The following is a 48696-nucleotide window of genomic DNA, read 5'->3' as shown; positions in this document are numbered from 1 at the left end:
ATAAAAAAACTCTTGACACAGCGGCATTGGTCATTATAATAATACTTGTCCAAATTATTCCGCATTAGCTCAGTGGGGAGCAACGAGTTTATGCTTCCGTGAATCCGCTGCGAGTTGCCTCGACGCATCAAGCATCTTTGGATTTGCTAGAAGAGGAAGAGGCAATGTAAAATAAAAGTGGGTATAGCTTAATCTTTGTCTTATTCCGCAGTAGCTCAGTGGTAGAGCAATCGGCTGTTAACCGATTGGTCGCAGGTTCGAATCCTGCCTGCGGAGCCATCTTGGAGAGCTGTCCGAGTGGTCGAAGGAGCACGATTGGAAATCGTGTAGGCGTGAATAGCGCCTCAAGGGTTCGAATCCCTTGCTCTCCGCCACTACTTAATTACACATGGCCCGTTGGTCAAGTGGTTAAGACACCGCCCTTTCACGGCGGTAACACGGGTTCGAATCCCGTACGGGTCACTTTCTTTTTGCTGGAGGATTAGCTCAGCTGGGAGAGCACTTGCCTTACAAGCAAGGGGTCGGCGGTTCGATCCCGTCATCCTCCACCACCAAGTTATCATATCGTCGCGGGGTGGAGCAGTCCGGTAGCTCGTCGGGCTCATAACCCGAAGGTCGCAGGTTCAAATCCTGCCCCCGCAATCTGTATAGGTCCCGTAGTGTAGTGGTTAACATGCCTGCCTGTCACGCAGGAGATCGCGGGTTCGAGTCCCGTCGGGACCGCCACTCATAAATATATCGGCTCGGTAGCAACGAGCCTCAGCATCGATGAATAAGCTCCGAGTTGTCCCGACGCATCTAACATCCTTGAATAACCAGAAGAGGAAGGGACATAGAACATAAGTTTAGCCAGTAGAGGAAGGCGCAACTAACGAATAAAAATTCAAAAATATATATGGCTCGGTAGCTCAGTCGGTAGAGCAAAGGACTGAAAATCCTTGTGTCGGCGGTTCGATTCCGTCCCGAGCCACCATCTACTTTTTACTTCAATATGTCAAGAGTGTATATTAATCCTTATATGCCGACTTAGCTCAATTGGTAGAGCAACTGAATCGTAATCAGTAGGTTGCGGGTTCAAGTCCTGCAGTCGGCACCATCAATTACGGAGGGGTAGCGAAGTGGCCAAACGCGGCGGACTGTAAATCCGCTCCCTTTGGGTTCGGCGGTTCGAATCCGTCCCCCTCCATTTTCACGCAGGGGCATAGTTTAATGGTAGAACAGAGGTCTCCAAAACCTCCGGTGTGGGTTCGATTCCTACTGCCCCTGCCATAAAAGAATAACAGTTTGTGGCGACTATGGCGAAGTGGTTAACGCACCAGATTGTGGCTCTGGCATGCGTGGGTTCGATTCCCACTAGTCGCCCTTTCCTTCTATTGTTGGGGTATAGCCAAGCGGTAAGGCAACGGACTTTGACTCCGTGATGCGTTGGTTCGAATCCAGCTACCCCAGCCATAATGCGGAAGTAGTTCAGTGGTAGAACACCACCTTGCCAAGGTGGGGGTCGCGGGTTCGAGTCCCGTCTTCCGCTTTCTGTGGCGGCATAGCCAAGTGGTAAGGCAGAGGTCTGCAAAACCTTTATCCCCGGTTCGAATCCGGGTGCCGCCTCCACTGATGTGGCGCCGGGGTGGCGGAATTGGCAGACGCACAGGACTTAAAATCCTGGGGTAGGTAACTACCGTGCCGGTTCGAGTCCGGCCCTCGGCATGAAAGAAGTTGTTGACTTTCTATTGTTGCTATTGTATAATCAGATATGTGTTTTACGCCGATGTGGCGGAATTGGCAGACGCGCACGACTCAAAATCGTGTTCCCGTGAGGGAGTGTGGGTTCGACTCCCACCATCGGCACCATACATAACGAAAAGCCTGTAAAGCCAATGCTTTGAGCGACTCAGAGCATTGGCTTTTTTGTTTTTTAACGAACTAAAGCAAAAGGCTAATCGTGTGAACAAAAAAGATGACATTTCCATCGTATTGTTAAGCACCTTTTAGGATCATGTCTAGTTGAAATAATCTTAAAGGTGAGGTATTAAATTAGCAAAAGTACGGGTTATGCAAAGGCAGAGTTATAAAAATTTTGCAGGAATGTACGATGAAATCATATAATTGACGTAATTTCATATAAAGAACCTAAAATAAGAGAATAAAAAGAGGTTAACTCTCGACTAACGGTAACGATGCTTGAAATAAGGCATAGTTATCTTTGTTCGATTAACGGGGAAGGTTGAATAAACGTTATAAAAATGAGGTGGGATTTTTATGATTGAAGAGAGTTATGGACATTGGCATTTAGATTATTATCAAGAACAGACAGGCTTTTATACTTCTGCTACGGGTTTCTGGAATGATGATGAAGGAAACTGGGAGGTGTTTTTTAATGAATTTGACAACAATAAGCTGGCGGAATTATTCGGTACAACATATGAAATAGATAAAGATTTTGGTGCTTTAATATTCAAAGCGAGGAATTATGATGAGGCACATAAAAAATTTATACAGTGGGTCGAAGACATACTACTGCCATTATTAGATATTTAGTAGCAAAATACAAAGAACTCAACTCCCATGGAAGAACAAATTAACTTCCATCATCTGTGGTGAAGCTCGTTTCGTGATTGGCTAACGAGCGGTATAACGCATTTAACTAAAGAGCTATTTGATGTGTGCTAAATTGTGTATATTTGGTATATGTATTTACAGAGCTTAGTTTAGATTAGTTAAGAAAGGTGAGTAGAGATGAGTAAATCTGAGGCAGTGAACAAGTGGGATTTGAATCGCATTGTCTTTATTGGTAGGACTTGGGATGAATACATGCGAATGTTCGGCCTTGTCAAAGAAGATTTAGTGAGGCGTAAGATTCTTGATTGCCCTGCTGGGGCATGTTCCTTTACGGCAGTATCCAATCAACTTGGAATGGATGTTACAGCATGTGATATGGCTTATTATCTTCCTATTGAACAATTAGAGCAAAAAGGTTTACAAGATATTGAAACCACCATGTCTAACATGGAAAGGGCTGATATTCAAAAAAATTTTTTGTGGGATTATTTTCAATCAGTTGATGAGTTGAAACAGATAAGAACACAAGTATTGAATCAATGCATCTCAGACATGAAACGAAATAAGAATCGCTATATTCCTGCCGTTTTACCGACCTTACCGTTTGATGATAAGCAGTTTGACTTGACACTTTCAGCAAACTTTCTATTTCTTTATGAAGATAAACTGGACTATAACTTTCATTTACAGACTATAAAAGAACTTATGCGTGTAACCAAAGATGAAATAAGGATTTTTCCTACAACTAACTTTGCTTGTGAGAGATATAAATACTTGGATGAACTAATCCGTGATATACACCATTTAGGATGGATTACAGAAGAAATGAAAGTTCCTTATGAATTTCAAAAGAACACCAATACTATGCTAAAAATTATGAGGAAAAAATAATCAAAAGGATGCTTACTAATTGTAAGCGGGAAATGTCTCTTCTACATTCCCCGCTTTTTTATGGGGGATTAGGACTGAAAGATAGTTTTTGGCAAGTCATTGACTTCATATGCAACACGTATTCCGGATTCGATGGCACCTTGGATCCAACCGTGGGTAGAGGAGGTATGTTCGCCCGCAAAATGAACTCTTCCTTCGGGAGTGGAAATATAAGGAGATAGTTCTGTCGCCTGTTCTGGTTTAAACATGGTGAAAGCTCCGGCAGAATAAGGATATCGAACCCAACTGTGGCTCACTCCTGTTTCAAACTCACGATATACTTGTTTACCATGAATAGTGGCCAAGTTTTTTAATGCATATTCCAAACGACTTTCATCGCTCAAACTATCCCAGGGTATAGTGTCATCCTCCCATGTATAACTAGCCAAAACAACGCCTGGTCCTGTTGTATTGAGGCCATGGCTCGGGTATTGAGTATACGTAATAGGAAGATCAGAAATGGTTTTCCCGCCATATATGCCTTCCTTTTCCCAAAACCTGCTTTTAAATTGGATGCCGGTCTTCGTAGAACCCACATAGTGAAGTTCCCGAATGGCCTTCCATTTGTGATAAGAAAAAGAGTCATGTGGTTCAACCTCTACAAATTGTAAGACTGAAAAAGGAATGGTCACAATCGCAAGATCACCGGTGATTTGAAATGGCTCCAAGATTTTTGTATGGACAGAATGAATCGTTACTTGGTTGTTGTGCTGCACAATTTTCTTTACCTTTTGCCCGAAGATGATATTATCTTTCAATTGAGGGACAAACGCTTTAGGGAGTTGGTCGTTACCGCCCGTGATTTCATAGAAGACAATATTAGGAGTAAACAAGATCATTAGTTCGCGTAACGCTTCCAGGAAAGAAAGCTCTGGAAATCCTTCTAGTGTAAGAAGTACTTTGATCATATCGATGGCACCCGAAGATAATCTGATTCCAAACGGGTTGTATCGCAAATAAGCGTCCATCGAGTATTTATCGAACTCTCTTATGACCAAAGGCCAATTTCTCCGCGGGTTTTGGTTGATAAAATCGGTTACGGGCTTTATTGCTGATTGAAGCAACTGTGTTGCGGTTTTTCCTCTTTCATGCGGGGCTACCGGAAAGCCCAAAATATCAGGGTTCCTTTCATATATCTTTAAACGGGTTTTGATTCCTCTAACATAGATAATGTCGTTAGGAGTCGTGTTGATAAACCGATTAACCGGGAGGCGGAATTTTCTTATATATTCCAAAGTCAAAAAATGAATATGGGGAATACGCATCGCACCCGCTTCAAGATACTGCTCATCCCTAAAATCAGATCGCAATGTATAGACTCGCCCACCCACCCTTTCAGAAGCTTCAAGGATTGTTACCTGGTGTCCAGCTTGCTTAAGCAAAGAGGCCGCGACTAGTCCTGCCATACCCGCGCCAACAATGATGATCTTCTTGGGAATTTTGGTTTTTGGAAGTCCATTTCTGATGATCGAAATCATTTGATCGGATGATAACTTAGGAAATACATAATCTGACATGCTTTCCCTCCTCAACAATGCTCATCAGACCATGAGCTGACAAAAAGATGGCTTACTGTCATCTTATTCAGCTAGAAAGTGCAGTTATGCAAAAAAGGAGCTGCATGTATGCTGCTCCTTTACTCTAATTTTGCAATACTGCTCCTTTTTCGAAAGTTTAGAAAAGTGAATTGACATTTATCGATTTTAGGAGTAAATTTTTTATACATGGAACTAAACCTATTAGTTTAGTAGGTAAAATAAAATCTGGCATGCTTCAACTAAAAATATCTTTATTCTTATGCCAAGAAGATAGATATCTCTTTTGGGAAAATTTTATCCAAATTGCATTTAGAAGGGGGAAAACTGATTATGTCAAATGAAAGAAAGCTTCAGCCTGAAACGTTAGCGGTGCATGCAGGGCAAGTGCCAGATCCTACAACTTTATCAAGAGCTGTACCGATTTATCAAACAAGCTCGTTTGTATTTAATGACAGTCAGCATGCTGCCGATTTGTTTAGCTTGAAAGAAGAAGGGTATATTTATACGAGAATTATTAATCCAACAAACGATGTGTTTGAAAAACGGGTTGCTGCTCTTGAAGGCGGTGTGGGGGCGCTTGCGCTTTCATCCGGTCAAGCAGCTGTTTTTTATTCCATTATCAATATTGCTTCAGCTGGAGATGAAATTGTTTCTTCGTCAAGCATTTATGGCGGAACGTATAATTTGTTTGCTCACACGCTGCCTAAATTCGGAATTACCGTTAAATTTGTGGATTCCACCGATCCGAAAAACTTTGAACGGGCGATTACAAGCAAAACAAAAGCCCTGTTTGCTGAAACGATCGGAAATCCAAAATGTGACGTCTTAGATATTGAAGCCGTTGCGGAAATTGCTCATAATCACTCTATTCCGCTAATTGTTGATAACACCATTCCTAGCCCATATTTGCTTCGTCCAATTGACTTTGGCGCCGATATTGTTGTGCATTCTGCAACAAAGTTTATTGGAGGACATGGAACTTCAATCGGTGGAATTATTGTCGATAGTGGAAAGTTTGACTGGAAGAAGAGCGGAAAGTTCCCGGAATTCACCGAGCCAGATCCAAGCTATCATGGCCTCATTTATACAGAAGCTGCTGGAGAAGCGGCCTATATTACGAAAGCACGCGTCCAGCTGCTTAGAGATCTTGGTGCAGCATTGTCACCATTCAATGCATTCTTATTTTTACAGGGGCTTGAAACTTTACATTTACGTTTAGAACGTCATAGCCAAAATGCTTTAGAGGTAGCGAAGTTTTTAGAAAAAGAGGCAGCCGTTGAATCAGTAAGCTACCCTGGTTTAGAAAGCCATCCTTCTTATGAGTTGGCGAAAAAGTATTTGCCAAAAGGGCAAGGTGCCATCGTAACCTTTGAAATTAAAGGCGGCGTTGAAGCAGGGAAAAAATTAATTAATTCTGTTCAGCTATTCTCTCACTTAGCCAATATTGGCGATTCTAAATCATTAATTATTCATCCTGCTAGCACTACGCATCAGCAATTAAGCAGTGAAGAACAATTAGCTGCTGGCGTTACGCCAGGACTTATTCGTTTATCGGTTGGCACAGAGGCAATTGATGATATTCTATATGATCTAAAACAAGCAATCAAAGCTAGCCAAACTGTAACTTCCATTGTGAAGTAAGCGATAAATATGGAGCTTATCGAATGACGATTAGACCGCCTTTGCCGTTGGCATTGGCGGTCTTTGTCATTGTCCGTGGTTCTTTTTATGAAGAAACGCCTTTCCGTAGCTGCCGTGGTCATGAATCATGGCATGTTCGACTTGGATGGTGGTATGCTTAATGCCGTATTTTTCGTTTAGCATCTCGTTGATGGCTAAGATGACGCAAAACGGCTGGATATGCTCGTTAATAAATACGTGTGCGGTTAACGAATAATGGTCGGTGGAAACGGCCCATAAATGCATGTCGTGCACATCCTCGACGCCTTCAATTTGGTGAATATCCTTGCGAATTTGGTCAAGATCAAACTGTTCGGGAACGGCTTCCATTAAAATGAGATAAGATTCGCGAATAATTTTCGCCCCGCCGGTAAAAATGATGCCGGCGATAATAATGCTGATGAGCGGATCAAAAAAGTAGAAGCCGGTCAAGTAGATCAGTACCGCTGAAATAATTACGCCGATCGAGCTGAGCAAATCGCCGATAAAATGCCATAAGGCGCTTTTAATATTTAAATTTTCCTCTTCTTTTGTGCTTCGGCTCAGGACGATGGTCAATATGAGATTCACGACGAAACCAATGGAAGAAATCATCAACATTAAGCGAAAGTTAATAGGTTCAGGAGAAATAAACCGTTGAATTCCTTCCCAAAGAATTCCAATGGCAATAATGGCTAACGTAAGCCCGTTTAAAAACGATGTAATAATCTCAAAGCGCAAATAGCCAAAGGTAAAGCGTCGGTTGGGAGGACGTGTCGCAAGGTAAAGAGCAACCATGCTAAGCCCGAGCGCCAATACATCGGATGCCATATGAGCGGAATCGGAAAGCAGCGCTAAAGAATTGGACAGCAATCCCCCGACAATTTCCACAATCGTAAAAAACAATGTTAATGCAAGGGTAATCCAAAGCGCTTTTTTCGATTGGGTTTGTGTTTTGACATGCGGAAGATGATGGTAATCGTATTGAATTGGCGACATAGTACACCTCTTTTTTATAATAATTATTAATTTATATATATTATAATATAGTTCCTGGAAAAGGTGCAAAAAAATTTTTGTCGAAGGGAAAATAGCAAATGTTGAATATTGTCAAAAAATATAAAATTCCTTATCAAGGAATTTATCTATGTTTATAGAATATAAGTAACATACTGTAAGAATCTTTAGGAAAGGATGCGATACTAATTGATTGCCGTCAGCCCTACTGATTTCGAAATTTACTTGTTTCATGAAGGCAGCTTGTATAAAAGCTATGAACTGTTTGGCGCTCATGTCATTAAACAGGATGGAATGGTTGGAACGCGTTTTTGCGTATGGGCTCCGCATGCACGCGAAGTGCGATTAGTCGGCAGTTTTAACGAATGGAACGGAACTAATTTTCATCTTATCAAAGTCAGCGATCAAGGCGTATGGACGATTTTTATTCCGGAAAATTTAGAAGGGCATTTATATAAATATGAGATTATTACGAAGGATGGAAATGTTTTGTTAAAATCCGACCCTTATGCATTTTACTCCGAGTTGCGTCCTCATACTGCCTCCATTGTCTACAATATGAAAGGATATCGATGGAAAGATCAGGCCTGGAAGCGGAAGAAGCAGCGGAAGCGGATTTATGAAAATCCCTTGTTCATTTATGAGCTCCACTTTGGTTCGTGGAAAAAGAAAGCGGACGGCAGTTTTTATACATATCAAGAGATGGCAGATGAGTTAATTCCGTATGTGTTGGAACACGGGTTTACTCATATTGAGTTGCTCCCGCTTGTCGAGCATCCGCTCGACCGATCTTGGGGATACCAAGGAACGGGATATTACTCCGCGACGAGCCGCTACGGGACACCGCACGATTTGATGCACTTTATCGACCGCTGTCATCAAGCGGGGATCGGTGTCATTCTTGATTGGGTTCCGGGGCATTTTTGCAAAGATGCCCACGGTCTATATATGTTTGACGGCGCTCCTACCTATGAATATGCCAACATACAGGATCGAGAAAACTACATATGGGGAACGGCAAACTTTGACCTTGGCAGGCCGGAAGTACGCAGCTTTTTGATTTCCAATGCGTTATTTTGGATGGAATATTTCCATGTGGACGGATTTCGCGTAGATGCCGTCGCCAATATGTTATATTGGCCAAACAGTGACGTGCCGTACAAAAATACGTATGCAGTCGAGTTTTTTCAAAAATTAAACGAAACGGTGTTCGCCTATGATCCGAACATATTAATGATTGCCGAAGATTCAACAGACTGGCCGCGCGTGACGGCGCCGACGTATGACGGTGGATTAGGGTTCAACTATAAATGGAACATGGGCTGGATGAACGACATTTTGACGTATATGGAAACTCCGCCGGAACAGCGCAAATATGTGCACCATAAAGTAACGTTTTCCCTCTTGTACGCGTATTCGGAAAATTTCATTTTGCCTTTTTCTCACGATGAAGTGGTGCACGGCAAGAAGTCGCTATTAAATAAAATGCCCGGATCCTATGAGGAAAAGTTTGCGCAGCTGCGGTTATTGTATGGGTATTTGTTGGCGCACCCCGGCAAGAAGCTGCTGTTTATGGGAGGGGAATTCGCGCAATTCGATGAATGGAAAGACCTGGAACAGCTTGATTGGATGCTTTTTGATTTTGACATGCACCACAATATGAATCATTATATGAAGCAATTATTAAAATGCTATAAGCGTTATAGTCCTCTCTATGAACTAGATCATTCTCCAGAAGGATTCGAGTGGATTGATGTGCATAATGCCGAACAGAGCGTTTTTTCTTTCATTCGCCGCGGAAAAAAAGAAAATGATTTGCTTGTTATTGTTTGCAATTTCACAAACAAAACGTATCACAATTATAAAGTTGGTGTCCCGCTGTTTACGACATATCGGGAAATTCTCAACAGCGATGCCGCCGAGTTTGGGGGATGGGGAAACGTCAATACAAAACGGGTTGCAGCGATCAACGAGCCGTTTCATGGAAAACCGTATCACGTTCGGATGACGATTCCGCCGTTTGGCATTTCTATTTTACGACCAGTGAAAAAACGAGGGGAGAGAAAAAAGAATGAGGAAGAAAAAATGCATCGCCATGTTATTGGCCGGAGGGCAAGGTAGCCGTTTATGTTCTTTGACGAAAAACATTGCGAAACCAGCCGTTCCGTTTGGCGGCAAATATCGGATTATTGATTTTACCTTGAGCAACTGTACCAATTCAGGCATTGATACGGTCGGAGTGTTAACACAGTACCAGCCGCTTCTTCTCCACTCTTATATCGGCATCGGCAGCGCTTGGGATTTGGACCGGAGAAATGGCGGCGTTACCGTTCTTCCACCGTACTCGGTATCATCCGGTGTGAAGTGGTATGAGGGAACGGCAAATGCGATCTATCAAAATATCAATTATATTGAACAATATGATCCTGATTACGTGCTAGTGTTATCAGGCGACCATATTTATAAAATGAATTATCGCAAAATGCTGGACTATCATATTGCGAAACAAGCGGATGTAACCATTTCCGTCATCGAAGTACCGTGGTCGGAAGCAAGCCGGTTTGGCATTATGAATACAAACGAACAAATGGAAATTATCGAATTTGAGGAAAAGCCAGCGAATCCAAAAAACAACCTCGCTTCGATGGGAATTTATATTTTTAATTGGCCGATTTTAAAGGAATATTTGCAAATTGACAACGCCGATCCGCATTCGAGCCATGATTTCGGCAAAGATGTGATTCCGTTGCTGCTCCGCGAGAAAAAGCGGCTCGTTGCTTATCCGTTTAAAGGCTACTGGAAAGATGTCGGCACAGTGAAAAGCTTATGGGAAGCGAATATGGATTTGTTGGACGAGGGAAATCAATTAAATTTATTTGATCGCTCATGGCGGATTTATTCTGTCAATCCGAATCAGCCGCCACAATACATTTCCGATGAAGCTATCGTCATTCATTCGCTTGTGAATGAGGGATGTGTGGTAGAAGGGAATGTCGAGCACTCCGTATTGTTTCAAGGTGTTCATATTTGCAAGGGAGCGGTGGTGAAAGATTGCGTCATTATGCCGGATGCAGTGATTGGCGAAGGGGTATATATCGAACGGGCGATCGTGCCGCCGAATATCGAAATTCCGCCATATGCAGTGATTCGCTCTGATGATGTTCTTCTTGTCACAAAAGAATGGCTGCAGGAGCAGAGCAGAGAAGATAGTTGGAAAGGATGAGCAGCAATGAGTAATAAATGGATGCTAGGAGTTATTGATGCAACGATGTATATCGAACCGCTTCAGCCGTTAACGTTGCATCGTTCTGTTGCGGCAGTGCCGTTTGCGGGGAGGTACCGATTGATAGATTTTGTATTGTCGAGCATGGTGAACTCCGGGATCGAGAGTGTGGCCATTTTTCCAAAATATCAATACCGTTCGTTAATGGATCATCTAGGTTCGGGGAAAAACTGGGATTTAAACCGCAAACGTGACGGATTATTTTTCTTCCCATCTCCGGATTTATCGATTCCAAAGCCTCACGTTGGCGCATTTGCGCATTTTGAACAACATATTGACTATTTTTTGCGCAGCAAACAAAAATATGCCGTTATTTGTAATAGCTATACGATTTGCAATATCGATTATGAAGCGGTGTTAGAGCGCCATATTGCGAACGAATGCGATATTACCGAAGTTCGCCATCAAGGGCGTTCGCTTGAAATGTTTGTGCTAGAAACGTCATTGTTGCTCGATTTAATCGCTAATCACCGACAAACCGGCTATTACAGTATTGTTGATGTTGTCCAAGATCATCGTCATTCCTTGAAAATTTGTGACTATGAATATGATGGATATGCAGCTGTCATTGATTCGATCGAAAGTTATTTTCGGCATAGCATGGAATTGCTAAATAGAGATATTTGGCAGCAATTATTTATGAAGTCGCGCCCGGTTTACACAAAAGTAAAGGATGAGCCGCCGACGAAATATACGGAAAAAGCGGTTGTAAAAAATTCGATGATTGCCAACGGCTGCATTGTTGAAGGACATATAGAAAACAGCATTATTTTCCGTTCTGTTAAAATTGGAAAGGGAGCAGTGATCAAAAACAGCATCATTATGCAAAAAAGTCAAATTGGCGAACAGTGCTATCTTGATTCGGTCATTGTGGATAAAGATGCAAAAATTGAAAACGGAGTTTCTTTACGAGGAACAGAGCGGCATCCGTTTGTGATTCGCAAAGGAACCGTACAAGGAGAGTTGATGAATCAGTGAAGGTGCTATTTGTTGTATCAGAATGCGTCCCATTTGCCAAATCGGGAGGTCTGGCGGATGTCGCGGGAGCGCTGCCAAAACAATTGCGGAAATTAGGGACGGATGTCGGCGTCATCATGCCTAAATATGAAACAATTCCGCTGGAATTTAAAAAAGCGATGAAAAAAATTGCCGAGATTGTCGTCAGAGTCGGGTGGCGCCGGCAGTATTGCGGAATCGAAATGCTGGAGCATCAAGGGGTTGTTTACTATTTTATCGATAATGAATACTACTTTAAGCGCCATCAGTTATACGGCCATTATGATGATGGGGAACGGTTTTCTTATTTTTGCCGCGCGGTTTTAGACGCTCTCCCTGTCATTCCGTTCCGTCCCGACATTATTCATTGCCATGACTGGCATACAGGCATGATTCCGTTTTTATTGCGGGAAGAATATCGGCAGGATTCTTTTTATGCGCCGATCCGCACGGTGTTTACGATTCATAATTTGCAGTTTCAAGGCATTTTCCCACGCGAAATTTTAGGAGATCTATTAAATTTAAGCGACCGTTATTTTACAATAGAACACTTGGAATTTTACGGGAATGTCAGCTTTATGAAAGGAGCGCTTGTTTCTGCTGATGTCATTACAACGGTCAGTCCTACATATAAAGAAGAAATTCAGACCGAATATTATGGGGAGCGGCTTGATGGGCTGCTGCGGGCGAGGCAGCGTGATTTCATCGGGATTTTAAACGGTATTGATGAGGACATATATAACCCGCAAACCGACCCCTTTATTGCAATGAAATATGACGCACGGACACTTTCGAAAAAACGATTCAACAAACATGCGCTTCAACAATATTTTGGCTTGCCTGTGCAGGAAGACGTCCCGATCATTGCCATGGTCACTAGACTGGCAACGCAAAAAGGACTTGATTTAGTCAAATGTGTTTTTCATGAAATAATGGCCGAGAACGTTCAATTTATTTTGCTTGGGACAGGGGATTGGCATTTTGAACAGTTTTTCTCCCAGATGGCAGCCGCATATCCCGATAAAGTAAAAGCATATATTGGGTTCAACGAACCATTGGCTCATCAAATTTACGCGGGGGCGGATCTGTTTTTAATGCCTTCCCTGTTCGAACCGTGCGGTCTCAGCCAGATGATTGCGCTCCGCTATGGAACGATCCCGATCGTGCGGGAAACAGGAGGACTAAACGATACGGTGCAATCGTATAATGAGTTTACGGGAGAAGGAAACGGATTTAGTTTTACGAACTTTAACGCCCACGATATGTTATATACGATTCGCCGCGCGCTTTCGTTTTATAACGATAAGACGATATGGGAAAAGCTGATGAAGGAGGCGATGAGCCGCGATTATAGCTGGGCTCAATCGGCGGCTAAGTACAACGAAGTATATATGGATTTAGTAAACAGGGGGTAGCGCCATGTTCTCGAATAAAGACGAGTTTAAAAAAGCGTTTTTAAAACGGCTGGAGACGTTGTGCGGCAAACGGTTTGAAGAGTCGACACCGCGCGATCAATACAACACGCTAGGGAACATGGTCCGCGAATATATCAGCAAAAACTGGATTCAGACGAACGAGCAAAATCGGGCGCGCAAGCAGAAACAAGTCTATTATTTGTCGATTGAATTTTTATTAGGGCGTCTTCTCGGCAGCAACTTGTTGAATCTCGGCATTCGCGATGTCGTCGAAGAAGGATTGCGCGATTTAGGTATTTGCCTTGAGGATATCGAGGAATGCGAGGCGGACGCGGGGTTAGGCAATGGCGGTCTCGGCCGCCTTGCCGCCTGTTTTTTAGATTCGCTTGCTTCGCTCGATTTGCCTGGACATGGCTGCGGGATTCGGTATAAACATGGATTGTTTGACCAAAAAATTGTCGACGGATATCAAGTGGAACTCCCAGAACAATGGCTGCGCCATGGCAATGTATGGGAGATCCGCAAAGAAGAATTAGCAGTAGAAGTGAACTTTTGGGGGAAAGTGGAAATATCGCAGCAAAACGGCAGGCTGACGTTCCGCCATGTCGACAGCGAAAAGGTTATGGCTGTTCCTTATGACATGCCAATCATCGGTTACCATACAAAAACGGTCAATACATTGCGGCTTTGGAGCGCGGAGCCGGCGAAAACATTTCCGGTCCATAAAGATGTGATGCAATATAAACGGGAAACGGAGGCGATTTCTGAGTTTTTGTATCCCGATGATACCCATGAAGAAGGGAAGATTTTGCGGCTAAAACAACAATATTTTCTCGTCGCCGCCAGCATTGGAAGCATCGTTCGCGCCCATCGCCGCCAGCACGGGCATCTGTATGAACTGCATAAATATGTCGCCATTCATGTCAACGATACGCATCCGGCCTTAGCAATTCCGGAGTTGATGAGGATTTTATTAGATGAGGAAGGAATGAGCTGGGAAGACGCTTGGCATATTACAACAAACACGATTTCGTATACAAACCATACGACGCTATCCGAGGCGCTGGAGAAATGGCCGATTCACATTTTTCAGCCGCTGTTGCCGCGCATTTACATGATTGTCGAGGAGATTAACGAACGGTTTTGCCGCGACCTTTGGAATTATTATCCTGGTGATTGGAAACGAATTGAAGAAATGGCGATCATCGCCCACGGACTTGTTAAAATGGCGCATTTGGCGATTGTCGGCAGCCATAGCGTCAACGGCGTTGCCAAACTGCACACCGAGATTTTAAAAAAACGGGAAATGAGGCTGTTTTACGAATTCGAACCGCAAAAATTTAATAACAAGACAAACGGAGTGACCCATCGCCGCTGGCTGTTAAAGGCTAATCCCGAGCTTTCTGCATTAATTACCGATACCATTGGCGGACGATGGATAAAAGAGCCGCAGGCGTTGATCGAGTTAAAACCGTACGCCTCCGATTCTGTGTTTCAGCAGGCGCTCGCGAAAGTCAAACAGCAGCGCAAAGCAAAATTAGCCAAGCTCATTTATGAAAAGACGGGGATCGTCGTGAATGAATCATCGATTTTTGATGTGCAAGTGAAGCGTCTTCATGCTTATAAGCGGCAGTTGTTAAATGTTCTTCACATTATGTATTTGTATAATCGGCTGAAAGAAGATGCAATCTTTTCCATTTATCCGCGCACTTTTATTTTCGGCGCCAAAGCTTCGCCGGGATATTATTATGCGAAGCGCATTATTAAGCTGATCCATTCTATCGCCGAAAAAGTCAATAAGGACAAACAGACAAACGAACAGCTGAAAGTTATTTTTTTGGAAAACTATCGTGTTTCGCTAGCGGAAGAAATTTTTCCTGCCGCGGATGTAAGCGAGCAAATTTCCACGGCCAGCAAAGAAGCGTCCGGCACTGGCAATATGAAGTTTATGATGAATGGAGCGATTACGCTTGGCACGCTAGACGGCGCCAACGTCGAGATTTTGGAAGCGGTTGGAGAAGAAAACATGTTTCTGTTTGGGCTTACGGCGGATGAAGTGCTAAGCTACTATGAAAACGGGGGTTATCGCTCCCATGAATATTACCATCATGACAAGCGGATTAAACAAGTTGTCGATCAGCTTATCAACGGGTTTTTCCCAGATGCCCACGACCATTTCGAGCCGATTTACGATTCGCTTTTAGCACAGAACGATGAATATTTTGTTTTGCGCGATTTCGCCGCTTATGTCGAGGCGCAGGAAAAAGTAGAACAAGTGTATCAAGAGCGGGAACGGTGGCTGAAAATGAGCGCGATCAATATCGCCCATTCCGGTTATTTTGCAAGCGACCGGACCGTTCAGGAGTATGCGAATGAAATATGGGACATTCATCCAGTTAAATAAAAAAGAGAGGTCCTCGTTATCAAGACCTAAATAAAAAATAAAGGAGAACCATATTAGTCATGTATAATATGTGTTCTCCTTTTATCTTTTATTAAACTAACACACCCGTAGCCATCTATTCCTCACTTCATAGCACCATAGATTATGGCACTATTCAACTATAAGAACTCCATTAGCAGAATAAACATACTTTCACAATAGATAACTAAATCCACTTTTCCATGAATATTAATTCATCCGTTTTAAAACCCAATTTTTCATAAAATCCTTGAACTTTACAATTATCCTTCTCAATCAATAGATTTACTTTCTCACACCCAAGTTTTTTAAACCGCTTTTCGAGTTCCATCATGATTTCCCGACCTATATTTCGCCCTTGATATTCTGGGTCAACAGCTAAATGATTTATCCATCCTCTTCTACCATCGTAACAACCCATTACTGCACCTATAATTCGTCCATCTTCCTCTACGACAAAAAACAATTCTGGGTCTCTTTTCAATTTTTCCTTAATTCCTTCTAATGTGTCAGAACGGGATAGAATTAATCCAGCTTTTCTCCATAAATGAATAACTGAATCAAAATCATTCAATGTGAAATCGCGAAAATTCATAATATTTTAACCCCTTTTTTAGGTAATAATACTATAAATTCTTATAATTGTACAATATTTCAATATCTAAATAATGGAACTATTATGTATTATGTATGAAAAAAGAGGATATATGTTCTCATACTGAACATAATATCCTCTAATCATTATAGTATGTTTAATTTCATCCTCTCTCTTAATCATCACCATCCAACCAGTCGCCAATGCTTCCGAGGATGCTGCCTTCTCCAACAGAACGGCTCCCCGTGCTTGGCGCGGCGGCGATAATTCGGTCAGCAAGCCGGCTGAACGGAAGCGACTGCACCCAGACGGTTCCCGGTCCGGTTAATGTTGCGAAAAACAAGCCTTCGCCGCCAAAAAAGGCGGTTTTAATTTTGCCGACATATTCGATATCGTAATCAACTTCTTTTGTCATCGCTACAAGGCAGCCGGTGTCAATGCGCAATTTCTCGCCGGGCTGCAGCTCGCGCTTATAAATGGTTCCGCCTGCATGTAAAAAGGCGAGTCCGTCCCCTTCGAGTTTTTGCATAATAAATCCTTCGCCACCGAAAAAGCCGGTGCCAAGTTTGCGCTGAAAATCGATGCCGACCGAAACGCCTTTGGCTGCACAAAGAAAGGCATCTTTTTGACAAATCACTTTGCCGCCAAGCTCGCTCAAGTCCATTGGAATAATTTTTCCAGGGTATGGGGCGGCAAACGAAATGCGGCGTTTTCCGGTGCTGTTGTTCGTAAACACCGTCATAAATAAACTTTCTCCTGTCAATAATCGTTTCCCTGCACCAACCAATTTGTTCAAAAATCCTTTTTCGGACTGAGATCCGTCTCCAAATACGGTTTCCATCGTGATCCCGTCTTCCATCATCATCATTCCGCCTGCTTCGGCGATGACGCTTTCCTGCGGATCTAGTTCAATTTCTACAAATTGCATGTCATCGCCATATAATTTGTAGTCAATTTCATGTGCGTTCATATTTTTCTCCTCCATCTCATCATTTCTATGCTATATATTCTTTATACGGACGGGAACCTCTTTTTGTTTCAAAAAAAGACCATCAACGTCGATGGTCTTCTTTTTCCGTATATGGGTCTTTTTCATAGGCGGGCAAATCACCGATATTCGACATAATTCCTTCATCATCCAAAATGTTTTCTAACAGTTCGTGTTCCCTTGTTGGATATACTTTCACATTTTTTCCGTGTAAATCGACTGCCGCGAAATTTTCCAAATCTTCGACATATCCGACATTTTCCTCTGATTCGGCATACACTTCACCATAATAATCAACATTTTTTCCTAAATCGGAAGGGGTATCGGAGGAGCCGTAGCGCGCGACTTCCTGCCAGGCATCTTCTGCGTCATATGCCACCGATTCATCGCGGTCATCCAAATCAAACTTTCCAAACGGGGGCATCAACACACCTTCTTCCAGCGGCCGCTTTTGCGAAACGGTGTGGTCAGGGCTGTGCTCTTTACAAAAGGTGGTCGTTGGGAGAGCTTGCAGCCGCTCATAGGGAATCGGTCTGCCGCAAACTTCACAGATGCCGTATGTGCCGTTGTCCATCGCCTCAAGTGCATGTTCAATCTCTTTTAATTCCCGTTCCGTATGTTCATTCAGTGCGATATCTTTTTCCCGTTCATACAGCTCGGTTGCATCGTCTGCAGGGTGGTTGTCATAGCTTGCAAGTTCGCCGACCGCATCATGCGCATGGCTCCGCAGCTTGCCAAAGTGATCGTTGTTTTGCAGTCGTTCTTGAATTTCCTGTTTTGCCTGAAGAAGTTGTTTGCGGAAGGCGGCTAGTTGTTCATTCGTTAACATCATGATTAACTCCTTCCTAAAATAAACCGTTTACCTTGTAGTATGAACCAAAAATAAAAAAAAAACACGGCTTATTTCCAACCGTGTTATAGCCAATGGCTGATCAGCAGGCCGACAGCTAATAAAAACCCGAATTGTGTATTTGTTTGTGCCGTTGCTTTCATCGCTGGCATCATTTCAATTGGTTTCGTCTTGCCGATAAACCCTTTCGCTGCTGCTACCGCTTTCGGGACGCTGAAAAAGACAAGCATCGTCCAGAAAGAAACGATATGAGAGAAAGCCAGCACCGTCATCCAAATAAACGAAACGGCAAACATACCGGCAAGAATGCGGATCGCATTGTTCCGGCCGACTAAAATCGCCAGCGTTTTTCTCCCTTTCTCTTTGTCTCGATCAAGGTCACGGATATTATTGGCTAGTAAAATCGCCCCAACTAAAATGGCAATCGGAATTGCGATGAGAATTGCTGTTTTTGTTACTTCGCCCGTTTGAATGAAAAAGGAAATTAAAATAATTACCAGTCCCATAAAAAATCCGGCTGCAAGTTCGCCAAACGGGGTATAGGCAATCGGCACCGGGCCGCCTGTATAGAAATATCCCGCTGCCATGCAGATGGAACCGATCAATGCAAGCCACCAGCTGCTATTCATGCAAATATAGGCACCGATCAGCGTCGCAACAGCAAACAAAGCAACGGCTAAATATAAAACGGTTTTTGGATGTATTCCTTCACGGACAATCGCCCCGCCAATTCCTACCGATTCCGGGGAGTCGAGCCCGCGCTTGTAGTCATAATATTCATTGAACATATTGGTTGCTGCCTGAATCAACAAAGAAGCGATAAGCATGGCGATAAATAAAGAGATGTGAATGGCTGTTTCATGAAGTGCTAATACAGTGCCGATACAAACAGGCACAAATGCAGCAGTCAATGTATGTGGACGGGTAAGCCTCCACCAAACTCGCCAATCGCGGCGGCGGTGGATCGATGAATAGCGATCTGTTTGTAATGATGGTTGCATAATCATACCCCTCATATTCGGATAGAATAATGTTCGATAAACATTCACAATAAGTGTAGGAAAACGTTTATAAGGTGTCAACCCCTTTCGAATAGATAAATTATTTCCTATTATATATAATGGAAGATAGGAAATAGGTAATAAACTTAATGAAGAAAGCGGGATTACAGTGGCAATTTTATACCAGCATAAAATTCGCGAACGATTGCATCTCATCGAGAAAAGAACAAAGCGGCCGTTTATTAGTTGGACGGAGGAATTGAACGATGTAGATCCGGTTTATTTTTTTTCATTAGGACCAATATGCTCTTTCCGTGAGCGCTTTTTTTGGGGGGACCGCACCAATGAGACCGTTTATGTTGGACTTGGTTGCACGTATGTGATCGAAACAGAAGAAAAAGAAGAGCGGTTTCATACGGTGGAAACACAGTGGAAGCAATGGGTAGAACAGACAGATCATTATTCCAACGGAATAAAGATGGGGCCCATCCTATTTGGAGGCTTTTCGTTTGATCCTTACAAACCGCACACGGAAAAATGGCGCGCTTTTCCGCATGCGAAAATGCTGGTGCCAGCTGTTCTTTTAGCGAGCAAGGGTGGAAAAGCGACATTAACCGTGACAGTGCGTTCCGGACAGAGTGAGGAAACCATGGAAAAAATAGAAACGTTGTTTCGGCTGTTACATGAAGGGCGGGCGCCGATCCATTCTTTGCCTTCCGTGAGGAAATATGAAGAAAAACAAACGGAACAGTGGTTCGATGCGGTGAAACAAACGATCGCCAACATTCATAGCGGGAAGTTTGATAAAGTGGTGCTGGCGAGGGAGGCGCGCTTATCGTTTGCGGATCGGGTGGAGGCAAGCGTGGTGCTCCGGCGACTACGCGAACAGCAGCCGTTTAGCTATCTGTTTGCGTTTGAACAAGAAGGGCAATGCTTTATTGGCGCTTCTCCGGAGCAGCTGGTAAAAAAGGAAGGCGATGCATGTTACTCTACTTGTTTAGCGGGGTCGATCCGTCGCGGAAAAACCGTTCAGGAAGACGAACAGCTTGGCGAGTGGCTGCTGCATGATGAAAAAAATCTTCACGAACATCACTTTGTTGTCCAAATGATCAAAGAAGCGATGGAAGCGGTTTGCGAACGCGTCTACATGCCGCCTTCTCCACAGCTGTTAAAATTGCCAAACATTCAACACTTATATACGCCGGTTATTGGGGAGCATTGCCGCGCTTCCTCTATTTTATCGATGGTGGCGAAGATGCACCCAACCCCTGCGTTAGGTGGAACACCGCGAGAAGCAGCAGTCAAAGAAATCCGCGAGGTGGAGCCGTTAGACAGAGGATGGTATGCCGGTCCAATCGGATGGATGGATACGGAGGGGAACGGGGAATTCGCCGTCGCCATCCGTTCGGGTCTGTTGCAAGGACAAGAGGTATCGATTTTTGCTGGCTGCGGTATCGTCGGTGATTCCGATCCAATCAGCGAGTATGAGGAGACGAAAGTGAAATTTATTCCAATGTTATCGGCGCTAGGAGTGGGACAAGATGAATGAGTCACTAACCTTATATATTGCTGCGTTTGTGGATGAATTAGCAAAAACGGGAGTACGAGACGTTGTTGTCAGTCCAGGATCACGCTCGACCCCACTGGCGATCATGATGGCGGAGCATCCGGAAATGCGCATACATATGAACTTAGATGAACGTTCTGCTGCCTTTTTTGCCCTTGGTATGGCAAAAGCAAAACGGCATCCGGTCGCCCTTCTTTGTACGTCAGGAACGGCGGCTGCCAATTATTTTCCGGCGCTAGTGGAAGCGTATTACTCACGGATCCCGCTTGTCGTCGTTACGGCGGACCGTCCGCACGAATTGCGCGATGTTGGCGCGCCGCAGGCCATTGATCAATTAAACATATATGGAAAGTATGCCAAATGGTTTGTCGAAATGGCTCTTCCGGAAAGAACACCAGAGATGCTTCGCTATGCACGGACGATGGCAGCAAGGGCAGCGAGCATAGCAATGAGTGCTCCGGCGGGGCCGGTTCATCTAAACTTTCCGCTTCGTGAACCGCTTATGCCGGTGATTCAGAAAGAAACATGGCAACAGATCGAAGCGAAAGAACCGTCTTATACAAAGGTTATTGCCGGAAAAGCAACCGTTGATAGAAAACAGCTTGGTGAATTATATCACCAACTCGTTTCCGTCAAAAACGGATTAATCGTCTGCGGGCCAATGGACTATCCGGAATTTGCCGAGGCGGTTACCGAGTTAGCGGAAATGTTGGACTATCCGATTTTAGCGGATCCGCTTTCCCAGTTGCGCAGTGGATCTCATTCCAAAGAGTATATTATTGATTGCTATGATGCGATATTAAAAGATGAAATGATTGCTGCTTCATTGGTGCCGGATGTCGTGATCCGTTTTGGCGCCATGCCGGTTTCCAAACCGTTATTTCTGCTACTGAAACGATATCCATCCATCCGGCAAATTGTAGTAGATGGCGGCGGAGGATGGCGGGAACCGACATTGATGGCATCATATATGGTACACTGCGATGAAGTAGAATTTTGCCGCCAACTCATTGAAATGGCGGGACGAAAATTGAGAAAAAGCGAATGGTCCGCAACTTGGAAAGCGATCAACGATATTGCGAAATCCGTTCTCCTAGAGGAACAAGCGGAAAGCGAATTATTTGAAGGAAAAGTGTTTACTGAACTTTCACAACTGCTGCCAAGCGGCGCTACTTTATTTGTCGGCAACAGCATGCCGATTCGCGATGCCGATACCTTTTTCTTTACGACAGACAAGCAAATTCGCATTTTGGCGAACCGCGGCGCCAACGGGATTGATGGTGTCGTGTCGAGCGCGCTGGGGGCCAGCGCCGTTACCGAACCGCTCGTGCTTGTCATCGGTGATCTTTCCTTTTATCATGACTTAAACGGGCTGTTGGCGGCAAAAATGCATGGATTACATGCGACAATTATCGTTCTCAATAATAATGGCGGCGGAATTTTCTCGTTCCTGCCGCAAGCAAACCATAAAAAACATTTCGAAATGCTGTTTGGCACGCCGACCGATTTGCAATTTATGCACGCTGTTCGCATGTACGAAGGGAATTACCAAAACAGCAAAACATGGGACGAATTTCGTCATCATGTTGCCCGTTCGCTCACCACAGATGGCCTTCATGTGATTGAGGTATGTACATCCAGGGAGACGAATGTAAAAATCCATCGTCTTTTGTGGGAAAGGGTTTCCCAGGAAATAGCAGAATTTCTCGGAAAAAGGAGAATGGCATGAACATTTTGGTGAACGGTGTTTCCTATCATGTCGAACAATATGGGAGTGGCGAGCCGCTTTTGCTCTTGCATGGATTTACTGGGAGCATGGAAACGTGGAAACCGTTTCTTCCATATTGGCGGGAATTTCGGTTGATTCTGGTCGATATCGTCGGCCATGGTCTTACCGATTCGCCGCATGACCCGGCGCGGTATGAAATCGAGCGAGCGGCTGCTGATCTGGATGAACTATTGCGCCATCTTCATGTAGAGGACGTCCATGTGTTAGGGTATTCGATGGGAGGAAGGCTTGCCTTAACGTTTGCGATCCTTTATCCTCACCGTGTTCGCAAGTTGGTGCTTGAGAGCAGTTCCCCAGGTTTAAAGACAGAGCAAGAAAGATGGAAGCGGCGAGAGAACGATGAGGTGTTGGCGCGGGAAATTGAACAATATGGAATTGCTGCATTTGTCGATAAGTGGGAAAAGCTGCCGCTGTTTGCGTCGCAAAAGCAGCTGCCGTCTAGCGTTCAGGAGGAAATACGTAAGGAACGGTTAAAAAATAATAAAATCGGGCTGGCCAATAGCCTGCGCGGAATGGGGACAGGGAAACAGCCTTCATGGTGGAATCGGTTGTCAGAAGTGAACACGCCGACGTTACTGATATGCGGAGAGTGGGATGAAAAGTTTTGTCGAATTGCCGAAGAAATGAAAGAGCATCTGCCAGATTGCAAAATGGTCACAGTTTCCCAAGCGGGGCATGCAATTCATGTGGAACAACGAGAGATTTTTGCTAAAATAGTAAGTGAGTTCATTAGAGGAGGAGAGTAAAATGGCTATTGAATGGGTGAAGGAACGCGAGTACGAGGATATTATATATGAAACGTATAACGGCATTGCCAAAATCACCATTAATCGCCCGGAAGTACATAACGCGTTCCGTCCAAAAACGGTTGCTGAAATGATCGACGCCTTTTCGTATGCACGTGATGACTCCAAAATCGGTGTCATTATTTTAACGGGAGCAGGCGGAAAAGCGTTTTGTTCTGGCGGGGACCAAAAGGTTCGCGGTCACGGCGGCTATGTCGGCGAGGATCAAATTCCACGCTTAAATGTGTTGGATTTGCAACGGTTGATTCGCGTGATCCCAAAACCAGTCATCGCGATGGTGGCGGGATATGCAATCGGCGGCGGTCATGTATTGCATGTCGTATGTGATTTAACGATTGCGGCAGACAACGCAATTTTTGGACAAACTGGTCCAAAAGTAGGAAGCTTTGACGGCGGATATGGCGCTGGCTATTTAGCGCGGATTGTCGGCCATAAAAAAGCTCGTGAAATTTGGTATTTATGCCGCCAATATACGGCGCAGGAAGCGCTGGAAATGGGGCTCGTCAATAAAGTAGTACCGCTCGAGCAATTGGAAGAAGAAACCGTCAAGTGGGCGCAGGAAATTTTAGAAAAAAGCCCGACGGCGATCCGCTTCTTAAAAGCAGCGTTTAACGCCGATTCCGATGGGTTAGCCGGCATTCAGCAGCTGGCCGGTGACGCGACATTATTGTTCTATACGACCGATGAAGCGAAAGAAGGACGAGATGCGTTTAAAGAAAAACGCAAACCAAACTTTCAACAATTTCCGCGTTTTCCGTGAGAAAAGCGGAAACATATCATTGCTAATGCAGCTTGATGTATTCCATCAAGCTGTTTCTTTATGGAAAAAAGGAGAGTGTCATCATGCAAACAGTCATACCAAACTGGTTGATACAACGCGCTTTTTTAACGCCACAACGCCCTGCTGTCGATGATGGATGGCAGAAAAAGACGTTTGGCGAACTTCACGAGTCTGTAGTAAAACGGGCGCGGCAATTAGCAGGCATAGGGGTGCGCCAAGGGGATATCATCGCGGTGCTGATGAGAAACAGCATCGCGATGGTGGAAACGATTCATGCGCTTCATTATATCGGAGCCATCGCGCTATTGCAAAATATACGTTTAACATCCCATGAGCTTGTGTGGCAATTAAACGATAGCGGTGCCGTATGCGTGATTGCCGATGAGAAGCTGGCAGATCTTGTTAAGTCAGACATTCGCGTGGTGACAATAAACGAATTGGCGGCATTGCCGGAGACAGACGTGGAGTTTCAATCGCATTATCATTTCGATGATGTCGCCACCATTATGTATACGTCAGGAACGACGGGAAAGCCAAAAGGAGTATTGCAAACGTACGGCAATCATTGGTGGAGCGCCATCGGCTCGGCCTTAAATTTAGGGTTGCATGAAAATGATTGCTGGCTAGCCGCTGTTCCGCTGTTTCATATCAGCGGTTTGTCGATTATGATGAGAAGCGTCATATACGGGATGGGCATGTATGTGATGCCTTCCTTTGATGCGCAAAAAGCAAATGATTTAATCATGGATGGGAAAGTAACGATCATGTCCGTCGTCACAGCGATGCTGCAAAAAATGCTTGCCGATCTTGGCGAAAGACGGTATCCAGAAACGTTTCGCTGCATGCTGCTTGGCGGTGGGCCTGCCCCAAAGCCGCTGCTAGAGGCATGCAAAGAAAAGGGGATTCCTGTTTATCAGACATATGGCATGACGGAAACAGCATCACAAATTGTCACATTGGCGCCGGAATATAGTTTAACGAAGCTCGGTTCCGCAGGAAAACCTCTTTTTCCTGCGCAGCTTCGTATTGAAAAAGATGGGCAACCGGCCCGTCCGTATGAAGCGGGGGAAATTGTCGTAAAAGGACCAAATGTGACGAAAGGATATTTGCATCGGGAAGAGGCGACAAAAGAAGCGATTCGGGACGGCTGGTTTTACACCGGAGATATCGGGTATGTTGATGAAGACGGGTTTCTATACGTATTAGACCGCCGTTCTGATTTGATTATTTCCGGTGGGGAGAATGTGTATCCGGCGGAAGTCGAAGCGGTGCTTCTTTCCCATGAGGCGGTGGAAGAAGCAGGAGTAACCGGAATCGACGATGAAACATGGGGACAAGTGCCATGTGCGTTTGTCAAACAAAAAAGCGGCTATTCTGTCACTGCTGAACAGCTAAAACAGTTTTGCCAGGAACGTTTAGCCAAGTATAAAGTTCCAAAGCAAATTTATTTTGTCGACCAGCTTCCACGCAACGCGTCGCAAAAATTGTTGCGCCGTCAGTTAAAATCGCTTATACCTAACGATGACAACGGGGCTTGATTAGAACAAGCCCCGTTGTTAAAATCTGTCTTCGTCCATTAAACCTAATTCGATTGCTCGGTGGGCAATCAATTTTTCCACTTCCGGCGGTAGATCTTCCAAGGATCCGAATTCATATTGCCATAAATTTGTAAATGAGTCGACACAGATCGGAAATGTCATTGGATTCGTCCGTTTTACTTCTTCTTTGAATGCTTTAATTAAGCTGTCTCTTTTTGCCATAATACGTCGCCTCTCTTTTTAAATAAACTATGTAAGCGCTGTCTTTTAGCGCTAAAAAGCCAAAAAGACAGCGCATCCAATCAAAATGGTTATGCGTTGTTCGCAGGGACAAATGTTTTGCAATCCGTTTCCGTCGAATCGGCCGCCATTTTCCCCGCATGGCTTACGACATAAATCGATTCCGCACTGCACCGGTTTCCTTCGGCCCAATAATGGCAGTTTCTTACTTCACAAAGAACATCTTTTGCCATCTCTATTCCTCCCCGTTAGTAAGAAAATAAACTACGTTTTTAGTTTGGGTGTTTGCAAAAAATTTATGAAGGAAATAATCAACAGTTTTATTGAAATATTTCATTTATACGGACAAAAAAGAAGCGTCCTGCCTCATTCAGAAAGGCAGGATAACTCCTTATCGCAACGCTTTTTTTAGTACAGAAATATTTTCCTTCATTAAGTCAAAATAATCTTTATTTCCTTTTATGTCCTCATCTGTGCGTGACTCTAAATTATTGAAACGCAATGCATCCGCACCGATTTCCTTTTTGACGATTTCTGCTATTTTGGATGTGACGTTTTGCTCAAAAATGACATATTTGATGTGATGTTGTTTGGCTGTTTTAATCAATTCAGCTAGTTCTTTTTGAGATGGTTCGTTTGTCGGTGAAAGCCCGGAAACGCTCAATTGTTTAATGCCATAGCGGTCTTCCCAATATCCGTAAGCTGCGTGTGCTACAAGAATTTCTTTTTTTGGCGATTCTTTTATGACCGTTTGGAATTGCTGATCAAGATTTTCCAGTTTGGATTTCAATATTTCAAAGTTTTTCATAAATGTTTCTTTCTTTTCTGGTTTTAGTTCAATGAGCAAATCACGGATATTTTCCGCTATAGTGATGGAACGAATCGGATCAAGCCAGACGTGTGGGTCTTTATCGCCGTGATGCGCATGTTCATCTTCGTGCTCTTCATGAGTAGAATCTAGCAAGTCGATCCCTTTAGTAGCAGCGAGAAAATGAACCTGTTCATTCTTTAATGTTTCTTTTACTTTATCGGCGAAGCTTTCCATCCCTTGTCCAATATAAATAAATGCGTCGGCATCAGCTAATTGCTTCATCGTTTTGGTTGTGGGTTCGAAGGTATGTGCTTCGACACCTGGAGGATAAATACTTTGTACATGTACATATTTTCCGCCAATTTTTTCTGTAAAGTCTTGAAGCGGATAAACGGTCGTATAAATCGTTAAAACGTCTTTTTTGCCTTGCTGCTCCTTTGTTTCTCCGCTGCAGCCATATAAAAGGCCAGATATAACGAGCAGTAGCGATAAAAGTAGTGATTTTATTTTCATAACAATTCCCTTCCTCATTAGAATGATGTAGGCGGCGCAATAAGGCCATTTGCTATTATATCGTAATCATTACGATTTGAGAACTAAAATAATAAATTTATTGGGCAACAGTAAATTCAGGAAGAGGATCCAAAAATGTTGCCCAATCTTGTTTCATTTCTTCATCTGTCAGCAAACACTCATCTAAAGACGTTTCAATTTCCTGGCGATTCATGTCAATGCCGATAAAGACGAGTTCCGTCATGCGATCTCCATATGTCTCATCCCACTTAGCGAGCAACTCAGGATCTTCTTTCAGAATTTGTTCACGTTCAGTTTCCGGATAAACAGCGTCCCATTCACCAGCTCCTTGAATCATAATGGATGTTCCTGCCTGTGATAAAAGACCGCACATGTCATTTCTTGAAGCAAGCCAGAAAAAGCCTTTTGCGCGAACAACTTCAACCGGCCAATTCTCAAGCCAATTCATGAAACGTTCTGGATGAAACGGACGTCTTCTGCGATAAACAAACGAAGAGATGCCATACTCTTCTGTTTCTGGAGTATGTTCTTCATTCAATTCTTTAATCCATCCTGCAGCTTGACTAGCTTTTTCAAAGTCGAATAAATGGGTATTTAAAATTTCGTCCAGTGGCACTTGACCGAATGTCGTTTGTATAATTTTCGCTTCCGGGTTTAACTTTTTTAACACACCTTCAAGTTCTTTCGCATCTTCAGGACTAATAAGGTCAACTTTATTTAGTATAATAACGTTGGCAAATTCGATTTGATCAATCAGCAAGTCCGCCACTTCACGTGTATCCGTTTCATCAACAGCTTGTTTGCGGTCAAGCAAGCTTTCACCTGATACAAAATCAGCCCAAAAGCGATTCGCGTCGAGAACTGTAACCATTGTATCCAAGCGACATTTTTTTGTTAGGTCAATTCCTAGCTCTTCGTCAATGTACGTAAATGTTTGCGCTACTGGAATTGGCTCACTAATTCCTGAGGATTCGATGACAATATAATCAATGTTTCCAGCGTCTACTAGTTTTTCCACCTCTTTGATTAAATCTTCACGTAATGTACAACAGATGCAGCCGTTTTGAATTTGCACCAGCTTTTCTTCGGTGCGAGAAAAACCGCCTTGTCGAATCAGTTCAGCATCAATATTTATTTCGCTCATATCATTCACAATAACTGCGATTTTCTTTCCTTCTCTATTTTGCAAGATATGATTGAGCAGCGTCGTTTTCCCTGAACCAAGATAACCGCTTAATACAGTAACAGGTATTCTTTTCATTGTTATTTTCTCCTCTCCGATAAATAATCGTAATCATTACGATTTTATATGGTTAATCATACAAGAAAATGGGCCAAACAGCAACAGTGATGCTGACCTTATAGGTGATAATACTTCTATTTTATAACATATATGTAATAAAATAGGGGAGTGGGCGTTCATGAACGGCCCAAACTCTGTTATGTGCATTCAAAATAATTCTATTTTGACGGAATTAAACGAAAAACAGATCAGGCATAATAGCGTTATGAGATGTTTTTCCCGTTCTCGTAGACGGTGAAAGGGAGCGCTATGAAAGGCAAAGATTTTATTGCTATGCCATATCATCCATTACCGCTTACGATTTCTTGCTATTTTGCTGTTTTCCGGAACAGGATCAAATCCGCCCGGGTGGAATGGATGGCACTTTAAAATTCGTTTGATCGTCAGCCAGCCGCCTTTAATGGCGCCAAACCGTTTCACCGCCTCTAGGCCGTATTGCGAGCAGGTCGGATAAAATCGGCATGTCGGCGGTTTTAGCGGAGAAATAAAAATTTGATAAAAACGGATGAACAAAATCAATAATTTTTTTGCCATTTGCCACACACCTAACGAATAAATGATTCTATTCATAATGTATCATAAATATGAAACAAATACCGTATAATAGTATCCTGTGACAATCTATACAAAAAGGATGAAAAAAATCGGATTTCGGTGTATGATGAAAAGAGAAAACAGAGTAGGAGTGATATACATGCCTTCGGTGGAAAGTTTTGAGTTGGATCACTGCGCAGTAAAAGCGCCATATGTGAGACATTGCGGTGTCCATAAAGTTGGAAGCGATGGTGTCGTCAATAAATTCGATATTCGCTTTTGCCAGCCAAATAAACAAGCGATGCAGCCAGCTGCGATTCATACTCTTGAGCATTTGCTCGCTTATACGATGCGTAAACATGCAGAAAAGTACGATCATTTTGATATCATCGATATTTCGCCGATGGGCTGCCAAACAGGATTTTATCTTGTTGTGAGCGGATCACCGACAGTGGATGAAATCATTGATTTGCTTGAGGAAACGATGAAAGATGCGCTAAACGCAACGGAAGTCCCAGCGGCGACAGAGCGGCAATGCGGGCAAGCGAAGCTGCACGACCTGGAAGGGGCAAAGCGGCTCATGCGCTTCTGGTTGGAGCAAGATAAGGAAGAGTTAAAGAAAGTATTTGGATAATTGGTAAGGCTATCATCAACATGATGATAGCCTTACTTATTTTGCGAATGATCCTCTTCAGGTGGCGGGTCGATCGTATGCTTGTATTCGTCTGCTTTTGATGTCGTAATCACCGCCAAAGCAAGAATGAGTGCGACAATGATCAATGAAACCGCTAAAGTGAGATACATCGCGGATTCACCATTTTTCTTTTCATTGTAACATATTGCCATCGCATTGGTGTGATGACGCTTTGCACGATGAATGAACAAATGGTACAAATTTGAAAATTATTGGTAAGAAATATACATTAGGCAATTAGGAAATAATATAGTTCGATTATGAATATATCTCGAGGTTATCCAAATTGGGTACATCCATATTAGAGGAGGAATGGGATATGTCAAAACAATTAACGGATATTGTAAATAAGCAAATTGCCAACTGGAGTGTTCTTTACATTAAATTGCATAATTATCATTGGTATGTGAAGGGTTCGCAATTTTTTACACTCCATGAAAAATTTGAACAGCTATATGATGAAGCGGCACATCATATTGATGATCTCGCCGAACACCTTCTTGCTCTTGGCGAAGCGCCGGTGGCGACGATGAAGGAATGCCTGGAACAAGCTTCTGTCAAAGAGGCGACTGGGCAAGAATCGGCGGAACAAATGGTGGCGACTATTGTGAGTGATTTTGAAACAATGATCGGCGAATTAAAAGAAGGAATGCAGGTTGCTGATGAAGTAGGTGATAAGGCGACAGAAGATATGCTGCTTGGCATTTATAAAAGTTTGGAAAAACATGTATGGATGCTAAAATCATTTCTTGGACGTTAAAAAATGGATACTGACCGATCACTCCTTCGTGGATGAAGGATTGGTTTTTTAGAGAGTTGTCTATACTCCTTCCCTCTTTTCTGCATACGATAGTAGTGCTCACTTGTTTAAGGGGGGAGGAGCATGCACAAATATACGTCAATGCTGGGATTTTCGCTGGCAGGCTCCGTTGTTTCGTTTTTCATCGGAGGAGTGGATTCATTAGTTGTTATTTTGCTTTGTTTTGTCGCTGTCGATTATGTCACAGGAATGATTGCAAGTGCGATGGAGGGGAAGCTATCCAGTCAAGTCGGTTTCCGTGGCATTGTTCGCAAGCTGCTTATTTTTGTTTTAGTTGCTGTTTCGCATTTATTAGATACCGCCATTGGCTGGGGTAACCATTTTATTCGCGATATCATCATTTTTTTCTATATTGCGAATGAATTTATTTCTATTGTGGAAAATGCCGGGCGTGCGGGTGTTCCGATTCCTACGGTTTTGCGAAAGGCGATTGAATTGTTCAAAGATGAAGTAAAATGATTTTTTGAGCATAATTTTTTTTGCCTTCACCCACACTAAACAATAAAGGAAAGATCATAAGGAGATGACAACTGTGGCGGAGCAGCAAAAAAAGACGTATTATGTGTCCATGGAAACGGGAGAAATCTCGCAAGTAAAAACCGCTTCTCCATGGGATTTTCAAATTGAAGCGACAGATGATGAAATTATTCAATTGCGGGAGTATTTTGACCAAAACTATTCTACAGACTGGCAAGCGTTTTTTCGCACCCACGTTCCGTATGTGCAATACCATTACGACCGTGAGAATGATGCCTACGACAGAACATTAATGAAAATCTATCAGCTGATTTACAAGCTTGGAAATGAAGAAGCAAAAGCGCATATTCGTTCGCTTGGCATTATTCCGGAAGAGGAGCTCGATTCATAAAAAGTCGCCATTCATATTGGCGGCTTTTTTGATGAATATTTTGTCGTATAATGAAAAGAGAGACAAACAGGAACGGGGTTGTTGGAAATCATGTATACGTTTTTCGACTATTATGGCAATCGAGTGAGGCTGTCGTTTACGGATCATCCGTTTTCTGCGCATCCGGGCCACGTATGGATTATTTGCCGCTACCATGGACAATGGCTTTTAACGGATCATCCAAGACGCGGATTAGAATTTCCAGGCGGGAAAGTAGAAAAGGGAGAAACACCGGAGCAAGCGGCGATTCGGGAAGTGAAGGAAGAAACAGGAGGGCTGATTCGTTCGCTTACTTATATCGGCCAATATCAAGTCGAACCGGATATGGTAAAAAACATCTATTTTGCGGAAATCGCCGCGATGGTGAAGCAGCCGTCCTATTTAGAAACAAACGGTCCGGTACTGCTTCCGACACTGCCGGAAAACATCCGTACAGATAAACGGTTTAGTTTTATTATGAAAGATGAGGTGCTTCCGCGGGCATTAGAAGAAATAAAGAGACGTTCTTTATCTTGCCATGAACGTCTCTAGCGATGTTTTATCAATTTCTTTTCGATGAAGGTGACGACCTGATACATCACGGTTGACAGCAGGGCAATGACAAGCAGGCTCATTAACACTAATGTAAAGTTAAACACTTGGAATCCGTAAATAATCAAATAGCCGAGCCCTTGTTTAGAAACGAGAAATTCGCCGGTAATGACGCCGACCCAGGACAAGCCGACATTGACTTTTAGCGTCGAAATAATCGTCGGGAACGAGGATGGCAGCACCGCTTCCTTGAAGCATTGGCAGCGGGTGGCGCCGAATGTTTGCAATACTTTCAAATAGTTCGCATCCACTTCCTGGAAGGAAGAATAAACAACAATCGTGGTGATGATGACAGAGATAATCACCCCCATCGCAATGATAGAAGTGAATCCCGGACCGAGTGCGACGATAAGAATAGGACCAAGCGCCACTTTTGGCATGGCGTTAAAGACGACTAAATATGGATCGAGCGTTTTCGATAGGCGCGGGAACCACCAGAGCAACGCTCCTAACAATGCTCCGGCTACCGTGCCGATAATAAATCCCAATATGGTTTCGAACAGTGTAACGAACGTATGGGTCAAAAGCGAGTGATCGCCGAGCTTTTCTACAAATAGGTTCCAAATTGCCGATGGGGAGCTAAACAAGAGCGGATCGACCCAATGAAAGCGGCTGGCTGCCTCCCATAAGATGAAAAAGGCGATAAAGATCACGATCTGAAACAGGCGAATAACTCGTTTTTCTTTTTTCAGTGAAGCGATGTATTGCTGATGGAGAGACCGGATACGTTCACTGGTTTGTTTCAAGTTCATCCAGCTCCTTCCAAATGGATTGGAATAGCGCGGAAAAGGAAGGGTGCTGACGGGCGGCAAATGGCGATAAGCGCCGCAATTCATCAGGAACCATAAAAGTATGCATAATGCGTCCCGGCTTTGCCGAGAATAGAAAAATACGGTCGCTCATCGCAATCGCTTCCCCGATGTCATGAGTGACAAGCACCGCTGTCTTTCCGTATTCTTTTAATGTTTTCCATACTAACTCTTCCAGTTTTAATTTTGTTTGCTGGTCAAGGGCGGAAAATGGCTCATCTAACAGGAGCATTTTTGGGTCTGTCGCCAACGTGCGCACAAGTGCGGCCCGCTGGCGCATGCCGCCGGACAGTTGGCTTGGATAATGCGATTCGACGCCTTTTAGCCCGATGTAGGCAAGCAAGTCAAGGGCTCGTCTTTTTGTTTCTTCCGTTAATCTCCCCATGATTTTTAAACCGAGCAAAATATTTTCTTCGATGGTTTTCCAAGGAAACAAATAATCTTGCTGCAGCATATACCCTGCGGTTGGACGGAAGCGGTCTAATTCTTTCCCTTCAATAAATACCGCTCCTTCCGTCGGTTCAATTAAGGCGGCAATAATGGAAAGCAACGTCGTTTTGCCGCAGCCGCTAGGGCCGAGAAAGGAGACAATTTCTCCTTTCTCTACGGTCAGAGAGATATTTTCAAGGGCCGTCACGGCAGTTTTTTCGGTAAAATAAGTGTGGGAAACGCGGTCGACGACTAAAAAGCTCATCCTTTCACCCGCTTTCGTTATTTAGCCATCGCTTTTTCAGCAAATGAATTATCGACAAGTGTTTTATGATCGATATGTTTCGGCAGTTCGCCTGCTTCGTCCATAATATTTTGCAAGTTATTCCATTCTTTTTCATCGAGAATCGGATTCGTAGCATAGGTGCCTTGACTTTTATAGCGGTCAACGACTTTTTCAATGATGGAAAGATCCGTATCTTTAAAGTAAGGATGAATCACTTTTGCTACTTCCGCCGCGCTGTGCGACTCTACCCATTGCTGCGCTTTATAGATAGCGCGTGTAAATTTTTCAACCGCATCTTTATTTTTATGGATAAAGCTTTGTTTTGCCATATAAGTGGTATATGGCACATGGCCGGATTCCGTGCCAAATGAGGCGACAATATATCCTTTTCCTTCCCGTTCAAAAATGCTTGCCGTTGGTTCAAAAAGCTGGACGAAATCGCCCGTGCCGCTGGCAAAAGCGTTGGCGATATTAGCAAAATCAACATTTTGAATAAGGTTTAAATCTTTATGTGGATCAATGCCGTGTTTTTTCAGCACAAATTCGCCGACCATTTGCGGCATGCCGCCCTTGCGCTGGCCGAGAAAGGTGCTTCCTTTCAGCTGATCCCAACTGAAGTTGTCAATTTTATGGCGGGAAACGAGGAATGTCCCGTCTGTCTGTGTGAGTTGCGCGAAGTTAATGACTGGATCGTTTGTGCCTTGGCTGTAGACATAAATCGATGTTTCCGATCCGACAAGGGCAATATCGGCTCCGCCGGAAAGAAGGGTAGTCATCGTTTTATCGCCGCCCCACGTGGTGGTGAGTTCTATGTCTAATCCTTCTTCTTTAAAAAATCCTTTTGCCAGGGCGACATATTGCGGGGCATAGAATATGGAGCGGGTCACTTCCGCAAGCCGTATCTTTTTTACTTCCTCCTCTTTTTGTTGTCCGCAAGCGGCTAGAGGAATAATAAGGAGAAAGAGAAAAAGCGACATTATGGCCATTTTTTTCATGCAGGCAGCCTCCTTAACAAGTAACTTACTTCCACCTTATCGTATGCAAGCAAAAAAAATGTGTGAATGCCTAATGGAAAGGAGGAAATGGTGATGGATGGATATATTGTCGAGCAATATCGCTTTCCTTCCCCCAATCCGCATATTGATGTATTTCTTGTCACCTATTTATGCCAAGGATTAAAAATAAAAGGCTTTTTGGCCATACCGAAAGCGTCTGAAGTGTATGACGGTTTTTTATATTTGCGCGGCGGCATTAAAAATGTCGGGAAAGTACGTCTGGCGCGCATTACCCAGTTTGCCGCGTACGGATTTGTCGTGATGGCGCCGTTTTACCGCGGCAACCAAGGTGGGGAAGGAAATGAAGATTTTGCTGGGGAAGACCGCTATGATGCGCTTGCCGCGTTTCGGCTGCTGCAGCAGCATCCAAACGTGAATGAAAAGCGGATTCATGTCTTTGGTTTTTCCCGCGGGGGAGCGATGGCGCTGCATACGGCGATTTTAGAGCCGCGGGTTTGTTCTGTTGCGGTATGGGGCGGAGTATCCGATGTAGCGCTTACCTATTGGGAGCGGGAAGATTTGCGGAGAATGATGAAGCGGGTCATCGGCGGCACACCTGCAAAATATCCAGAGCGATACCGCTGGCGGACGCCATTATACGAAATGGAGAAAATTCATGCTCCTGTCTTAATCATTCATGGGGAAAAAGACCGCAATGTTTCGATTGAGCATGCGTATCGTCTGGAGAAAAGACTGAAAGAATTAAATAAGCAAGTGACAACATGGTATTTTCCACATTTTACGCATTATTTTCCACCAAAAGAAAATCGCGAGACCGTAAGGCGGTTGACAGAATGGATGAAAAGTCAGCCGAATGTATGATACGATAAAAAGAAAAGGGGTGTGTTGCAATGGGCATGCCGCTGGAGCTGCAAACGCTGATTGTCACAAAAGGAAAAGAAAGGCGCGTAAAAGATAATTTGTTTATTTTAGAAAAAGAAGGATATCGCCTTTATCCTCTTGATATTCCGCTAGAGGTTAGAAGAACGCTGCAAAGCGAAGCGAGCGGTCAAGCGGTGGTGAAAAAACTAGAACTTGCCGATAATCGGACGATTGTCACGTATGAGCTTGTCGCCTTGCATTCAACGAATTAAAAAAAGGAGGGAATTGCTCCCTCCTTTTCGATTATACAAGCGGACCTCCAAGCGATTCAATTTCCGGTGCAATATGCTTGAATTTTTGGAAGTTTGCGCGGAATTTTGCGGCCAGCTCTTTTGCTTTTTGTTCATATGCATTTTTATCCGCCCATGTATTTTGCGGCTGCAGCACTTCATCTGGCACTCCTGGAATATGAAGCGGAATGGCCAAGCCGAAAATAGGGTCTTTCACTGTTTCGACATTGTCCAGTTCTCCTTCGACTGCTGCTTGCACCATTGCGCGCGTGTAGGCCAGCTTCATGCGGCTGCCGACTCCGTACTCCCCGCCGGTCCAACCAGTGTTGACGAGGAATACCCGCACGTTATGTTCAACGATTTTTTTGCCGAGCATTTCCGCATAGCGCACGGCCGGGAGCGGCAAAAATGGAGCGCCGAAGCAAGTAGAGAACGTAGCTTGCGGAGAAGTGATTCCCCGTTCGGTGCCGGCGAGCTTGCTCGTATAGCCGCTTAAGAAATGGTACATTGCTTGCTCGCGCGTCAGTTTGCTAATTGGCGGCAATACGCCAAACGCGTCTGCGGTTAAGAAAATAATCGTTGATGGGTGGCCGGCGACGCTTGGATCCACGATATTGGCAATGGCCTGAATCGGATAAGCAGCTCGCGTATTTTCCGTTAATGTCGCATCATCGTAATCTGGCATTCTTGTCTGTTCGTCAACCACCACGTTTTCAAGCACTGCTCCGAACCCAATGGCGTCAAAAATTTGCGGTTCTTTTTCGCGGGATAGGTTGATGCATTTCGCATAGCATCCGCCTTCGATATTAAAGATGCCGCGGTTTGACCAGCCGTGTTCGTCATCACCGATTAAGCGGCGGTTTGGATCAGCGGAAAGCGTCGTTTTTCCCGTTCCCGACAGCCCGAAAAATAATGCAACATCTCCTTCTTTGCCGACGTTGGCCGAGCAATGCATAGAAAGAATCCCTTGTTCCGGAAGCAAATAGTTCATCACCGAGAAAATCGATTTTTTCATTTCGCCAGCATATTCTGTGCCGCCAATTAATACGATGCGGCGTTCAAAAGAAATGATAATAAACGCTTCTGATCTTGTTCCGTCCACCGCAGGATCTGCTTTGAAATTTGGAGCAGAGATCACCGTAAATTGCGCTTCGTGTGTTTGTAATTCCTCTGCACTTGGGCGAATAAATAATTGATGGGCAAATAAATTGTGCCAAGCAAATTCGTTGATAACTTGAATCGGCAAACGATATTTAGAATCAGCGCCGGCAAATCCTTTAAAGACAAAAATCTCATCTTGTTTCATTAAATAATCAAGCACTTTATTATATAAGTTTTCAAACACTTCTTCCGAAATTGGCTGATTGACGGTTCCCCAATCGATTTTTTCTTTCGTTGCGGCTTCTTCGACAATGTATTTATCTTTCGGCGAGCGTCCTGTATATTTTCCTGTTGTTACCGCTACCGCCCCAGTAGCTGTTAACTGGCCTTCCTTTCGCTGCAACACTTTTTCCACCAGCTGGGCTACCGATAAATTATGAAATACGTTTGGTTGTTGCAATAATAATGAAAGTTTATTGGTCATTTTTGCGATCCCCATGTTCAAAACCTGCCTTTTTTTATTTAAATAATCTCTGCAAATAGTATAACACATTTTTGTTATTAGTCCATACTATTTATGACGATTTATTTTATTTATTTTTCCTTTTTTTTTCAAAAAAAATTCGTCATATTTTGTTGACTTTTCCCGTTTCATTACGATAAGATAAGTCATTGAACGGATACTCTTATCCCGAGTTGGTGGAGGGACAGGCCCAATGAAGCCCAGCAACCGTCACAACTGGAAACATGTGAAATGGTGCTAACCTGTGGCAAGGCGATGTCCTTGAACGATAAGAGTGAAAGGAGCAATACGATTGCAATGACCTTTCCTCACCGTTACAGGAAAGGTTTTTTTATATGAGAAAATGAAATAAGGGAAATGAGTACCGTATCGCCCGCCGTTTGCGGCATCATCATTTTTTGATGTTTGATTAAGGAAAGAGGAGGAAAATGCCGAATGTCAAAAAAAAGACGTTTATTTACTTCAGAGTCTGTAACAGAAGGTCATCCGGATAAAATTTGCGACCAAATTTCCGATGCGATTTTAGATGCGATTTTAGAAAAAGATCCGAATGCTCGTGTCGCCTGCGAAACGAGCGTGACAACAGGGCTTGTGCTCGTAAGCGGAGAAATTACGACATCGACATATGTGGATATTCCAAGAATCGTTCGCGATACGGTTCGCGAAATCGGCTATACGCGCGCCAAATTCGGTTTTGACGCGGATACATGCGCCGTGTTGACATCGATTGACGAGCAGTCGCCGGATATCGCGATGGGGGTCGATCGAGCGTTAGAAGCTCGTGAAGGTCAGATGACTGACGAGGAAATCGAAGCGATCGGTGCCGGAGACCAAGGGCTGATGTTTGGATTTGCCTGCAATGAAACGAAAGAATTAATGCCGCTTCCGATTTCTTTGGCGCATCGTTTAGCCCGTCGTTTGGCTGAAGTACGGAAAAAGGATATTTTGCCATATTTACGTCCAGATGGCAAAACACAAGTAACGGTAGAATATGACGAAAACGGCAAACCAGTACGCGTGGATACGATTGTCGTATCCGCACAGCATCATCCGGAAATTACGCAAGAGCAAATTGAACGCGATATTAAAGAACATGTCATTAAGCCGGTTGTGCCAAACGAGCTCATCGATGAAAACACAAAATACTTTATTAACCCGACAGGACGATTTGTCATCGGCGGACCTCAAGGGGATGCAGGTTTAACAGGACGGAAAATTATTGTAGACACGTACGGCGGCTATGCCCGTCACGGCGGCGGCGCGTTCTCTGGAAAAGATCCGACAAAAGTAGACCGTTCTGCAGCATATGCGGCCCGTTATGTCGCGAAAAATATCGTGGCGGCAGGACTTGCCGATAAGTGCGAAGTGCAGCTAGCCTATGCGATCGGGGTAGCAAGACCGGTTTCGATTTCCATTGACACATTTGGCACAGGAAAAGTATCGGAAGACATTTTAATTGAAGTCGTGCGCAACAACTTTGATCTGCGCCCGGCAGGCATTATTAAAATGTTAGATTTGCGCCGTCCGATTTACAAGCAAACGGCTGCTTACGGCCATTTTGGACGCACGGATATCGACCTGCCGTGGGAGCGCACGGATAAAGCAGAAACATTGAAAGAGCAAGCTTTTTCCTTGGCGAAGCAACAATAAATTAATGAATATGGAAAGGAGAGTTACAGCAACTGTAGCTCTCTTTTTTTGTTCAAAAAAGCAGATTAAGTTATTTCAATGGTTTTGCAATCGATATGTTAACGGTTTATTTAAAAAAAGGAAATTTTATAGTTTTATTGCTTCAAATCTATGATATAATCAGCATGCTGAATGAATATAAAGAAATGGGTGAAATACACATGTGCGGGTTTATTGGATGTGTTTATGATCATCCAAAAATGCTAGACGAGCAATGGAAGAAAACGTTTGAAGAAATGAATAATATGATCACGCACCGTGGTCCAGACGACGAGGGGTATTTTTTCGATGACTATGTCCATTTTGGCTTTCGTCGGTTGAGCATCATCGACTTAGAAGGGGGTCATCAACCGTTATCGTACGCAAACGAGCGATATTGGATTATTTTTAATGGAGAAATTTATAACTATATTGAGCTACGCGAAGAGTTGTGTGCGAAGGGATACGAATTTGCCACACATTCTGATACGGAAGTGATTATTGCGCTATATAGTCATGAAAGAGAAAAAGCGGTAGAGAAGCTTCGCGGCATGTTTGCATTTGTCATTTGGGATAAAGAAGAAAAAACGATTTTTGCCGCACGTGATCCATTTGGCATTAAACCATTTTTCTATCTTGAAGAAGAAGGGCGGACGTTTTTTGCATCGGAAAAGAAAAGCATCTTGCATGCGATGGAAAACAATGTTCTCGATTATGACGCGCTTCAGCATTACCTAACATATCAATACGTGCCTGAGCCAATGACAATGTCCGTTGGCATTAATAAATTAGAGCCGGGTCATTACATCAAAAAGAAAGTCGGTGAACCATTAACGGTACACCGTTATTGGAAAGCGCGGTTTCAGCCAGTATGGAAATCGGAAGATGAATTCGTCAAAGAGATTCGCGATGTTTTGTTTGATTCCGTGCGGGTACATATGCGCAGCGATGTGCCGGTTGGCTCTTTTTTATCCGGCGGAATCGATTCTTCGCTCATTGCTTCGATTGCCAAACAATTTCATCCAAACTTTAAAACTTTTTCGGTCGGCTTTGAAAGAGAAGGATTTAGCGAAATTGAGGTAGCGAAAGAAACGGCTGAGAAATTAGGGGTGGAAAACATCAGCTATGTTATTTCGCCAGAAGAATACATGGAAGAGCTGCCGAAAATCATTTGGCATCTGGATGATCCGCTTGCCGATCCAGCGGCTGTTCCGCTTTATTTCGTCGCCCGCGAAGCAAGAAAGCATGTAACGGTTGTTCTTTCTGGAGAAGGAGCGGATGAGCTGTTTGGAGGGTATAACATTTATCGTGAACCACAGTCATTAAAAATGTTTGAGTGGATGCCTGGCGCGGCGAAATCGGCATTGCGCATCATCGCCCGCATTCTTCCAGAAGGGGTAAAAGGGAAAAGCTTTATCGAGCGCGGGTTAACGCCGATGGAAGAACGCTATATAGGAAACGCAAAAATGTATAGCGAAGAAGAAAAAGAGAACTTGCTAAAAGCATACAAGCGCGGACTGGAATATACAATCATTACCCGTCCATTTTATGAGGAAACCACTCATTATCCTCCTGTCAACCGTATGCAATATATTGATATTCATACATGGTTGCGCGGGGATATTTTGCTAAAAGCCGATAAAATGACAATGGCACATTCGTTGGAATTGCGCGTTCCGTTTTTAGATAAAGCCGTCTTTGAAGTGGCAGCAAAAATTCCACCGGAAATGAAAACGGCTAATAATACAACGAAATACATTTTACGCAAAGCGGCAGAAGGCATTGTTCCCGATCATGTTCTTCACCGCAAGAAGCTTGGTTTTCCAGTACCAATTCGCCATTGGCTGAAAAATGAAATGTACGATTGGGCGAAAACCGTTATCAAAGAAAGTGAAACGGATCACTTGTTCCATAAAGATGTGCTATATCGCCTGTTAGAGGAGCACTGCGCCAATAAAGCGGATCATAGCCGGAAAATCTGGACTGTGCTAGTCTTTATGATTTGGCACCAAGTATATATCGAAAAAAAATATGATTTTTCCAACCTATATAAAAAAGCATATAAAGAAGACAAGCACCTCCTATTAAGCTAATCAGGTTGATAGGTGATGGCTTGTCTTCCCATTTGCACCCAAGCAGCCAAAAAATCGGTCTTGGGTGCTTTTTTATTTTTTTCGCCTGTAAGTGGATCGTTGAAATAAATAAAATCTTGGTCATATCCTGTAATTACAACGGAGTGCTCGTAATACGTAATTTTAATTGGTCCGCTCGGCGTTTCCCATTCGCGAAAAGCGGATTCCGGCAGTTTTTTATACGTGCTGTTGGTAATGATCCAAATCGGTACTCCTTTCGAAAGATATTGCTGCAACACGGAAAAGTCGCTTCCTGTTAAGTCAATGATTCTATCGGGTAGATACGTTTCAGCAAGTTGCTTAATTGGCTTATGATACACACCTAAGCCTGGTGTGGTGAGTGAGTACATATCGCCAACAAAGCCATTGTTTGGATTGCCAAAATACACTTTGCCATTTTTTCGCTGAAACGGAGTGGGGTCTTTTCTTATTTGTTTAGCAAGCGTCAGTTTATCGGCTTGTACACCGGCGTCCTCAAGAAGCATTGCCAAGCTCGTTACTTCGCAACCGCGCGGCAATTCGGGAAGTTGGCGAATGACTGGCACATCAAGCAGCACAGAAGGTTTGATTTTCTTTTCAGCAGAAGGAGAAATAACATTCTCTATCAGTGTTTCTTCCCTTGCTAAATAAGATTGTTTTAAATGTGCGATCGCTGCTCTCATTTCTTGATTGAGCAACAGTGCTGCGAGAAGACAAAACATAAAAAGAGAAACAAGTGCCGATTTCGATAATGCTTTTGTTCGGAAAAATATAATAAACAATGCGATAGCAATGATGAAAAGAAGTAAGACGGTAGACATAACGTTACTCCTTCATTAATCGGAATTACAATGAATAAGGAACGATTATCCTTGTTTTAGCTGCAAAGCCTTATAGTATTGTCCCTTTTCTACATACTCGCGGCGGATTCGCTGCATTTCACGGACATCTTCATCGGTCAGTTCGCGAATGACTTTAGCGGGGCGGCCAAATGCAAGGGTATGTGGCGGGATCTTTTTTCCTGGCGGAACAAGGCTGCCGGCGCCGATAAACGCCCCTTCGCCAATTTCCGCCCCATCAAGGATAATCGAGCCCATGCCGATTAGCGCATTTTTACGGACGATGGCGCTATGTAAAATGACTTGATGTCCGACGGTGACATCATCTTCAATGATAAGCGGATTATTTGGACTTTGATGCAAAATTGAGTTATCTTGAATATTGACGCGATTGCCGATGATCGTAGGGGCGACATCGCCGCGAATGACGGTATTGAACCAAATGCTTGTTTCTTCCCCGATCACAACGTCGCCGGTGATGGTGACATAATCGGCAATAAAGGCAGATTCGGCGATTTTTGGAATTTTTCCTTTATACGGGTAAATCATACGCTTCTTTCCTTTCCTAAAATGGTTCGGTATTATTATTGTACAAGTATTGGCACGATTCGTAAATGGAGGAGATTTGGCCATGTGGAAATGGGAGGCAAATGATGGAAAAGGAACGGTGGTCATTGTCCACGGAGCGGTTGAACATCACGGACGGTATCAATGGCTGATCGAGCAGTTGGTCCAAAGCGGCTATCATGTCGTCGCCGGAGACTTGCCGGGCCAGGGAAGGACAACGCGGCGAAAACGTGGACATATTCAATCGTTTGACGAATATATTAATGAAGTGGCAGAGTGGGTTGAAGAAGCACAACAATTTCATGTGCCAATATTTTTGCTTGGACACAGCATGGGAGGGCTTGTAGTAATCCGCACCTTGCAGGAAAAACGTCTTCCGATCCGTGGAGTTATTTTATCTTCTCCTTGTTTGGGGCTTGTGTCGCATCCGTCCAAGGGGATTGATCTGCTCTCTAGAGTATTGAATCATATCGCTCCTTCCCTTTTATTTGACTCAGGTTTGTCTGTTGAACTAGTAACAAGAAATAAAGAAGTGCACAAGACCGCTCAACAGGATGAGCTGTATGTGACGAAAGTATCTGTCCGCTGGTATCGCGAACTGGTGAAAGCGATGGAATTGGCGTTTCACCATATTGCGAAATTTCCTGATATTCCGTTGCTGCTTATGCAGGGCGGTGACGATAAAATTGTCGATAAAAAGGCAGTAAAAGAATGGTTTGATCGTTTATCCATTTCGGAAAAAATGTATAAAGAATGGAGTCAATTATACCATGAAATTTTTAATGAACCGGAGCGGGAAGATGTTTTTTTCTACGCCAAATCATTTTTAGATACACAATGCCAGCTATATCGTTAAATCATGTCATTCCTGCATCTGAGGTGAGCCTGTTGAAAATACCGACGCATCCGATCACATTAATGAAAAAAGTATATTGTGACGTTTTTCCCGTTGTACACCGCGAATTGGCTTATTGGAAACAAAAAGCGGAGCGTATTCCCGACCCGGAGCTGCGTAGACAAGCATTGGCCAGCATTGCAACAAAAACGTTTCATTGCGAGGGCGGTGCCATTTTATCGCTGCTTGCCGGAGAGGACATGGAAGAGTGCATTCGCTTTATTGTCGCGTATCAAACGATCAGCGATTACTTGGATAATTTATGTGACCGAAGCACGTCGCTAGATCCGCTTGATTTCCGCGCCCTTCATGAATCGATGCCGGCTGCCCTATCGCTTGATGCCGACGTGGCGAATTATTACCGCCACCGCCAAGAACAAGATGATGGCGGCTATTTGCACGACCTTGTCCGCACGTGCCAAAACGTTTTGAAAAAAGCAGTCCATTACGATAAAATTGTGCCATTTTTGCACGAACTGGCGGGATATTATTGCGATTTGCAGGTGCATAAACATGTGCACGTCGAGGAGCGCGTGCCGCGCCTGGAAAAATGGTTTAAACAATATAAAGATCAGCTTCCGCCGATGGAATGGTATGAGTTTTCCGCCTGCTCCGGCTCTACGTTAGGTATTTTTTGTTTAGTTGCTTACGCCTTCAGCGAAACATTTCAAGCGGAAATGGCCAAACAAATACGCGATGGTTATTTTCCGTATATACAAGGGCTGCATATTTTGCTTGATTATTTGATTGACCAGGAAGAAGACCGGTTAGGCGGAGATTTGAATTTCTGTTTTTATTATCCAAGCCAGTCTGTTTTATTGGAACGGTTATGCCATTTTATTAAAGAAGCCGACCGCCATGTGAATGCATTGCCGCACGGAGAGTTCCACCGCCTTATTCACCGCGGCCTTCTCGGTCTATATTTATCGGATGAAAAAGTGAAAAAACAGCGGGAGCTTCGCCGTCTTGCAAGGAAGCTTGTCCGTGCAGGCGGGGCCGTTTCTTGGTTTTTTTACTGGAACGGAAGAGCGTATCGCTTATGGCAAAACAAGCTTTCATCGTCTTTGAAGCAAAAGAGGCTGTCTCTTTCCTAAAGGGGGACAGCCTCTTTACCGTTTTTCGATGGCAAGAATAAACGGGGGATTGTTTTTTTGATTGATGAATTCATATTTTAATACGTGAGCATGCTGTTGATCCATTGCCTTGACGTAATGCAGAAGCGCATCCCGTTCGATGGCGCCTTCCGGATGACCGTGGTAAACGACGAGGACGATGATTCCTTCTTTTTTCATGATCTGCAGCAATTGTTCGATGGCGCGGATCGTTGACTCCGGTTTTGTCACAATCCGTTTGTCACCGCCGGGAAGGTAGCCGAGGTTAAATATCGCGCCGGCGATGTGCCCGTGATAGACATCAGGGATTTTTTCGATCAATTGATCGTGGCTTGCCTGAAACAACGTTACCCTCTCGAGCAAATGATGCTCCTGAAGACGAGCGGATGTCGATGCAATCGCTTCCTGTTGAATGTCAAAACCGAATACGTGGCCTTTCTCCCCTACGCGCTCTGCCAAATAAAGTGTGTCATGTCCGTTTCCGACCGTGGCATCGACGGCGATGTCTCCTTCTTTTACCGCCATGTCCATTAATACCCGTGTAAATGGAAGAATTTTCACCAATTTCATCGCCCGACCACTTCTTTTTCTTCTTTTTTGTAATACTTCCCTTGATAGCTGTTGCGGCGCTCGAGTTCGGCGTCAATGGCGTTTAATACTTCCCATTTATTGACGCTCCACATCGGACCGATCATGAGATCGATCGGGCCATCGCCCGTGATGCGGTGCACGATCATTTCCGGCGGCAATACTTCCAATTGGTCGCAGACAAGGTTTACATATTCTTCAAAGGATAGAAATTGCACCAATCCTTTTTCATATTGCTTTACCATCGGCGTTCCTTTTAATAAATGGAGCAAATGGATTTTGATTCCTTGTATATCCATGCTGGCTACCGTTTTTGCCGTTTCCATCATCATCTCGTAATCTTCAAGCGGCAGTCCGTTAATAATATGCACACAGACGCGGATTCCGTGCTTGCGCAGTTTTTCAACACCGTCGACAAAGCATTGAAAATCGTGAGCGCGGTTAATCAGCAGGGCAGTCCGTTCATGAACCGTCTGCAAACCGAGCTCGACCCATAAATACGTACGCTCGTTCAGCTCCGCCAAATATTCCACAACATCGTCAGGAAGGCAGTCCGGGCGCGTGGCAATGGACAATCCGACTACCCCGTCTAAGTTTAAGACGGTTTCATATTTTTCCCGCAATACTTCTACCGGTGCGTGCGTGTTTGTGAATGCCTGAAAATAGGCCAAATATTTCCCTTCTTTCCATTTTTGATGCATTTTTTTCTTAATTGTATGAAACTGTGTCACCAAATCATCAGCGCGATTGCCGGCAAAATCACCCGATCCAGCCGCACTGCAAAACGTGCAGCCGCCATACGCCACCGTTCCGTCACGGTTCGGGCAGTCAAAGCCGCCGTCAAGCGCGACTTTAAACACTTTATGCCCGAACGTTTGTCGCAGATGATAATTCCACGTATGGTAACGCTTATGGTCGTTTGTATATGGAAATGGGTTGAACTGTGCCAACACAGTTCCCTCCTTGTTTGTAAAATCGTATCATTTCAGCATTGTATCACGATTGACGGAAAAAATCGACTATTACCAATCATTAACGTGATAAGCGGAAAATAAAATGCACAGACTAAACAATGAGGCAAGCGATCATACGGTTGGAGGGAAAAGAAATGGCAACGCGGCAATCGGTTGAAGAATTTTTGCAGCATTGCGAAGATGTCATTCGTTATGCGAAAGAGCAATACACGGAAGCACAAAAGCAAGAGCATTATAACATAACGGAATATACAGAGGCGCAGCAAATGCTGGAGAGCACCGTCAACGATTTGGCGCATTTAGCGCGCAGCTGTAACGCCCAACAGCGCGAACAATTGCATCGGATGCGCCTGCAGCTTGAGCAGCTGCAAAATCAAATGATTTTACTTGATCGTTAAGGGGAGGGTATGTCGTGAAAAAACGGTCGAAACAAAACAACCCGGAACAAAAAACGAGAAACGGAATAAATAATAACGATCTCGAATTCGGCCAAGATTTTGATCCGGTAAAGCAGGCGAAAAAAGCATATGAACAAACAGGCGGACAGCCGCAAAAATCAAAGCAGCATGTCGAAGAGTAAAAAGCTTGTCGAATCCTCGGCAAGCTCATTTTTATTGCCTTTTTTCGTAGAATCCATACAATTGTTTTGGTACTCGAAATATTGAAGGGGGATGTACGTATCCATATGCCCCGTGTGCTTTGGGTATTAATGGTAGGCATGGCCATGAATGTGACAGGGGCTTCTTTTTTGTGGCCGCTGAATACGATTTACGTTCATGAACAGCTTGGCAAATCACTCTCTGTCGCTGGAATGGTGCTCATGCTCAACTCCGGGGCAAGTGTAGCTGGGAACTTAGTCGGAGGGTTATTGTTTGATAAAATTGGCGGTTTTAAATCGATGATGATCGGAATTGTCGCGACGATGGCTGTGCTCGTTGGTCTTGTTTTCTTTCATGGCTGGCCGCATTACGTCATCTTTTTAACGATCATCGGGATGGGAAGCGGGATTGTATTCCCAGTAGCGGCTGCGTATGCGGGAGCGATTTGGCCGGAGGGGGATTTGTCAACAGCACGGCCACGGCAGGCAGAACGATCGGACCTGTGCTCGGCGGCTTGATCGCTGATTACGCTGGCATGAAACCGCTATTCGCCGCGCTTGTTTTCTTTTCTGTGCTTTCGCTTGTCACGACGTTCTTCTATGATCGGAACTTGCCAAAGAAGCAAAACAAGGAGAAACAGACGGTTATAGTGGGGTAGACATGTTTTCTACTCCATTTTTTTATGTATGAAAAATATGGGAGATTGACGACAAACACCTAATTTGATATAAATCTAATTAGATAACCATCAAATATAGAGGTGTAGTCATGCAGCTTCATCGTTTAGTGACATTTTTTAAGACGATTGGTGACCCAACGCGTCTTCGCATTATAAAAATGCTTTCGCAAGGACCGCTGCACGGTCAAGCAATAGCTGGGAAACTCGGATTGACTCCGGCAACGATTACCCACCATCTAAAAAAACTTCGCGACATGAACATTGTTTGTGAACGGCGCGATGGAAACATCATTTATTTTTATTTACAGCCGTCTGTCGTAAAGCATTACGCGTATGCATTGCTTGATTTGGCTGAACAAAATGAGGTGAAAAAAGAGATGAAAGAGAAAGCAGCTGAGCGTCAAAAAGTCATCGAAAACTTTTTTACAAGCGATGGCCGTTTAAAAAATATTCCAGCGCAAAGAAAGAAAAAATTGATTGTGCTTGAGCATATGCTGAAAGGGCTTCAGCCGGGAAAACAGTATACAGAAAAAGAAATCAATGAGCATATTAAAAAGTTCCATGAGGATTACGCGACCATTCGCCGCGAATGGATCATGAATAACTATATGTATCGCGAAAACGGCATCTATGAGCTGAATCCGCGGGAAATGTGGCATAAAATAGATGGATGACACCGTTACGTGAGGATATGAACGGCATATAAGCTCCATTTTCCCCACTTGCAATAAACCGACAAATTTTTTAAAATATTATACACGAACAATATTGGTAAATAACGGTGAAGAGGAGTAGTAGTGAACCAAACGGACGGCAGAGAGTTGACGGTCGGTGCGAGTCAACCGAAGTTTGTTCACGAACTCGCCTCGGAGTTGCGGGCATGAGCGGCTTTCGCCTCGTAATGTCCGCCGTGAATCTGCGTTAATGATGAGAGTGGGCATGCAGTTTTGCATGCTAAGAAGGGTGGTACCGCGGGAATGGCACCTCTCGTCCCTTTTGGGCTGAGAGGTTTTTTTATTTTCGCTTTTGTTAACAATGTTTACTAGAAAAAAGATAGGAGGTGTAGACCTGGTTACTAAAATCGCTGTCGTGTACTAACCGATGGAAGGAATGGTGCACGACAGGAGCCGTCGCTAACAGCGATCCACGGGATGTCTTTCACAGCAGGTGAGACATGAGGGATT

The 48696-nt window shown here is 43.9% G+C and carries 49 protein-coding genes, 16 tRNA genes, 1 riboswitch and 1 other annotated feature; of the genes, 45 read left to right on the top strand and 20 right to left on the bottom strand.

Going from position 1 to position 48696, the window contains the following annotated elements:
- Positions 1–204: 204 nt before the first annotated feature.
- The 18 genes from GCA01S_RS05290 (at position 205) to GCA01S_RS05205 (ending at position 3447) form a co-directional block, all read left to right on the top strand.
- Positions 205–279: transfer RNA gene (locus GCA01S_RS05290), tRNA-Asn, on the top strand.
- A gap of 4 nt (positions 280–283) precedes the next feature.
- A tRNA-Ser gene (locus GCA01S_RS05285) sits at positions 284–374 on the top strand.
- A gap of 16 nt (positions 375–390) precedes the next feature.
- Positions 391–462 (top strand) — tRNA-Glu (locus GCA01S_RS05280).
- 13 nt (positions 463–475) lie between these two features.
- A tRNA-Val gene (locus GCA01S_RS05275) sits at positions 476–551 on the top strand.
- Positions 552–568: 17 nt separating this feature from the next.
- Positions 569–642 (top strand) — tRNA-Met (locus GCA01S_RS05270).
- A gap of 8 nt (positions 643–650) precedes the next feature.
- Positions 651–726, top strand: a tRNA-Asp gene (locus GCA01S_RS05265).
- Positions 727–897: 171 nt separating this feature from the next.
- Positions 898–973: transfer RNA gene (locus GCA01S_RS05260), tRNA-Phe, on the top strand.
- 47 nt (positions 974–1020) lie between these two features.
- A tRNA-Thr gene (locus GCA01S_RS05255) sits at positions 1021–1096 on the top strand.
- Between the two features lie 8 nt (positions 1097–1104).
- A tRNA-Tyr gene (locus tag GCA01S_RS05250) sits at positions 1105–1186 on the top strand.
- Between the two features lie 9 nt (positions 1187–1195).
- Positions 1196–1269: transfer RNA gene (locus GCA01S_RS05245), tRNA-Trp, on the top strand.
- A gap of 20 nt (positions 1270–1289) precedes the next feature.
- Positions 1290–1362, top strand: a tRNA-His gene (locus GCA01S_RS05240).
- 15 nt (positions 1363–1377) lie between these two features.
- Positions 1378–1452, top strand: a tRNA-Gln gene (locus GCA01S_RS05235).
- A gap of 4 nt (positions 1453–1456) precedes the next feature.
- Positions 1457–1528, top strand: a tRNA-Gly gene (locus GCA01S_RS05230).
- A gap of 6 nt (positions 1529–1534) precedes the next feature.
- Positions 1535–1608 (top strand) — tRNA-Cys (locus GCA01S_RS05225).
- Between the two features lie 10 nt (positions 1609–1618).
- Positions 1619–1704 (top strand) — tRNA-Leu (locus GCA01S_RS05220).
- Positions 1705–1761: 57 nt separating this feature from the next.
- A tRNA-Leu gene (locus GCA01S_RS05215) sits at positions 1762–1848 on the top strand.
- A gap of 408 nt (positions 1849–2256) precedes the next feature.
- The gene (locus GCA01S_RS05210; RefSeq protein ID WP_017434849.1) at positions 2257–2535 is read left to right on the top strand and encodes a hypothetical protein; all 279 of its coding nucleotides are present in this window, start codon (positions 2257–2259) and stop codon (positions 2533–2535) included.
- 198 nt (positions 2536–2733) lie between these two features.
- Positions 2734–3447, top strand: a complete 714-nt coding sequence (locus GCA01S_RS05205; protein WP_042407800.1) for an SAM-dependent methyltransferase — start codon at positions 2734–2736, stop codon at positions 3445–3447.
- Positions 3448–3515: 68 nt separating this feature from the next.
- Here the strand turns inward: GCA01S_RS05205 and GCA01S_RS05200 are convergent, their stop codons facing one another.
- Positions 3516–5003: a flavin monoamine oxidase family protein gene (locus tag GCA01S_RS05200; RefSeq protein WP_042407798.1), complete on the bottom strand. Its 1488-nt coding sequence runs from the start codon at positions 5001–5003 to the stop codon at positions 3516–3518.
- Positions 5004–5354: 351 nt separating this feature from the next.
- Between GCA01S_RS05200 and GCA01S_RS05195 the strand changes: the two genes are divergently transcribed.
- Entirely contained in the window at positions 5355–6665 is a 1311-nt protein-coding gene (locus GCA01S_RS05195) for a homocysteine synthase (RefSeq protein ID WP_042407797.1), read from the top strand.
- Positions 6666–6731: 66 nt separating this feature from the next.
- On the opposite strand, the gene GCA01S_RS05190 is transcribed toward GCA01S_RS05195, so the two are convergent.
- Entirely contained in the window at positions 6732–7682 is a 951-nt protein-coding gene (locus tag GCA01S_RS05190) for a cation diffusion facilitator family transporter (RefSeq protein WP_017434859.1), read from the bottom strand.
- Positions 7683–7889: 207 nt separating this feature from the next.
- Here GCA01S_RS05190 and glgB point away from each other — a divergent pair, with 207 nt between their 5' ends.
- From glgB to GCA01S_RS05165, 5 genes are read left to right on the top strand one after another with little or no spacing between them, the layout of a single operon-like run.
- On the top strand, positions 7890–9821 hold the full coding sequence (gene glgB / locus GCA01S_RS05185; RefSeq protein WP_042407795.1) for a 1,4-alpha-glucan branching enzyme: 1932 nt from the start codon (positions 7890–7892) through the stop codon (positions 9819–9821).
- Complete coding sequence (locus GCA01S_RS05180) at positions 9772–10923, top strand: glucose-1-phosphate adenylyltransferase (RefSeq protein WP_042407793.1); 1152 nt, start codon at positions 9772–9774, stop codon at positions 10921–10923. Before glgB ends, GCA01S_RS05180 begins: the two co-directional genes overlap by 50 nt.
- A 6-nt stretch (positions 10924–10929) precedes the next feature.
- Positions 10930–11961: a glucose-1-phosphate adenylyltransferase subunit GlgD gene (glgD, locus tag GCA01S_RS05175; protein ID WP_042407789.1), complete on the top strand. Its 1032-nt coding sequence runs from the start codon at positions 10930–10932 to the stop codon at positions 11959–11961.
- Positions 11958–13394, top strand: a complete 1437-nt coding sequence (glgA, locus tag GCA01S_RS05170; protein WP_017434863.1) for a glycogen synthase GlgA — start codon at positions 11958–11960, stop codon at positions 13392–13394. Before glgD ends, glgA begins: the two co-directional genes overlap by 4 nt.
- Before the next feature lie 4 nt (positions 13395–13398).
- A complete protein-coding gene (locus GCA01S_RS05165) occupies positions 13399–15798 on the top strand; it encodes a glycogen/starch/alpha-glucan phosphorylase (RefSeq protein ID WP_042407786.1) in 2400 nt (799 codons plus the stop codon).
- Between the two features lie 205 nt (positions 15799–16003).
- Here the strand turns inward: GCA01S_RS05165 and GCA01S_RS05160 are convergent, their stop codons facing one another.
- From GCA01S_RS05160 to GCA01S_RS05145, 4 genes are all read right to left on the bottom strand, one after another.
- Positions 16004–16411, bottom strand: coding sequence for a GNAT family acetyltransferase (locus GCA01S_RS05160; RefSeq protein WP_042407783.1), 408 nt, complete (start codon positions 16409–16411; stop codon positions 16004–16006).
- Between the two features lie 175 nt (positions 16412–16586).
- The gene (locus tag GCA01S_RS05155; RefSeq protein WP_042407781.1) at positions 16587–17381 is read right to left on the bottom strand and encodes a TIGR00266 family protein; all 795 of its coding nucleotides are present in this window, start codon (positions 17379–17381) and stop codon (positions 16587–16589) included.
- Positions 17382–17463: 82 nt separating this feature from the next.
- Positions 17464–18228: a yteA family sporulation protein gene (locus GCA01S_RS05150; RefSeq protein ID WP_017434866.1), complete on the bottom strand. Its 765-nt coding sequence runs from the start codon at positions 18226–18228 to the stop codon at positions 17464–17466.
- An 86-nt stretch (positions 18229–18314) separates the two neighbouring features.
- A complete protein-coding gene (locus tag GCA01S_RS05145; RefSeq protein ID WP_017434867.1) occupies positions 18315–19250 on the bottom strand; it encodes a 1,4-dihydroxy-2-naphthoate polyprenyltransferase in 936 nt (311 codons plus the stop codon).
- 169 nt (positions 19251–19419) lie between these two features.
- On the opposite strand from GCA01S_RS05145, the gene GCA01S_RS05140 reads away from it, so the two are divergent.
- The 5 genes from GCA01S_RS05140 (at position 19420) to GCA01S_RS05120 (ending at position 25731) form a co-directional block, all read left to right on the top strand.
- Positions 19420–20799, top strand: a complete 1380-nt coding sequence (locus GCA01S_RS05140; RefSeq protein WP_042407778.1) for an isochorismate synthase — start codon at positions 19420–19422, stop codon at positions 20797–20799.
- On the top strand, positions 20792–22546 hold the full coding sequence (menD, locus tag GCA01S_RS05135; RefSeq protein WP_017434869.1) for a 2-succinyl-5-enolpyruvyl-6-hydroxy-3-cyclohexene-1-carboxylic-acid synthase: 1755 nt from the start codon (positions 20792–20794) through the stop codon (positions 22544–22546). Before GCA01S_RS05140 ends, menD begins: the two co-directional genes overlap by 8 nt.
- Complete coding sequence (gene menH, locus GCA01S_RS05130; protein ID WP_017434870.1) at positions 22543–23352, top strand: 2-succinyl-6-hydroxy-2,4-cyclohexadiene-1-carboxylate synthase; 810 nt, start codon at positions 22543–22545, stop codon at positions 23350–23352. Before menD ends, menH begins: the two co-directional genes overlap by 4 nt.
- 1 nt (position 23353) lies before the next feature.
- The gene (gene menB, locus GCA01S_RS05125) at positions 23354–24172 is read left to right on the top strand and encodes a 1,4-dihydroxy-2-naphthoyl-CoA synthase (RefSeq protein WP_017434871.1); all 819 of its coding nucleotides are present in this window, start codon (positions 23354–23356) and stop codon (positions 24170–24172) included.
- An 83-nt stretch (positions 24173–24255) separates the two neighbouring features.
- A complete protein-coding gene (locus GCA01S_RS05120) occupies positions 24256–25731 on the top strand; it encodes an o-succinylbenzoate--CoA ligase (RefSeq protein ID WP_042407774.1) in 1476 nt (491 codons plus the stop codon).
- A gap of 18 nt (positions 25732–25749) precedes the next feature.
- Here the strand turns inward: GCA01S_RS05120 and GCA01S_RS05115 are convergent, their stop codons facing one another.
- From GCA01S_RS05115 to yidD, 5 genes are all read right to left on the bottom strand, one after another.
- A complete protein-coding gene (locus GCA01S_RS05115; protein WP_042407771.1) occupies positions 25750–25953 on the bottom strand; it encodes a hypothetical protein in 204 nt (67 codons plus the stop codon).
- Between the two features lie 89 nt (positions 25954–26042).
- Positions 26043–26204: a DUF1540 domain-containing protein gene (locus GCA01S_RS19200; RefSeq protein ID WP_070104515.1), complete on the bottom strand. Its 162-nt coding sequence runs from the start codon at positions 26202–26204 to the stop codon at positions 26043–26045.
- A gap of 158 nt (positions 26205–26362) precedes the next feature.
- Positions 26363–27295: a metal ABC transporter substrate-binding protein gene (locus GCA01S_RS05110; protein WP_017434875.1), complete on the bottom strand. Its 933-nt coding sequence runs from the start codon at positions 27293–27295 to the stop codon at positions 26363–26365.
- 97 nt (positions 27296–27392) lie between these two features.
- Positions 27393–28577: a GTP-binding protein gene (locus GCA01S_RS05105; protein ID WP_042407767.1), complete on the bottom strand. Its 1185-nt coding sequence runs from the start codon at positions 28575–28577 to the stop codon at positions 27393–27395.
- Between the two features lie 330 nt (positions 28578–28907).
- Complete coding sequence (gene yidD, locus GCA01S_RS05100; RefSeq protein WP_042407764.1) at positions 28908–29153, bottom strand: membrane protein insertion efficiency factor YidD; 246 nt, start codon at positions 29151–29153, stop codon at positions 28908–28910.
- Positions 29154–29313: 160 nt separating this feature from the next.
- Here yidD and GCA01S_RS05095 point away from each other — a divergent pair, with 160 nt between their 5' ends.
- The gene (locus GCA01S_RS05095; RefSeq protein ID WP_017434878.1) at positions 29314–29787 is read left to right on the top strand and encodes an S-ribosylhomocysteine lyase; all 474 of its coding nucleotides are present in this window, start codon (positions 29314–29316) and stop codon (positions 29785–29787) included.
- A 32-nt stretch (positions 29788–29819) separates the two neighbouring features.
- Here GCA01S_RS05095 and ytzI read toward each other — a convergent pair whose 3' ends face one another.
- On the bottom strand, positions 29820–29957 hold the full coding sequence (ytzI, locus tag GCA01S_RS05090) for a YtzI protein (protein WP_081160488.1): 138 nt from the start codon (positions 29955–29957) through the stop codon (positions 29820–29822).
- A gap of 209 nt (positions 29958–30166) precedes the next feature.
- Between ytzI and GCA01S_RS05085 the strand changes: the two genes are divergently transcribed.
- The 4 genes from GCA01S_RS05085 to ytkD all read left to right on the top strand — a co-directional run bounded on the left by GCA01S_RS05085 (position 30167) and on the right by ytkD (position 32105).
- Positions 30167–30607: a Dps family protein gene (locus tag GCA01S_RS05085; RefSeq protein ID WP_017434879.1), complete on the top strand. Its 441-nt coding sequence runs from the start codon at positions 30167–30169 to the stop codon at positions 30605–30607.
- A 123-nt stretch (positions 30608–30730) separates the two neighbouring features.
- On the top strand, positions 30731–31126 hold the full coding sequence (locus GCA01S_RS05080) for a phage holin family protein (RefSeq protein WP_017434880.1): 396 nt from the start codon (positions 30731–30733) through the stop codon (positions 31124–31126).
- A gap of 73 nt (positions 31127–31199) precedes the next feature.
- Positions 31200–31535: a hypothetical protein gene (locus GCA01S_RS05075; protein WP_042407760.1), complete on the top strand. Its 336-nt coding sequence runs from the start codon at positions 31200–31202 to the stop codon at positions 31533–31535.
- 90 nt (positions 31536–31625) lie between these two features.
- Positions 31626–32105, top strand: coding sequence for an RNA deprotection pyrophosphohydrolase (gene ytkD, locus GCA01S_RS05070; RefSeq protein ID WP_042407808.1), 480 nt, complete (start codon positions 31626–31628; stop codon positions 32103–32105).
- Here ytkD and GCA01S_RS05065 read toward each other — a convergent pair.
- From GCA01S_RS05065 to GCA01S_RS05055, 3 genes are read right to left on the bottom strand one after another with little or no spacing between them, the layout of a single operon-like run.
- Positions 32102–32917 carry an ABC transporter permease gene (locus tag GCA01S_RS05065; RefSeq protein ID WP_375781793.1) on the bottom strand — a complete coding sequence of 272 codons (816 nt, stop codon included), beginning with the start codon at positions 32915–32917 and terminating at the stop codon, positions 32102–32104. The genes ytkD and GCA01S_RS05065 overlap by 4 nt on opposite strands.
- Positions 32895–33668 carry an ABC transporter ATP-binding protein gene (locus tag GCA01S_RS05060; protein ID WP_042407757.1) on the bottom strand — a complete coding sequence of 258 codons (774 nt, stop codon included), beginning with the start codon at positions 33666–33668 and terminating at the stop codon, positions 32895–32897. The genes GCA01S_RS05065 and GCA01S_RS05060 overlap by 23 nt, the downstream gene beginning before the upstream one ends.
- 17 nt (positions 33669–33685) lie before the next feature.
- Positions 33686–34684, bottom strand: a complete 999-nt coding sequence (locus GCA01S_RS05055; protein WP_042407755.1) for an ABC transporter substrate-binding protein — start codon at positions 34682–34684, stop codon at positions 33686–33688.
- A 93-nt stretch (positions 34685–34777) separates the two neighbouring features.
- Between GCA01S_RS05055 and GCA01S_RS05050 the strand changes: the two genes are divergently transcribed.
- Positions 34778–35566 (top strand): alpha/beta hydrolase family protein, encoded by a 789-nt coding sequence (locus tag GCA01S_RS05050; protein WP_017434886.1) that lies wholly within the window; start codon positions 34778–34780, stop codon positions 35564–35566.
- Between the two features lie 29 nt (positions 35567–35595).
- Positions 35596–35838 carry a DUF2584 domain-containing protein gene (locus GCA01S_RS05045; protein WP_017434887.1) on the top strand — a complete coding sequence of 81 codons (243 nt, stop codon included), beginning with the start codon at positions 35596–35598 and terminating at the stop codon, positions 35836–35838.
- Positions 35839–35869: 31 nt separating this feature from the next.
- Here the strand turns inward: GCA01S_RS05045 and pckA are convergent, their stop codons facing one another.
- Positions 35870–37456 carry a phosphoenolpyruvate carboxykinase (ATP) gene (gene pckA, locus GCA01S_RS05040; protein WP_042407753.1) on the bottom strand — a complete coding sequence of 529 codons (1587 nt, stop codon included), beginning with the start codon at positions 37454–37456 and terminating at the stop codon, positions 35870–35872.
- Positions 37457–37640: 184 nt separating this feature from the next.
- Positions 37641–37755, top strand: a riboswitch (SAM riboswitch).
- 160 nt (positions 37756–37915) lie between these two features.
- On the opposite strand from pckA, the gene metK reads away from it, so the two are divergent.
- On the top strand, positions 37916–39130 hold the full coding sequence (gene metK, locus GCA01S_RS05035; RefSeq protein ID WP_017434890.1) for a methionine adenosyltransferase: 1215 nt from the start codon (positions 37916–37918) through the stop codon (positions 39128–39130).
- 200 nt (positions 39131–39330) lie between these two features.
- Positions 39331–41241: an asparagine synthase (glutamine-hydrolyzing) gene (asnB, locus tag GCA01S_RS05030; protein ID WP_042407803.1), complete on the top strand. Its 1911-nt coding sequence runs from the start codon at positions 39331–39333 to the stop codon at positions 41239–41241.
- Here the strand turns inward: asnB and GCA01S_RS05025 are convergent.
- Both GCA01S_RS05025 and GCA01S_RS05020 read right to left on the bottom strand, forming a co-directional pair.
- Positions 41238–42080 (bottom strand): C39 family peptidase, encoded by an 843-nt coding sequence (locus GCA01S_RS05025; protein WP_017434892.1) that lies wholly within the window; start codon positions 42078–42080, stop codon positions 41238–41240. The two genes, asnB and GCA01S_RS05025, sit on opposite strands and share 4 nt — an antisense overlap.
- Positions 42081–42125: 45 nt before the next feature.
- Positions 42126–42647: a gamma carbonic anhydrase gene (locus GCA01S_RS05020; RefSeq protein WP_017434893.1), complete on the bottom strand. Its 522-nt coding sequence runs from the start codon at positions 42645–42647 to the stop codon at positions 42126–42128.
- A gap of 82 nt (positions 42648–42729) precedes the next feature.
- Between GCA01S_RS05020 and GCA01S_RS05015 the strand changes: the two genes are divergently transcribed.
- Both GCA01S_RS05015 and GCA01S_RS05010 read left to right on the top strand, forming a co-directional pair.
- The gene (locus GCA01S_RS05015; protein ID WP_017434894.1) at positions 42730–43521 is read left to right on the top strand and encodes an alpha/beta hydrolase; all 792 of its coding nucleotides are present in this window, start codon (positions 42730–42732) and stop codon (positions 43519–43521) included.
- A 32-nt stretch (positions 43522–43553) separates the two neighbouring features.
- Positions 43554–44654: a tetraprenyl-beta-curcumene synthase family protein gene (locus tag GCA01S_RS05010; RefSeq protein WP_042407751.1), complete on the top strand. Its 1101-nt coding sequence runs from the start codon at positions 43554–43556 to the stop codon at positions 44652–44654.
- Between the two features lie 15 nt (positions 44655–44669).
- Here GCA01S_RS05010 and GCA01S_RS05005 read toward each other — a convergent pair whose 3' ends face one another.
- Positions 44670–45242: a class I SAM-dependent methyltransferase gene (locus tag GCA01S_RS05005; RefSeq protein ID WP_017434896.1), complete on the bottom strand. Its 573-nt coding sequence runs from the start codon at positions 45240–45242 to the stop codon at positions 44670–44672.
- On the bottom strand, positions 45239–46210 hold the full coding sequence (locus GCA01S_RS05000; protein ID WP_017434897.1) for a TIGR01212 family radical SAM protein: 972 nt from the start codon (positions 46208–46210) through the stop codon (positions 45239–45241). The genes GCA01S_RS05005 and GCA01S_RS05000 overlap by 4 nt, the downstream gene beginning before the upstream one ends.
- A 158-nt stretch (positions 46211–46368) precedes the next feature.
- Between GCA01S_RS05000 and GCA01S_RS04995 the strand changes: the two genes are divergently transcribed.
- The 5 genes from GCA01S_RS04995 to GCA01S_RS04980 all read left to right on the top strand — a co-directional run bounded on the left by GCA01S_RS04995 (position 46369) and on the right by GCA01S_RS04980 (position 48186).
- Complete coding sequence (locus GCA01S_RS04995) at positions 46369–46632, top strand: YtzC family protein (RefSeq protein WP_042407747.1); 264 nt, start codon at positions 46369–46371, stop codon at positions 46630–46632.
- 14 nt (positions 46633–46646) lie between these two features.
- Positions 46647–46814 carry a hypothetical protein gene (locus tag GCA01S_RS04990; RefSeq protein WP_042407744.1) on the top strand — a complete coding sequence of 56 codons (168 nt, stop codon included), beginning with the start codon at positions 46647–46649 and terminating at the stop codon, positions 46812–46814.
- Positions 46815–46919: 105 nt separating this feature from the next.
- A complete protein-coding gene (locus tag GCA01S_RS04985) occupies positions 46920–47351 on the top strand; it encodes an MFS transporter (RefSeq protein ID WP_052510021.1) in 432 nt (143 codons plus the stop codon).
- A complete protein-coding gene (locus GCA01S_RS21445) occupies positions 47336–47491 on the top strand; it encodes a hypothetical protein (RefSeq protein WP_375781794.1) in 156 nt (51 codons plus the stop codon). Before GCA01S_RS04985 ends, GCA01S_RS21445 begins: the two co-directional genes overlap by 16 nt.
- A 110-nt stretch (positions 47492–47601) precedes the next feature.
- Positions 47602–48186 carry a DUF2087 domain-containing protein gene (locus GCA01S_RS04980; RefSeq protein WP_042407741.1) on the top strand — a complete coding sequence of 195 codons (585 nt, stop codon included), beginning with the start codon at positions 47602–47604 and terminating at the stop codon, positions 48184–48186.
- Between the two features lie 98 nt (positions 48187–48284).
- Positions 48285–48510: a binding site (T-box leader), on the top strand.
- Positions 48511–48696: the final 186 nt, after the last annotated feature.

This window comes from Parageobacillus caldoxylosilyticus NBRC 107762, assembly GCF_000632715.1.
In the GTDB taxonomy this organism is placed as follows: Bacteria; Bacillota; Bacilli; order Bacillales; family Anoxybacillaceae; genus Saccharococcus; species Saccharococcus caldoxylosilyticus.
This window is presented reverse-complemented; position numbering and strand designations above follow the sequence as displayed.

What these genes read in the sequence shown, in the direction of transcription:
- GCA01S_RS05210 (WP_017434849.1), top strand. Translation starts at nt 2,257, where the DNA reads ATGATTGAAGAGAGTTATGGACATTGGCATTTAGATTATTATCAAGAA.
- GCA01S_RS05205 (WP_042407800.1), top strand. Translation starts at nt 2,734, where the DNA reads ATGAGTAAATCTGAGGCAGTGAACAAGTGGGATTTGAATCGCATTGTC.
- GCA01S_RS05200 (WP_042407798.1), bottom strand. Translation starts at nt 5,003, where the DNA reads ATGTCAGATTATGTATTTCCTAAGTTATCATCCGATCAAATGATTTCG.
- GCA01S_RS05195 (WP_042407797.1), top strand. Translation starts at nt 5,355, where the DNA reads ATGTCAAATGAAAGAAAGCTTCAGCCTGAAACGTTAGCGGTGCATGCA.
- GCA01S_RS05190 (WP_017434859.1), bottom strand. Translation starts at nt 7,682, where the DNA reads ATGTCGCCAATTCAATACGATTACCATCATCTTCCGCATGTCAAAACA.
- GCA01S_RS05180 (WP_042407793.1), top strand. Translation starts at nt 9,772, where the DNA reads ATGAGGAAGAAAAAATGCATCGCCATGTTATTGGCCGGAGGGCAAGGT.
- glgD (WP_042407789.1), top strand. Translation starts at nt 10,930, where the DNA reads ATGAGTAATAAATGGATGCTAGGAGTTATTGATGCAACGATGTATATC.
- GCA01S_RS05165 (WP_042407786.1), top strand. Translation starts at nt 13,399, where the DNA reads ATGTTCTCGAATAAAGACGAGTTTAAAAAAGCGTTTTTAAAACGGCTG.
- GCA01S_RS05160 (WP_042407783.1), bottom strand. Translation starts at nt 16,411, where the DNA reads ATGAATTTTCGCGATTTCACATTGAATGATTTTGATTCAGTTATTCAT.
- GCA01S_RS05155 (WP_042407781.1), bottom strand. Translation starts at nt 17,381, where the DNA reads ATGAACGCACATGAAATTGACTACAAATTATATGGCGATGACATGCAA.
- GCA01S_RS05150 (WP_017434866.1), bottom strand. Translation starts at nt 18,228, where the DNA reads ATGTTAACGAATGAACAACTAGCCGCCTTCCGCAAACAACTTCTTCAG.
- GCA01S_RS05145 (WP_017434867.1), bottom strand. Translation starts at nt 19,250, where the DNA reads ATGCAACCATCATTACAAACAGATCGCTATTCATCGATCCACCGCCGC.
- menD (WP_017434869.1), top strand. Translation starts at nt 20,792, where the DNA reads ATGAATGAGTCACTAACCTTATATATTGCTGCGTTTGTGGATGAATTA.
- menH (WP_017434870.1), top strand. Translation starts at nt 22,543, where the DNA reads ATGAACATTTTGGTGAACGGTGTTTCCTATCATGTCGAACAATATGGG.
- menB (WP_017434871.1), top strand. Translation starts at nt 23,354, where the DNA reads ATGGCTATTGAATGGGTGAAGGAACGCGAGTACGAGGATATTATATAT.
- GCA01S_RS05120 (WP_042407774.1), top strand. Translation starts at nt 24,256, where the DNA reads ATGCAAACAGTCATACCAAACTGGTTGATACAACGCGCTTTTTTAACG.
- GCA01S_RS05115 (WP_042407771.1), bottom strand. Translation starts at nt 25,953, where the DNA reads ATGGCAAAAAGAGACAGCTTAATTAAAGCATTCAAAGAAGAAGTAAAA.
- GCA01S_RS19200 (WP_070104515.1), bottom strand. Translation starts at nt 26,204, where the DNA reads ATGGCAAAAGATGTTCTTTGTGAAGTAAGAAACTGCCATTATTGGGCC.
- GCA01S_RS05110 (WP_017434875.1), bottom strand. Translation starts at nt 27,295, where the DNA reads ATGAAAATAAAATCACTACTTTTATCGCTACTGCTCGTTATATCTGGC.
- GCA01S_RS05105 (WP_042407767.1), bottom strand. Translation starts at nt 28,577, where the DNA reads ATGAAAAGAATACCTGTTACTGTATTAAGCGGTTATCTTGGTTCAGGG.
- yidD (WP_042407764.1), bottom strand. Translation starts at nt 29,153, where the DNA reads ATGGCAAAAAAATTATTGATTTTGTTCATCCGTTTTTATCAAATTTTT.
- GCA01S_RS05095 (WP_017434878.1), top strand. Translation starts at nt 29,314, where the DNA reads ATGCCTTCGGTGGAAAGTTTTGAGTTGGATCACTGCGCAGTAAAAGCG.
- ytzI (WP_081160488.1), bottom strand. Translation starts at nt 29,957, where the DNA reads ATGTATCTCACTTTAGCGGTTTCATTGATCATTGTCGCACTCATTCTT.
- GCA01S_RS05085 (WP_017434879.1), top strand. Translation starts at nt 30,167, where the DNA reads ATGTCAAAACAATTAACGGATATTGTAAATAAGCAAATTGCCAACTGG.
- GCA01S_RS05080 (WP_017434880.1), top strand. Translation starts at nt 30,731, where the DNA reads ATGCACAAATATACGTCAATGCTGGGATTTTCGCTGGCAGGCTCCGTT.
- ytkD (WP_042407808.1), top strand. Translation starts at nt 31,626, where the DNA reads ATGTATACGTTTTTCGACTATTATGGCAATCGAGTGAGGCTGTCGTTT.
- GCA01S_RS05065 (WP_375781793.1), bottom strand. Translation starts at nt 32,917, where the DNA reads ATGAACTTGAAACAAACCAGTGAACGTATCCGGTCTCTCCATCAGCAA.
- GCA01S_RS05060 (WP_042407757.1), bottom strand. Translation starts at nt 33,668, where the DNA reads ATGAGCTTTTTAGTCGTCGACCGCGTTTCCCACACTTATTTTACCGAA.
- GCA01S_RS05055 (WP_042407755.1), bottom strand. Translation starts at nt 34,684, where the DNA reads ATGAAAAAAATGGCCATAATGTCGCTTTTTCTCTTTCTCCTTATTATT.
- GCA01S_RS05050 (WP_017434886.1), top strand. Translation starts at nt 34,778, where the DNA reads ATGGATGGATATATTGTCGAGCAATATCGCTTTCCTTCCCCCAATCCG.
- GCA01S_RS05045 (WP_017434887.1), top strand. Translation starts at nt 35,596, where the DNA reads ATGGGCATGCCGCTGGAGCTGCAAACGCTGATTGTCACAAAAGGAAAA.
- pckA (WP_042407753.1), bottom strand. Translation starts at nt 37,456, where the DNA reads ATGGGGATCGCAAAAATGACCAATAAACTTTCATTATTATTGCAACAA.
- metK (WP_017434890.1), top strand. Translation starts at nt 37,916, where the DNA reads ATGTCAAAAAAAAGACGTTTATTTACTTCAGAGTCTGTAACAGAAGGT.
- asnB (WP_042407803.1), top strand. Translation starts at nt 39,331, where the DNA reads ATGTGCGGGTTTATTGGATGTGTTTATGATCATCCAAAAATGCTAGAC.
- GCA01S_RS05025 (WP_017434892.1), bottom strand. Translation starts at nt 42,080, where the DNA reads ATGTCTACCGTCTTACTTCTTTTCATCATTGCTATCGCATTGTTTATT.
- GCA01S_RS05020 (WP_017434893.1), bottom strand. Translation starts at nt 42,647, where the DNA reads ATGATTTACCCGTATAAAGGAAAAATTCCAAAAATCGCCGAATCTGCC.
- GCA01S_RS05015 (WP_017434894.1), top strand. Translation starts at nt 42,730, where the DNA reads ATGTGGAAATGGGAGGCAAATGATGGAAAAGGAACGGTGGTCATTGTC.
- GCA01S_RS05005 (WP_017434896.1), bottom strand. Translation starts at nt 45,242, where the DNA reads ATGAAATTGGTGAAAATTCTTCCATTTACACGGGTATTAATGGACATG.
- GCA01S_RS04995 (WP_042407747.1), top strand. Translation starts at nt 46,369, where the DNA reads ATGGCAACGCGGCAATCGGTTGAAGAATTTTTGCAGCATTGCGAAGAT.
- GCA01S_RS04985 (WP_052510021.1), top strand. Translation starts at nt 46,920, where the DNA reads ATGCCCCGTGTGCTTTGGGTATTAATGGTAGGCATGGCCATGAATGTG.
- GCA01S_RS04980 (WP_042407741.1), top strand. Translation starts at nt 47,602, where the DNA reads ATGCAGCTTCATCGTTTAGTGACATTTTTTAAGACGATTGGTGACCCA.